Genomic DNA, 57,046 nt, shown 5'->3' with positions numbered 1-57,046 from the left:
CCTGCCGTACGTGGACGATGCCGGCCCCACCCTGGGCGCGGCCCTGGCGGCGCTGCGCGGCGGCGGCCTGGTGTCGGTGATGGCGCTCAACCGGCATGCGGCGCCGTTGAACGTAGCCGTCCGGGAGATGGACCTCGCCGCCGCGCTGGCCGCGCTCGACACCGACCGGGGGCGGTCTCGGATGTTCGACGCGGCGCTGAGGCTGCACACGGCCGAGGAGATCACCACGCATCTGGTGGACAGCGGCTGCCGGGACGTGCGCCACTACGGCATCCGCAGCGTTTGCGACTACATCACCGACGATGCCCGCAAACACGACCCGGCGTTCTACCACGACCTCGAACGCCTCGAACTCGCCATGACCGCACGCCACCCGTACATGCACACGGCTCGCGCCTTCCAGCTGACCGCCTGGAAGCGCGGAGGGTGATGCTGTGGATCGCCGGTGGCGGCGCGGCACGGCTGCCGCGCGCGGGGCGGCTTGCCGGGCAGGCCATCGCCGTGAGGACGCGGCGAAGCCAGACAGCCTGAGCGCGTGTTGGCGGGGCCGCGGAGGGTGTGAATGCGCGTCAGGGGCGGGAGGTGGTTGATCAGGTCGGGCCGGGCGTGACGCCGCAGGCGTCGTTGTCCTGCGGCTGGAGCAGGTCCCAGCGGTTGCCGTAGAGGTCCTGGAAGACGGCCACGGTGCCGTAGGGCTCGCAGCGCGGGGCTTGTTCGAACCGAGCACCTTCACATAAAAAGCGATGGCCGCGTCGTAGTCGCGCACCACCACGGTCACCAGTCCCAAATGCCGTCTCATTCACCGATCATGCCTCACCTGACCGGCCCATCACCGCAGCGACGGATGCCGCTGGTCTGTCTGCCGGGGGGGGCGTTCGTCGGTCCAGCGAGGAGGTAAGCACACACCGCCTTCCAGGTCGGCCAATTTCACCGGACCAGGCAATGACGCTGGAGACGTCCGTGCCGGCGCCGTTTTCCCTTGCCCGTAGCGAGCTGCAGAAACTCATCGACGAGGCTGAGCACCCGGAGCGGAAGCACGCCGACACCGCCCAGGGATACGCCAGTGCCATCCGGAGCAATACGGACGAAAAGACCCCGGACAGCGGCCTCTGGGACCAGTTCCCGGACTGGTGGGACCAGCACGGTGGGGACCTGCTCACGGCCTGGTCGCTGCGCGGTTCCGCCGCTACGAGGCGCGCTCCGGGATGCCGCTCCTGCATGGCCGCCCTCTGTCCGCCGCGACACTGCGCCCTGATGGCCAGTGGGGCTCGGTGCACTCCGAGGTCCTGTACGAGCACGTGGTGGCCGCTTCGGCCCTCTACGACGAACTCGTGACGGCCGAGGTGTGCGAGGTTCTGGGGCCGGCCTCCGAGCCGAGGACTGTCACCGCCGGGCGCCGACCGGTAAGGGACGCCGCCGATGCCCCGCACGGGCTGATCCGCTGGATCCCCTGGCGCAGCGACCAGATCGCCACCTGCTTGGAGAACTGGAGCAGGAGTACGTCACCGCCGTCAAAGAGGACGGCACCCTCAAGTTCCTGCCCGTGATCTCCGTCAGCCGCGTTGGTATCTGGCTGCCATCGTGTGGAACACCTTCTTCGGTTCCCAGCGTTTCTCGTCGAGCATTCTGACGACGCCGTAGGAGCCAAGGTCTTGCTCCCCGGGCCTGCTGTAACCGGCGAAGGTGAACCAGAGCGCGGTGTCCACGCCTTCGTCCTCGAAGATGTCCAGCAATTCGGTGAGGTAGCGCGCCTGCTCGTCTTCGTCCGGAACCGCGCCCTGCGGCACCTGCCAGGCCATGCCGCCACGTTCTCCCGCGCCCTGGTATGCGCAGGTTCCGAACTCGGTCACCGCGACAGGTTTGCCGTGGGACAGGTGCCCACGCAGCTCGTCACGGAAGTTGTCGGCGTTGTAGGCGGCCCGGTAGGCATCGATGCCGACGAGGTCGAACGCTCCCCAGTCGACGAACTCCCAGGGAGCCGATGCGTAGGTGACCTGACCGCCGAAGTGCGTACGGACGGTCGCGGCGATCTGGGAGAGGAAGTCGTTGAGGCGTTCTTGCACCGGTCCGAGGGAGGACCACCACTCCATGTCGGCGGCAGCCATGGCCCGCATACGGTCGCCATAGGTGTCGCCAGGGAGGAAACCGCCGCAGAACGCGCTGATCTCGCAGCCCGCGACGAACACCACATCGGCGCCGGCCTCCCGTACGGCTTCGGCCCGAGCGGCGCAGTCGGCGAAGAGCGGGAGCAACTGGTCGTGGGGAAGGTCCACGGGAAAGGGGGCGAACCAGACCTCAAGGCCTGCGTCTGCCGCGTGCCTTGCGGCGATACTCAGCCGTTCAGGCTCTCGTCCTGAGATACGAACGGCGTCACAGTGGAGGTCTCCGGAGATCACCGCCATGTCGTGCCGGACCGTCTCAGGGGTGAAGCTCTTGCGGGAGAGTTCTTCCCCTGGGAGAAAACCTGTGTCGTAGTTGATGCCCCGTGCGCGCACGCCCGTGTCCCCTCACTGCCGATGCCGTGTTCGAGCAAGTCAATGCCGCGCTCGGGGTTCTTGGCCAGAGGACGGCTACCAAAAATGACGTCGTCGGGAACTCCGTGCCGGGCGGGATGGCGGGCGCGCGTCTTCCCGGAATCAGATGTGCCGGGGACGGTGGGGGTATGGACCACTGTTGGGAGCCTTCAGCAGGGTGCCGGGACGGGCGCAGCTGGTGGTGCTCCGCACGCCCCGGCAGCAGCCGGCCATGACGGAGTCGCCGCTCTCGCCTTCGCTCTGGCCAGGGCGGCGAGCGCTGCCCCTTGCCGATGGTGCGCAGCCGCTCCCAGTCGGCCTTGGGGTGGCGGCGACGAGCACGTTGACTTCGGCGGTGGTGCAGAGCGGGACGTCCGGCTCCGGCCCGCGAGATATCAAAGCGGCCCTCGATCGTCTCCGCGTGCCGGAGCCAGTCGAGGCGGACCATCCAGGCGAAATCAGTACGCCTGGAAACCGACGAGTTCGCAGAAGCCTGGAGCTCTCTCGTAACGAACCCGAGGGACGTTGCGCCTGAGTAGTGCACCCTGCTCGTCGGGTTCGGCGCCGGGCCGGCCACCTGGACGGCGATGCCGGACTTCCGCAGTCCGGGGCACGGCGATTCCCCGGCCGACGACGAGCCCTGACCTGGCCCGGAGACGTTCAACCCCCGTACGGCACCGGGACGAATTCCCATGCGTACCAGCTGTACTGGACGTTGTCACCGAGCTCAGCCTGCTTGCCCTGGGACGCGTCACCGTGCGGAAAGTGCAGATACCGTCCGACATTGTCCTGGTAGAGCAGAAATCCCTTTCCGTCAGCCTTCTTGATCTGCCAGAAGTGGTAGCCGAAGGCGGAATCTCCTGAGGTGGCCCCTTGCCCCGGCGCGCATCTGAGGTAGCGAGGTCCGCGGTAGTAGTTGTTGCGCAAGGTGTAGATCCCATCGGCATAACCCCGCTCAAGCGTCCACTTCTGCTGCTTGCTGGCCGTCTTGGGCCACTGGACCACAAAATCCTGCGCGGTACCTGCGTCGAGGGCCATGCCGGTCGCCATGTTCGTGAGGACATAGGTCCCACCGATGGCAGGGAGCACCGGGTCGTACCTGTTGGACGTTTCCTGGATAAACTTGACCACCCCCGCCTTGACGTCCGAGTTGTTGGGGACCCCGTCGTGTGACGCACCGTGAATCTCCCGGTTCTCGGCTCCGTCGAGCCTCATCGTCCAGTCTTCGAGCTGTTCGTCCGAGAGCGATCGGTAGGTGAGGTAGCGCGTGGGGCCGGGAGCGTGGGTACCGGAATTCAGATTTTTCATGTACGTGTCGGACGGCTTCATGTCATTCAAGCAGGGATACCAGACACCGCCGACGCTCGCCCCGTAGTTTCTCGTGCCGTAGTTGAGGCCCGCGAGACCGACCCAGACGCGGACCTGGTCACCCAGGGGATTGAGAAGGTTGTACTCGTGGTCGGTCAGTGTGTGCCGGTAGCCTTTGAGGGCGTATCGGGTGATCGCGGCACCGGTCGAATGGGAGACAACGTCCACCTCGCCCTGTGCTTTCTCGCGTACAAAATCACGGAACCGCTTCGCCACCGGGGTCAGCCGGTCGTTCGCGCTCCAGCCGAAGTCGTGAAACTTGGAGTCGGAGTAGCCCGCCTTTCTGAGTTCGTCCTTCAGCCCGCCGAAGATGCTGTTGTGGCCTCGGAAGCCGTGGACGAAGAAGACGGCTCGCTTGCCGAGACCTGTGGCCCGCTGGGAACAGTCCGACTGCTTGAACGCGTTGTCCCAGTCGCTGTCGGCGCCTGCGGCGCCGGCCGTCGTTGCCGGTGGGCAAGCACGGGAGGGGCGGCCACCGCCCGCGCGGCCCACGATCCCGGCGAAGGCTCTCACGCCTTTTCGATCGTGTAGTACACCTCGTACTGCCACGAGGAAAGCGCGTCTGACTTGCCGCTGCACGACCATTTCTTGTCGGCGCCCGACTTGAGGTCCTTGACCGGAACATCCAGGGTGAGCTGTCCCAGTTTTTCGTCCGGGCCCGGCCTGCCGAAGACCGCATCCGCCGCCGTGTACGCGGTGGATACGAGCAGCGAGCCCGACGGGACGGGCAGCGCCCCCACTGCGGTGGTGATCTTGCTGGCCGCGTCCCCGCGCTTCCAGTCGCCTTTCACGTCCCGGTTGTAGGCGGCAATCCCGAGGTGCAGCGTATCGGCATCCGCGACGGGACCGTCGAAGACCACGCGCTGGTCGGGCGGGAACGCAAGCTCCTGTCCGTCATCGATTCCCAGAGGGGCGGTCAGAACGGCCTGGGTCTTTCCTCCTGCGACAGTGGCCCCCACCACGTAGAAATCGTCAGCTCCGCTCGTGTTTTCGGTGGTGAAGCACTTGACGCGGTCAAGGCTGATTTTGAGCTTCATGGGGCCCTTCCGATACTGTCCGCGAGTTTTCCTCACTGCCGGCAGACCGACAGCCCGCCGCCTCGCCACTGGCCGTCCTGCCACTCGCTCGGCCCTCAGCCGGGCAAGCCCCTGGAGGGGCTACTGCCGCACGAACACGCGCGTGTACAGACCTCCTGAGCCGTGACCAGGTGATGCAGCCTCACCCTGCCCCCGGGCGCGCCCCCTGATGTCCCAGCACGCGGAATCTCACTCCAACGCCGCGTGTCGTCCGCCAGGTGATCCGGCTGTCAGTGGCCAGTCGGAATGCCGGCCCAGGCCTGTTCGTCGGACTGGCCGGATCCGGGACGACTACTGTGCAACTTCGCCCCGGACCATACGGAGCCCGCGGGCGGTGTCCACGTACTCACGGGCCCGGTGGATCAGCCCGACCTGGAGTTCGAAGACGAAGCAGAAGTCGGTCTCGTAGTGGTTGCCGCCGGCGAGCGTTGCCGTCATGGTCGACTCCACAACCACCCGCTCGCCGTCGGTGTAGACCCCGTGGACGGTGACGGCGACGTCACGCGCGTACAAACGGGAGAAGTCCTCGGCGAAGAAGCGCACGATTGCCTCCCTGCCCACCATGTGGTGGGTCCCCCCGAGCGCGACGGTGCTGGGGTTCCCAGGAGGTGACAGCCATTCGGCGTCCTCGGTGAGGACCCTGGAGATCCGGTCCGGATCATTGCTGGCGAACGCCTGGAAGACGTTCTCGATGATGCTGCTCATGTACGCACTGTCATCGTCAGTGCGTACCGACGTCTTGGACAAATGTTCCGGCCAACTCCCGCTTGAACAGGGGCGATGCGAACCCTTGTGCGCGAGGGTGAGGCGGTGGCCAGGTGGGACGTCGCGAGGCCGTCGCGGCCCAGCCGGACAGCCGGTGTCAGGCCGGCCGGATACAGGGACCGCGGTGCGGGCCCGGTTGTCGTGCAGATGGTTCCGCACCCAGCCGTCACGCTGATTCTGGAGCTCGGTGCCGGCCCGTTCACCGTCGACGACGCCACCGGCCGACAACACCGGGGAACCGTTTCACGCTGACGGATGCCTTGCTCACCCGCCGGTACGCGACGGGCCCGCCGGTGGACCAACGGACCGACACTCCGCTCGACGCACTACTCACCGTTCGGTGCGGGCACAGGGGTGGCGTCCACCTTGTGGAGCGCAACCTGCGTTTCCTCACTGACTACGGTCCGTGGAACGGAACTGGCCGTGCGCGGGGAATGCGAACTGGCCGCTCGGGGCCTGTGGCTCGCCTTCGAGGTGGAGCCCCCGTGGCCCCGGTTGGCCATGCTGGTGCGGTAGTAGCACGTGCCGGGGGCGGGGCGGGGCGGGGGCGGGGGCTGGTCCGCGTAGCGTGCCTGCGGACCGGAACGCCGCGGCGCCGGACGACAGGAACGGGCCCATGGCGGCCGGCACCGACGGCACGGTGCACGTCAGGCTCTTGTCATTGCACCTGGACTCGTTCGTCGAACACCCAGCGGTACTGGTCCAGTGTCGCGTCGCTGCCGAGGCGTGGCTGAACGCCGCTGCCCTTGTTGTTGTCGGCGGTGTGGAGATACGTACCCGTGGCGTCCAGCTTGAGCTGGAAGCCGTCGCCGTCGGAGTGGGGGGCGATGCGCCAGGTGTTGTGGTTGCTGTTCTGCTGGGTCGCTCCGTCGCCGGGATGGCAGGTCAGACACTTGCCGCTGCGCTCGCAGCGCAACCTGTAGGTACCGTTCTCCGCCGTTTCGAGTGTCCACCGCTGCTGGGGAGACCCGCTGTAGGTCCACTGGACGACGGACGTCTGGGCAGTTCCCCCGTCGAGGGCCTTTCCCGTTCCCCTGTTCCAGATCACATAGGACTTGCCGACCTGGAGGGTCGGGCGCTTGAAGGTGTTCAGACGGATCACCGAGGCGGTCATGTCGATCTCGCCGGCATCCCAGTTGGCGTCGGGACTGTCGACGTAGTCCATGGCGATCACCCCGGTCCGGTGCGTCTTGTAGTAGTACTGCCCTTCGAGCAGCTTCCGTGTCCAGGGGTTGAGGTCCTTGACGTAGCTCCAGGGGGTCCAGGTGCTGCCACCCGCGCCGTTGGCACTGAGGTGGTTGATGTACATCTTGTTCCCGTCGAACTGCCAGATGGCGTTCCGCAACTGGGATTCGATCACAGTTTTCTTTTTTGCCAGGGTGGGGTCGCTGTACAGATCCTGGGTGGAGAAGTAATTGCCGTTGGAGAATGGGAGACCTTCATCGACATACGGCAATCCGGACATCAGTACAATCTTTTTCCGCGCCGTCTTCAGTGTCGGAAAACTGGTGTCGATGTGGAAGAATGAACGCCATCCCTTCTTGTCCAGATAATCCTTGAAGATCCTCTTGTACCTGTCGTTGTCGGTCGAGTGTTCCTGTTGCATGCGCATCAGAATCGTTTCCGTCGGGTACTTGTTGAGGAAATCGACGCAGATCTGCAGGACCTGCCCGAACACCATGTTCTGGTAGAAGCGACCGTGGTGGATCGTGAAGTAGTCTTCCCAGTTCTGGCAGCGGATGTCGATGTAGCGCACTCCTGCGCGCAGTTGCCAGTCGAGAGGGCGGTTCTGGCACTGGGCGAAGCCCGCGCTGTTGCCGGGGTGACGGGCACAGGACTCGTGCGTGCCGGGGATCGACATGTTGCGGATGTTGATGTCCTCCGGGACACGGCTCATCCACTGGACGGTCGCCGCGCGCACTCCGCCCAGGTCGCCGGAGCGCGGGAGCGCCTCTCGTGTTTCGACGGACGGGCTGGTCAGTGGTCCGGCCCAGACGGAGGAGCGGCCGGAGAATGCCAGTGGCACCCCCGCCGCCCCCACCGTCAGGGCCGCGTCTCGCAAGAACCGTCGCCGGTCCAGCTCGGTCATCGCCTCTACCTCTTTCTTCGGCCGGAATCAGCCGAGTCGGGATGACGGGATCCTCCCGTCGTGGAGCGGGAATTCCTCCCCGTGCAGCTGTGCCTGTGGAACAGGTGACTGCTGCTGACGGGCTCGGGACCGCCCCGGACAGAGCGCTGTTCGGGGTGGCCGACGGCATCTGTCCGGGGGCGGAAACGTTCTCCGCGGTGGTGCCCGGTTTCCTGGTCGGAAAGGACACGGCGGTGGGCGGGGCGGTGACGAGATGTGGTGCCGATTTCCGCAGGAGAGGACGGGGCCGCTTCCTGCTGGACGGTGAACCAGGGTCTTGGCCGGCTCGCCGTCCGGGCCGGCCACTACCCCGCACTTGGCACCGAACCGGCACAGACACTCCTGCCACAGCCGAGCCCCACCCGTACGGATGGCAGCACCGAGGCCGCTTCACTCTTCTCTGGGGCACACCTGCTCGTAACTCAGTCACCCGTGCGGCAATTCGAGGCTTGACGACTTACAAAGGCTTCGTGAGCGAGCGGGTCGCCTTCGTGGCGCAGGGAGAACAGCTTCTGGGTGCGGGCGGCTTTTGTGCATGGTCCTGGCCCACCGCGCGGCCGGCACACTCCTGCGGGACCGGCCAAGCTCCGTAGCCGCATCCCGCGACGAATGGTCGCGGCACCGGCCTCGGACAGGCCGAAGTGCTTCACCTTGCCTTCGGCGATCAGCTCCTTGACCGTGCCCGCCACGTCTTCTATGGGCACGTCGGGGTCGACGCGGTGCTGGTAGAGCAGGTCGATGTACTCGGTTCGAAGGCGCTTGAGCGAGGCCTCGGTCACTCGGCGGATCTGCTCGGGCCTGCTGTCGACTCCGGACATCGGGGTCGGCCCGTGCTCGCCGTGCTTGATGCCGAACTTGGTGGCGATCACCACCTGGTCGCGGACGGGTGCCAGCGCCTGACCGACCAGGTCTTCATTGGTGAACGGGCCGTAGACCTCGGCAGTGTCGAAGAACGTCACTCCGTGGTCAACGGCCGCCCGCAGCAGCTTCGTCATCTCGGCTGTGTCTTGTGGCTGACCGTAGAAGAAACTCATGCCCATGCAGCCGAGCCCGAGAGCCGACACTTCGAGGTCCTGCGGCCTGTCCGCCGACGCGAACGGTGACGGACAGACCGCGCAAGCCGAACCGGTCAGAGAAGCGCCGTACCGGGCCGGTCAGTTCGTCTGCGGTCTGCTGAACTCCCCGATCAGTACGGGGTACTGCTCCGCACCGTGCCCGGCGGCGATCGCGCGGTCGGCCATCGCCTTGATCAGGCGCGGCAGTTCGGCGTTGACGCCCAGCGCCTCACTCTCCTCAATCAGGTGTTCCATGGTCCGCGCTTCGGTTTCCAGTGCGGCCACCTCGGCGGGGAAGGAGTTGTTGTCGATCTGCTGGGCGTATCCCGGCAGCCAGGCGGCCACCCCGGTCGCCAGCTGCTGCGCGAACGGCGCGTACGTCGCCGCGTCGACGCCCGCCGTCCTGAGCAGGGCGGTGCCTTGGAGCCAGGCGTTCAGGACGCTCCACATCATGGTCAGGCCGGCCACGTCGTACAGGGATGCCAGGCCGTGGTCCGCACCGAGGTGGGTGACGGTGCCGAGCGCGCCGAGGGTCGACCGGTGCGCCTCGAAGTCCGCCTGTGGTCCACTGTGCAGGATCACTGCCTCTTCGGTGCCGATCGTCGAGGGGATGGCCATGACGGCGCCGTCGAGGTAACGGGCGCCGCGCCGCTCCGCCCATTCGGCGGTTTCCCGGGCCTGGGCCGAGGAGCCTGAGGTCAGGTTGACCAGCGTGGTGCCGTCGAGGTCGACGTCGTCGGCGCCGAGCAGTTCCCGCACGGCGGAGTAGTCGGTCACGCAGACAATCGTCAAGGAGCCCGGTGCGAGCGCGGTGCAGAGGGTCGGCGCCAACCGGGCGCCCTGGGAGACGAGTTGTCCGGCCTTGGCGGCCGTACGGTTCCACACGGTGGTGGGGTGTCCGGCCTTGAGGAAGGCGCCGGCGAGTGCCTGGCCCATCAGGCCGAGTCCGATGACGGTCACGGGGGAATCGGTGCTGTTCATGGCAGCATCGTCAACGTTCATACCGGTATGAAGGTCAAGTGAGGGTGCGATGCGGATCGGGGAACTGAGTCGTCGGACGGGTGTGAACACCCACCAACTGCGCTATTACGAGGCCCAGGGCCTGTTGGAGGCGGACCGCGGCGCGAACGGGTACCGCGAGTACGGCGAGCACGCCGTCCTGCGGGTGCGACAGATCCGCCATCTGCTCGGCGCCGGTCTGTCGTCCGAGGACATCGCGTACCTCCTGCCGTGCGCGGTGGGTGAGATACCGGAGCTGCTCGGCTGCCCCGACCTGTTGGCCGCGATGCGGTCGCGGCTGCGACGGCTGGACGAGCAGCTGACCAAGCTCGCCCGGTCCCGCGATGCCCTCGCCGTCTACATCGACGCGGCCGAGCGGCTGGGCGGCGAAACCTACCCGCCCTTCGACGGTGCCGAACCGGAGCCCGCCGTCCCCGCCTGAGCCCCGGTGCCGAACCGGAGCCCGCCGTCCCCGTCTGAGCCCCGGTGCCGAACCGGAGCCCGTCGTCCCCGCCTGAACCCCCTCCGTCCCCGGGAGGTGAAGTGGGGGCTTGTGGCGCGGCCGTGTGCGTGATCTTGTGTCGTGCGGTGGGGCGGGCGTCGGATCCCGTCCTGGAGGAGGGGCTGTGCGGACTGCGTGCGTCGGACCGGGCCGGTACCGGGAGTGGTGTGACGGGGCGGCGGGGGTGGCTCGGGGATGAGTCTGTCCGTGAGCCGCCTGGAGGCGGCCCGCAGCCTGTTGTTCGTGCCGGGCGACCGGCCGGAACGGTTCGGCAAGGCCGTTGCCAGTGGTGCGGACGTGGTCATCGTCGATCTGGAGGACGCGGTCGCGGCAGCGGACAAGGAGCGGGCCCGCGCCGAGGCCGCCGCCTGGCTCGCCGCGGGCAACAGCGCCATGGTCCGGATCAACGCGCCCGGTACGCCCTGGAGCGACGAGGACAGTGCGATGGCGGCCGCCTGCGGCGCGCCGGTAATGGTCCCCAAGGCCGCGGACCCCGGGATACTGGCGGACTTCGCCCGCCGTACGGGCGGGAAGTGTCCGGTGATGCCGCTGGTGGAGACGGCGGCGGGCATCGAGCGGGCGGTCGAGGTGTGCGCGGCGCCCGGTGTGGTGCGGGTCGCCCTGGGCAATGTCGATCTCGCCGGGCAGCTCGGGGTCGCCCATGACGATCACGAGGCGCTCGCGTACTCCCGTTCCCGGCTGGTCTCGGCGTCGGCGGTGACGGGCCTGAGCGCTCCGGTCGACGGAGTCACGACCAGCGTGCAGGACACCGAGGCCATCGCCGCGGACGTCGTCCGCGCGCGCCGGTTCGGTTTTGCCGGAAAGCTGTGCATTCATCCCGCGCAGATCGCCGTCGTGGCGGAGCGGTTCGCGCCCACCGCGGCGGAACGGGAGTGGGCGCGGTCCGTGGTCGCCGCGGGGGAGTCCGTGACCGTGGTGGACGGGCACATGGTCGACAAACCCGTACTGGAACGTGCCCGCCGCATCCTGGCCGCCGACGGCTGAGCCGCGCCTGCGGGGGAGCGGGCCGTACCGGGGCCTGCCGGGTCTTGCCGGGTGCGGGCTCCGTGGCCCTGGAGGGGTTGTGGTATCGGGCGGCGGGGAGAACCTAGCCGGGCCGGGGACGGTCGGCCCATCGACAGATGGCACAAAACCGTCCATGATCTTTCAGACACGTGTATGACGTAAGAGGGGTGGGGGTCTGCGAGAGTGCCGTTCGCGGCAAGAAGGCGTGCCGCTCGGGGGTGAGGGCCCGTCAGGTGCGGTACCGGACCGTGCGGGCCCGCGCGCAGCGGCGCGGCGCCCCGGCTCACCGCACGCCGCTGCCGCCGGCCCGGTGCAAGGCGTTCACCTGCGAAAAGGGGGACTGCCGGGGCGGTGTGGCAGCTTTCTTGGAAGGATTTCCGGCCGGTCGGCCCTGCGGGGTGTCGGCTGTCCGCGGTGGAGGAGGAACGTGCGTGAGCGATTCACTTCAGGAGGCTGTGGTGGCTGAAGAGTCAGACGAGAACAAGACCCGCAAGAATGGCCTGTATGCGGGCGTGAGCAGCGAGCTCGCCGAGAACATGTTGCAGGGCTGGGCCGACCGTGAGCAGCGCGATCCCGAGCCCATCGCGCAGGCCGCGCACACGGCGCGCCGCCGGGAAGCGCTTTCCGCCCTGTTCCCGGGTGAGCTGCTCGTCATCCCCTCCGGCACTCCGAAGGTCCGCGCCAACGACACCGACTACCCGTTCCGGCCGTCCTCCGACTACGTCTACCTGACGGGTGACCAGTCGCCCAACGGCGTACTGATCCTGGAGCCCGGCCAGGACGGCACCCACCAGGCGGCCGCCTACCTGCTGCCCGGTTCCGACCGCGCCTCGGGCGAGTTCTGGCTGGACTACCACGGCGAGCTGTGGGACGGCCCTCGCAACGGCCTCGCCGAGAACGCGAAGCTGCTCGGCCTGGACTGCCGCGACGTGCGGACACTGGGCGAGCGGCTCGCCGCTGCCTCCGGCCCGATCCGCCTGCTGCGCGGCTACGACGCGCAGGTCGACACCGCGCTGCACGACAAGGTCACCGCCGAGCGGGACATCGAGTTCCGCGTCGCGCTCTCCGAAATGCGCCTGGTCAAGGACGATTTCGAGATCGCCGACCTGCGCCACGCCTGCCAGGCCACCATCCGGGGCTTCGATGACGTGGTCCGTGTGCTGGGCACCGACGAGCCGACCCTGGAACGGGCCATCGAGGGCACGTTCTTCATGCGGGCGCGCATCGAGGGCAACGACGTCGGCTACTCGTCGGTCTGTGCCGCCGGCGCGCACTCCACGACCCTGCACTGGGTCCGCAACGACGGCGAGGCCCGCCCCGGCGACCTGCTGCTGCTCGACGCCGGCGTGGAGAGCCGCAACCTCTACACCGCCGACGTCACCCGCACCCTGCCGGTCGACGGCCGCTTCACCCCGGCTCAGCGCAAGGTCTACGAGGCGGTGTACGCGGCGCAGTCGGCCGGTATCGCCGCGGTCCGCCCCGGCGCCAAGTACCGCGACTTCCACCACGCCGCCCAGCGGGTGCTGACCGAGCACCTGGCCGCCTGGGGCCTGTTCGGCGACCGGTCGGTGGACGAGGCGTACGAGCTGGGGCTGTACCGCCGCTGGACGCTGACCGGCACCGGCCACATGATCGGCCTGGACGTGCACGACTGCGCCAAGGCCCGTACCGAGCTGTACGTGGACGGCACCCTGGCGGCGGGCATGGTGCTCACCGTCGAGCCGGGGCTGTACTTCCAGTCGGACGACCTGACCGTCCCCGAGGAGCTGCGCGGCATCGGCATCCGTATCGAGGACGACATCCTGGTCACCGAGGAGGGCAACGAGAACCTCTCGGCCGCCCTGCCCCGGGCCGCCGACGAGGTGGAAGCCTGGATGGCCCGGCTGCGGGGCTGACCGCGCCCGCCGCGGCCGGCCGCCTCGCGCCGCCGGCCGCACCACCGGCCGGCCGACAGCGCCGTCGGCCGGCCGCGGCGTACACCCGGTCCGTTCCCGGTGAGGACGGGCCGTCACGCGAAGGGGGAACGTGCGATGGAACGATCAGACGGCTCGCGCGGAATGCAGAGCCACGACCGCCGGGTACCGGCCGCGGTGGCCGAGGCCTTCCGGCACGGCTGGGCCGACACGACCCGGCAGCTGCCGCCCGTCTCGGGAGCCGCGTGCGCGGCCAAGCGGCGCGCGGCGCTCTCCGAGCGGTTTCCCGGCGAACGGATCGTCGTCCCGTCGGGCGGGTTCAAGGTCCGCAGCAACGACTTCGACTACCTCTTCCGCCCGCACTCCGCCTTCGTCCACCTCACCGCCGAGCAGGGCACCCAGGCGGTACCGGACAGTGTGCTGGTCTTCGAGCCGACCGGCAGCGGGCACGAGGTCACCCTGTTCACCCGGCCGCGCTCGCCGCGCGACGCCGGGCCGGACGGCGCGCACTTCTACAGCGACCGCCGGCACGGCGAGTTCTGGGTCGGCCGGCGCCGTACGCTCACCGAGACCGCCGACGCCCTCGGCGTCCAGACGGCCGCCCGCGACCGCCTCGAAAGCGCCCTGACCACCGGCGTACCCACCCGTTCGGTACGCGGCCAGGACGCCCTCGTCGACGCGCTGGTGGCACCCTCGGAGCCGGCCGACGCCGGACTCCTCGCCTTCCTCTCGGAACTGCGGCTGGTCAAGGACGAGTGGGAGGTCGACCAGCTGCGCGCCGCCGTGGACCACACCGTCGCCGCGTTCGGCGACGTCGTCGGCGAACTGCCGTACGCCACCCGTCTGGCGCGCGGCGAACGCTGGATCGAGGGCACCTTCAACCGGCGCGCCCGGCTGGCCGGGAACGGCCTGGGCTTCGAGACCATCGCCGCGGCCGGCGCCCACGCGTGTGTGCTGCACTGGATGCAGAACGACGGTCCGGTGCGCGACGGCGACCTGCTCCTGCTCGACGCGGGCATCGAGGCCGACTCCTTCTACACCTCCGACATCACCCGTACCCTGCCGGTCAACGGACGCTTCAGCGACGTCCAGCGCCGTGTGTACGACCTGGTCCACGCCGCCCAGACTGCGGGCATCGCCGCGCTGCGGCCCGGCGCGCGCTACAGCGACTTCCACGAGGCCGCGACGCGTGTCATCGCCGAAGGTCTCGACTCCTGGGGCCTCCGGCCCGCCGCCCCGGGCATGGAGCACAGCGCCGACCTGTACCGCCGGTACACCGTCTGCGGTACGGGCCACATGCTCGGCCTGGACTGTCACGACTGTGCCGCCGCCCGCAACGAGCAGTACACCGACGGCATCCTGCAGCCCGGCCATGTGCTCACCGTCGAGCCCGGCCTGTACTTCCAGCCCGACGACCTGTCGATCCCGCAGGAGCTGCGCGGCATCGGCGTGCGCATCGAGGACGACTTCGTCATCACCGCGGACGGCGCCGAGTGTCTGTCGGCCGGCCTGCCGCGCGGCGCCGACGAGGTCGAGGCGTGGATGGAAGCGTTGCTGTGAGAGCGCGCAGCCTGCTGGTCGACCAGGTCCACGGACAGCTCCAACAGGCCGGCGCGGTGGCGGTGGTCGGTCCCACCGGATTCGGCAAGACCGCGGTGCTGGACGCGGTCTGCACGCAGTGGCAGTCCGGCGGGGACCCCGTGGTCAGGCTCAGTTCGACGCCTGCCGACGCCCATCTGCCCTACGTCCCGCTCGTGGACCTGTTCACCGTGTGCCCGGCGGACGTCAGCGGTGAGCTCTCCGACATCCAGCGGGCGACGATCGACTGGGTGCTGCGCCGCGTCACCGGACCCGAACCCGACCCGGCCCTCCTGCGCGTGACGGTCCTCTCCTGCCTCCAGGCATGGGGGCGCCGGGCCCGGCTGCTGCTGGCCGCCGACGACATGCACTGGTGGGGGCCGGACAGCCTGGACGTCTTCGGCTTCGCCGCACGCCGCAGCCGCGGCAGTGTCTCGCTGCTGGCGGCACTGCGGCCCGACGGCCCCCTGGCGCACGACGTCCTGGGCGGTGACGCCGTGGAGATCGCGCTCCCCACGCTCAGCGCGCAGGAGTCGGCAGCCGTGGTGCGCACCTTCAACATCCCGCAGCGCACCGCCGCGCGCATCCACACGGCCACCGGCGGCAACCCCCGGCTGGTCTGGGACATCGCCGCCGCACTGGCCCGTAGTGGGCCTCCGTCGGTCCTGGACGCCCAGCCGCTGGCCCCGCATGCGCGCAAAGCCCTGCGCACCTGGCTGGCCGGACTGGCGGCACCGGTGCACTGGGTGCTGCTGCTGGCCGCGCTCACAGCCGACCCGTCGCTCGACGTCGTACGCCGCGCGGCGGGCCCGTCCGCCGACGCGGCCCTGGCCGACGCCGAGGCCGCCGGACTCGTCAAGGTGGCCGCCACCGTGGCCTTCGCGGCCCCGGTCATCCAGGAGGGCATCCTCGCCCAGGCCAGCGGCGAGGCGGTACGCCAGGCCCACCTGACCCTGGCCACGGCGGCGCACGGAGCCGACGACCGCCTGTGGCACGAGGCGTGCGCCCTCGCCCCGGCCGAGCTGCCCGCCCAGCTCATCCCGGCGCTGGCCGACGCCGCCACCGCCGCGCGCGAGCGGGGCGAGCACACCCGGGCCGCCGAGTTCGCCCTGCTGGCGGGCGGCCGGACCGGCGGACCCCGCCACGACCTGCTGGTCGCGGCCGCCCGGGACGCCGAAACGGCCGGGCGCTTCGACCTGGCCTGCACGGCCCTGGACCAGCTGGACCGCAGCCGGGCCGTGCCCGCCGCCCGCGCCCAGGCACGGCTCGCCGTCGTCGACGCCGCCGGGCGGGGCGCCGCCCTGGTCACGGACGTGGCGGCGCAGGCCCTGGCCGAAGCCACCGCCGCCGACGAACCGGCCCTGATCTCGGCGGCGCATCTGCGGCTCGCCCACGGCCTGCGACTCAGCCGGGGATGCCACGCCGAGGCCCTGGCACACGCCCAGGCGGCCGAGGAGTGGGCCGAGCGCGCGGGCGACGCCACGACCCACGCGGCGGCGCTGGCCCTGACCGCGGAGATCGAGCAGGGCCAAGGCTCCCCGGGCCGCACCGCGCTGCTCCGGCGCGCGCTGGCGACGGGCCCGGCCGACGGCGGTACGGCCCGGATGCCCGGACACCCGGGCCGTACCGCCGTGAACTTCGCCCTGCTGGAGGACAATCTGGAGCAGGCCGAGCGGTTGCTCGACGAGCTGGGACCGGCGCCCTGCCCCGCCGACCGGCTCTGGCTGCTCGCCGACTCCGTCCACCTCCACGCCCACCGAGGTGAGGGGGCGGTCGCCCGCGAAAAGGCCCACCTCCTGCTGGATCTCACCCGCGACCTGGGGGCCTCGCCCGGACCGCCGTGGTACGCGGCGGCCGCCGCCGAACTGGCCGGCGGCACCCTCGAACAGGCCCTGATGTACGCGGATCTGGGCCTGACGGCCTCGCAGGAGGACGCGGACACCGTGTACGCCGCCCACTGCCTGCATGTGTCGGGCATGACGCGCCTGCTGCTGCGCGACACCGGCGCGGCCCTGGCGGACCTGCTCAGGGTCCAGGACCTGGTGCAGGAGCTGGGTATCGCGGACCCCGCGCAGATCCGTTACGACGCCGACCTCGCCGAGGCGCTGGTCGCCGCCGGAGACCTGCCGGCCGCCCGGCACACGCTCGCCGGGGCGCGGCGCCGGGCCCAGGATCTGGGGCGGCGCGGCGTACTGGCCTCGCTCGACCGGGCCCAGGCGCTGTGCCACGCGGCAGCCGGCGAGTTCGGCCCGGCCGAGGAACTGCTCAACCGGGCCGCGCGATCCTTCGAACGGCTCGGATATCCATTGCAGCGCGGCCGGGTGCTGCTGGCCCGCTCCTGCCTGGAACAGCGCCGCAGGCGCCCGGCCCGCGCCAACGAGGCGCAGGCCGCGGCCGAGGCGGTCTTCCGCAAGGCGGGCGCGCCGCTGTGGGAGCCGGCCCGGCCGCAGGGGGACCAGGCGCAGCCCTGGCTGGCCGGGCTGACCGACGCCGAGCAACTGGTCGCCGAACTGGTCACCCAGGGGCGCGGCAACCGCGACATCGCGGCTGCCCTCTACGTCAGCGTCAAGACCGTGGAGGCGGCCCTGACCCGCATCTACCGCAAGCTCGAAGTGCGTTCCCGCGTCCAGCTGATGGCGCTCGTCCAGAAGGACGGCCACCTGGCGCGCCGATGACGGCGGCCGTCCACCGTTCCGCCGACCAACCACCCGGCCCAGTTGCGCGGCCGTGCCTGGCCGGCCGGTCAGCCCGTCTGCCAGGCGACGGTACCCAGGATGCTCGATCCGGGAGCCTGCCCGGCCGCGTCACCGGGAGCCGGGACGTCATGACGGACCACACAGCCGGTCATCCGCCCGCCCATGAACAGCGGACCGAACACCCCACGCGTCGAGATGCTCCGGTACGCGCCCAGGTCGCAATCGAAGACCTCGGCGTCGAACTCGGCGCTGTGCACGGTCTCCTGCGCTATCCAGGTCCCGGCCCGGCCCGCCTTCGCGATGACGTCCTCCCACGCCGACTGCTCGGTCCGGGCGCCGATGTGCACGTCGAAATTCTGGTCGCCGTCGGACCGCTTCACGACGAAATCCGCACGCCGCTTCGTCAGCAGTTCCGGCAGTTTCCACTTCTCGCTCTGGAATTCGACGTTTTCCTCCCGCATACCGCGTGACCAGGGCAGGTAGCGCTCCACGAATTCCCGGTCGTCCTCGGTCATCCAGTCCTGTCCGGCGGACAGCAGCGCGAAGAGCTGCTTGTTGGCCGCCTGATAGGAACTCTGCGGCGTCAGTACGGCCGCGCCGCATTGCCTGATGCGCAGCAGCGGACCGATGTCTCTCCCCGCGTCGATCCATTCCTGCGGCACCGTCCGCTCCAGCACCATCGGGAAGGTGCTTCCGCGGGAGTCGAGCGAGGCGAGGAATTCGTCCGTGTCGAAGTACTGCGCCTCGATACCCGCCTTCCGCAGGGCCTCGACCTCGATCTCGTAATACCTGCGGCTGCCCCCGGTGTCGGACAGGAAGACGTCCGGGAGATAGCCGACGAGCGCCACGCGGGGGTCCAGCCCGAGGTCGTCGAGGACGGTGCGCAGGACGTCGTTGCGGTCCCTGAGGGGGTCGGCGAGCGTGAGGGTGTCCAGGACCGGGCCCGGCAGCAGCTGCCGCCACAGCTCGTTGAGCAGGTGGGCGTAGACCTGTCCGCCGGTGGACGAGCAGAAGTTGAACTCGATGAACTTCCACCCGGACGCGGTCCGGATAACGTCCGGCCGGCCCATCAGCGTCGCGTAGGCGTTCTCGGACTCCTCGTCCCCGTAGAACTCCGTCAGCCGTTCGTCGAGCCCCAGAGCGCGGTGCCGGCTCAGGCAGTCCCCGCCCAGTTCCCGCACCGCCCGCCGCAGCAGTCCGGCCAGGCGGACGCTCGCCTGCTCCAGGTCGGCGCCCTCGGCCGCGGGCCGCACGACCGGTCCGGCGGGGGCGATCCGGTCGAACCAGAAGGTCCGGAAGCCCCTGAACTGATGGTCGAAGGCGTTGAGCAGCCGACGGGAGTCCGTCGCGTACGGCCCGCGTGCGGCCGTCACCGGCGCCGCCGTCGAGGTCTGTTCCATGGTCTTTCACTCCTGCTAGAGGCTGGTGCGGACGGCAGCCGCCGCCCGCTTGCTGCCGCGGCGGGAAGGCGCCGAGCATGGCCCCGGGCCGGCGTGTCCGAGACCGCCGGCCCAGGGCTGGTGCTTCGTCTCACGGCAGTACGGGCCGCGTCTCCCGTCGGCCGAACGCGGATTCCAGGGCCAGTCCGGCCCGGAACAGGCTCGCCTCGCCGAACTTGCGCCCCACCAGTTGCACCCCGATGGGCAGCCCGTTGCCGGCGAACCCCAGGGGCAGGGACATGGCCGGGTGCCCGGTGATGGCGAACGGAATGGTCTGCATGTCGTTGGCCAGCCGCGGCGGAGGCCAGTCCGTGCCGAAGGCGTCGACGCGGGCCGCGGTGGTCTGGCCGCACGCCGTGATCAGCACGTCGTGGTCGGCGAAGACCCGCCGGTCGAGCGCGGCGGCGAGCTCCTTACGCACCTGGTACGCGCGCTCCAGGTCGTCCGGGCCGACCCCCGCGCCGGGCATCAGCTTCTGGTAGGTGTAGCGGCCGAACGACCGGGGCGCGCGCCGCAGGTTCTCCTCGTGGACGGCGAAGCCCTCCGCGATCAGGATGATCCGGCCGCAGGCGTCGAAGACCTCGTACGGCGGCAGCGCGCACTCCTCGACGACCGCGCCGCGCTCCTCCAGATGGACCAGGGCCCGGTCGATGGCCTCGGTGATCTCCGGGAGGGTGCCCGGGTCCGCGGCGTACCAGGACCGCGAGTAGCCCACCCGCAGCCCCCGCACGTCCCCGGTCAGCAAGCTGAGGAAGTCGGGCGCCGGAGCCTCACGGGTGCGGGCGTCGCGCGGGTCCGGGCCCGCGATGACCTGAAGCGCGGCGGCGGCGTCGGCCACCGTCCAGGCCAGCGGCCCGAAGTGGTCCATGGTGGGCGCCAGCGGGGTGGCCCCGTGACCGGAGACGCTGCCGTACGTCGGCTTCAGCCCGACGGCCCCGCAGTGGAAGGCCGGACCGCGCAGCGAGCCGGCGGTGTCGGAGCCGAAGGCGACGCGCAGGAACCCGGCCGCCACGGCGGCCCCCGCTCCCGAGGAGGACCCGCTCGGAATGTGCTCGCGGTGCCAGGGGTTCTCGGCGGGCGGGAACGGCAGGTCCGTGCTCGGCCCGCCGAAGGCGAACTCGTACGTGGCCAGCTTGCCCAGCAGCACGCCGCCCCCGGCGCGCAGCCGGGCCTCGACGGCGCTGTCCTCCCTGGCGACGGCGTCCAGCGTCAGCCGCGAGTGGTTGGTGGTGGGCAGACCCTCGGCGTCCAGGATGTCCTTGAGCGCGTAGGGGATGCCGTGCAGCGGACCGCGGTCGACGCCCGCACGCAGCTCGCGGTCGGCCCGCACGGCCCGCCGCAGCGCGTCCTCGCGGGTGACGAGCACGAACGCGTGCAGGTCGGCGTCGTGGGCGTCGATCAGCCGCAGCGCGTGCTCCACCAGCTCCACCGACGTCAGCGCTCCGGTGCGCAGCAGCGCTCCGGCCTGGGCGACGGACAGCTCGGTCAGGGCGCCGGGACCGGCGAGATGTGGGGACGCGTGCTTCGGTACGGCTGCGTCGGGGTAGGCCCCCGGTGGGGGGATGTGGGCGTTCGCCCCGTAGGGCGGTCGATCGAGGTCAGTCATCGCTGATCTTCACCTCCCGCAGCAGCCGGCTCATCGTGCGCAGCGAACGGTGCCCGGCCAGGACACCGGGCGCCAGGTCCGGCGGCATCTCGATGCCCCGGGCCGCCAGAGCGGCGGCGAACTCCCGGTCTGCTCGCGCGTGTTGCGGGTCCCCGGTGTTCGGGGGCCCGGTTGTCTCCTCCGTGCCGGCGTGTGCCACGTACGGTCGTTCCTTCCCCTGCGGTCAGTGGTGCTCCTGCGCCACCAGGTGGGCACAGGTGATGAGGTCCAGCGAGGCGTGCCCGGTGGAGCTGAAGACGGTCGGGCGGCCTTCGAGCCCGGTGGGCCGGCCGTTCTCCAGCGCCTCCAGGTCGATCGCCCTCCGGTGGATCTCGCCCGCCTCGGCCACGGCGATCCCGATGTCCTCGACGACGAGCGTGGCGGCGGTCAGCAGCGAGCGGGACAGCTCCCGCGACTCGGTGGTGTGCGCCCCCATGCAGTTGATGTGCACGTGTTCGGGAAGCTCCGGCGCGATGGGCAGCGGCTGTACGGACGTGGTCGCCGTGGAGATCACGTCCGCCGCGTCGGTGGCCTCCCGGGCCGACGCGCTGACCTCGGCCCGTACGTTCCCGTTCGCGCGCCGGATGCGCTTGCACAGCGCCTCGGCGTGCTCCCGGGAGCGGGAGTGCACCCGTACCTCGGTGATGTCGCGCACCGCCGAGACCCCCAGGTACTGCTGCCATGCCTGGACACCCGAACCGACGATCGCCAGGACACCGGCGTCCCGGGCCGCGCAGCGGTCGGTGACCAGCGCCGTGACGGCCGCGCACTTGAGGTTGGTGACGGCCGCGCCGTCCAGCACCCCCACCAGGTCCCCGGTCCGGGCCGAGAACACCGTGACCACGGACGTCACGGTCGGCCCGGGACCGTCGGTGATGGTGCCGGTCTTGTTGACGCACAGCCCGAGATCGCTGCTGACGGCGGGCATGGACAGGAACCTGGTGCCGTGGCCCTCGTCGACGACCTCCCGCAGCGGCACGCTCATCCGGCCCACCGCGCCGCTGCGCAGGCTCTTGCGCATCAGCGCGGCAACGGCCGTCACGTCGGCCACCCCGTGCTCCCTGCCGACGACCGTCATCCGAGGTCCGCCAGGACGTCGAGCAGGTCCGCCGCGAAGCGTTCGGTCAGCTCCGTGGGCATGTCGCCGCGCAGCATCATCCGTACGCCCGCCTGGCCCTGCGCCACGATCGGGAAGAACATCGCGGAGCAGTAGTAGCCGCGTCGGTACAGCTCGGTCGACAGCCGCACCGCCCGGTCGTTGTCGCCGACCGTGACGAACTTGATGTGCGACCCCGCCCCGCGCAGGCCGTGCCCCTGCAACCGCTCGTCGAACAGCTCGATGTTGCGGGCGAGCTGTTGCTGACGCCGGCCCAGCTCCGGGCTGCGATGCACATCCAGAGCGCCCAGCGCGGTGCCGATGGCGGCCGTCCGCAGCCCCTGGGACCAGGCCAGCGGCCCGGACCGGTAGAGGAAGTCGAACACACCGCGGTCACCGACCATGGCGATGCCACCGGTGGCGCCGAACGCCTTGGCGGTCGAGGCGACGACGATCGTCCGGGCGTCGAGGGTGTCGAAGACGGTGCGCGCGTAGCCCTCGCCGCGTGCGCCGACGGCCGACAGGGCGTGCGAGTCGTCGAGGTAGACGAACATCCCGTAACGGTCCTGGAGTGCCTTGATCCCCTCCAGGTCCGCCTGCCCGCCGGTGGAGTAGACACCTTCACCGACATAGGCCACCCGCCCTCGCGGATAGCGCTTGCAGATGTCCTCCAGGTACTCCATGTCGTTGTGCGGACAGGTCAGCACCAGCGTCTCGTCGGCCAGGACGGGCTTGAGGAAGTTCATGGAGAAGTGCGCGAACCGGTCGAAGACCACGACCAGCGGCTCGCCGTCGGTCAGGTGCCCGGAGGCCAGCAGCGGCAGGATCGCCGCGCTGAGCACTCCGCAGGACACCGACGGCAGCACATGGGCGCCGAAGTGGTCCGAGAGCTCCTGCTCCAGCTGCTCCATGATGCCCAGCCGGATGCGGAACTCGCCCATGGACAGCCCGGTGATCTGCTCCTGTTCCAGGGCGGCCCGCCCGGCCTCGACCACCGTGGGGTGGCTGTTGAGGCCCAGGTACGAGCAGGAGGAGAGGTTGGTGAACTCGTGCCCCGTCCGTACGTCGCGCAGCCGGTTCTGGCCGTCGACGGCCTCGACCACCAGGCCGAGCATCCCGTGCTTGACGGACAGGCCCCAGGCCGCCTCGCTGGCCGGCACCATCTTGCGGTTGTTGCGGTAACGGTGGGGCCCCGTGATGTCCTCGGTCATCGCGCACCCGCCGCCTGGTCGTGCAGCCAGCCGCCGAGCCGGGTCACGGCCTCGCGGGCCTTGGCCAGGCGCGAGTGGTGCAGGTGCCACACGTGCACCATGCCCGGCCAGACCTCCAGCACCCCGGTGCCCCCGGCGTCCCGCACCCCGTCGATGAACCGCTGGGCGTCGCTGAGCAGGATCTCGCGGCTGCCGACCTGCATGAACACCGGCGGCAGGCCCGCGAGGTCACCGAACAGCGGGGAGATGTAGGGGTCGGTCGGCGGGGTGCCCGCCCGGTAGGAGGCGGAGACCAGCTCCACGACCGGCTTGGTGAGCATGGGGTCCTCGTGCTCCAGGGTGCGGTAGGTCTCCCCGCTGCCCGTCAGGTCGGTCCACGGCGAGATGCAGGCCGCGGCGGCCGGCAGGGCCGTACCCGCGCTCCGCAGTTTCAGCAGCGTCGCGAGTACCAGGCCGCCGCCCGCCGAGTCACCGACGAAGACCACCTCGTGGGCGGACAGGCCCTCGGCGAGCAGGCTCCGGTAGGCGGCCACCGCGTCGTCGAGCGCCGCGGGGTACGGGTGCTCGGGGGCCCGCCGGTAGTCGACGAAGAACATCCGGCAGCGGGCCGCCCGGGCGATCTCCCCGACCATGTGGCCGTGGCTGCGCAGCGAGCCGTAGACGTAGCCGCCGCCGTGCAGGTAGAGACCGGTCAGCGAGCCGTCGGTCTCCGGCGGGGTCAGCAGATGACCGCCGGGCCGCTCTTCGACCTCGATGTCGTCGGCGACCGGCACGCCCCAGGTTTCGTAGAACTTCCGGGCCTCGCCGATGTCCTCCGGCCACTCGTCCGCGGCGAGGGCCGTGAGCAGCCGGTCGAGCTCCGCGCGGTCGTCGTCGGACATCAGCGGTACGTCGTGCTGTGCGGAGGTCGTCACTGGCCCGCCCCGACCGGGTCGATGCCGCGGTGGTAGCGCTCGCGCGCGGCCTCGTCCGGCACCTGGAGGCTGGGCTGGGGGATCGACAGCTCGTAGTGGCGGTACCACTTGGCCAGCTCGACGTCCTCGGCGAACTGGTACTCCAGGTGCCGGATCGGGCGGCGCGCGGGCCGCGCGGGGTCGGCCGGACGGGGCTCGGAACCGGCGTGCGCGAGCCCGCCGTCGACCTCGTTGAGCAGGACGACCATGACCAGGTCGGCGGACAGGTCGGCGTCGACCGCGGCCGCGTAACCGGTCAGCACCGGCTCGGCGTGCTGTTCCTTGACCGCGACGTTGAAGCTGTGCGGCATCAGTTCGAGCAGGTCGGCCGGGGCCACGCCGCGCTCCTGGCAGTAGGCGCGGGTGTCGCAGACCATCGGGGTGCCGCCGGCGATGTTGGTGTTGGGGCCGTAGATGTTGCCGATGAACGGCGTTGCGGCGTCGAAGTGCACGCACTTCGTCGTCAGGAACTCGCGCTCGGTGGTGTGGTCCCCGTTCGGGGTGAAGTGGGTGTTCTTGTTGTAACCGTCGACGTCCATACCGGCGATACGGTCGTAGTCCATCGCCACCGGGCTGAACCGGTCGACGTCCACCCGCTCGCCGAAGCCGCGGAACAGCGATTCGAGGTAGTCGCGGGCGACGGCGGCGTCCTGCTCCTTGCCCACGTCCAGGCCGTGCCGCGTCAGGGTCTTGGCAACACCGTGACAGACGGCGACACCGTCGCCTTCGGTCACCAGCCGGACCAGTTCGGACACCAGCCGGCCGTCGGTGGCCTGCAGCCGGCCGTCGACCAGCTCGCTGTCGTAGGCGGAGACATCGATCATCACGTGCTGCGGAAGGGTCTTCACGAGAAAAACTCCCGGTTACTCGGCGGGGGTGGTGGCGTGGACGACGGCGGCCGCGGCCGCTGCCGCGGCTTCGGGCGCGTGGAGCTGGAGCATGCGCTGGGCCCGCAGCACGAACGGCGGGGCGAGCACCCGGCCTTCCTCAACCGCGAAGCCGTACGGCGTGGAGTGGTAGTCCTCGACCACGCTGCGGTAGTCGGCGATCTCCTCGGGACCGACGGTGAACGTCTCGGCGATGACCTCCACCTGACGCGGGTGGATGGCCGCCTTGCCGGTGAACCCGGCGTCCCGGGCCGCCCGGCACTGTGCCGCGACCACGTCGAGGTCGTGCAGCTCGAAGGAGTTGGTGTCGATGGCGGGCACCCGGTACTTGGCCGCCGCGGCGCACAGCCGGGCCCGCGCGTGATCGAGGTAGAACGCGTTCTCGGCGTACAGCTCGGCCGTCAGGTCGGCCTGGCCGAAGCACAGACCGTCGCTGACCGCGGCGATGTCCGCGGCGTTCTCGACCGAGTCGACGGTCTCGATGAAGCTGCAGATCTGCGGCGGCCTGGAGGTGTGCGACAGCAGCGACCGGTAGACCGCCACGTCGCCGGGGCCGGAGATCTTGGGGATGAAGATCACGTCGAGGGGGACACCGCCGATCGTGGCGTCCATCTCGATCAGCGCCTGAAGGTCCTTCAGACCGTCGGGCGTGGCGATGGTGTTCACCCGCAGGCCCAGGGCGGGCAGGCCGGCCCCGGTGAGGTCCGCCTGCGCGAGCAGGGCGCGGGCCTCGGCCTTCCTGGCCGGGTGGGTGGAGTCCTCCAGGTCCAGGACCAGCATGTCGGCCTTGACCTTGCCCGGCCGGGCGACCGACGCCAGCAGCAGCGCCGGGGTGTAGAGCAGGCTCGCGTAGGCTTTCATCGCGCCTCTTCCCTCCCGAACAGCAGGTTCATCTTCTGCAGCGAGAAGTCCTCGTAGCGGATCGGTGCGTACTTCGCGGGGCGGTCGGCGGCGAACTTGGGGAAGCACTCGATGACGGTGTCGTCGTTCGCCAGCTTGAAGAAGACGATGGACTGGCGCTGCCGGTCGGCGAGGCGCACCCGGTGCGGCGTCGAGACGTACTCGTCGTTCGACCAGCGGGCCATCAGGTCACCGATGTTGACGATGAAGCTGTCGCGCTCCTGCACGTCGATGTCCAGCCAGCGCCCGGAACGGTCCTGCAACTGCAGGCCAGGGCCGTCCTGGGTGAGCAGCGTGATCAGCGTGCCGTCGGTGTGCTGCCCCATGCCCTGGTCGTTGAGGAACTGCGGATCGACACCGGGGTACAGGTGCGAGCGCAGCGAGTCGTTGGAGGTGTCCGTGCGGGTGGCGAAGAAGTCCCGGGGCAGGTCCAGGGCCAGCGCCAGCAGTTCGGCGATCTGGCCCGCCACCGTCTCGCAGGCGGCGAAGTACCGCTTCAGCGCCGCGCGCAGCCGCGCCCCCAGTTCGTCCGCCGGGAAGGGCAGCTCCTCGTCGTCGTGCAGGATCAGCCGTCCGACGCTGAACTTCTCGACGTAGTCCGAGGGCATGCCCGGCTTGCCGGTGTAGGCGAAGGCGTTCTCGGACAGCAGGGCGCTGTACCCGTACGGGCTGTAGTCGCTCTCGCCCCGCGCGTTGGAGGTGCGCATCGCGAACGCGTCCTTGGTCTCCGGCGTGAGGGCGAAGAACCGGAGCGAGGCGGCGTAGGCGTCGTCGAAGACCTCGGAGGCGATGCCGTGTCCGCGCACGACGAAGAAGCCGGTGTTCCGGCACGCCTCGGAGATCTCCTCGGCGATCTTGCGTTCCAGGTCGGGGCGGCCCGGCTCCAGGTCGATGACCGGAATCATTGCTCTGCTCCCTGCTTGGGGACGAGAATCGTCCGCTCGAATTCGATGACCGGCACGTCGTCCTGATTGCGGCCGGTGGTGTGGACGGTCACGATGCCCTGCTCGGGCCGCGTCTCGGACTCCCGGCGGGAGACGATGCGGGTCTGCGCGTACAGCGTGTCGCCCACGAACACCGGGGCGGTCAGGCGCACCTTGTCCCAGCCGAGGTTGGCGACGCACTTGGCGCTGATGGTGGAGACGGTCATCCCGTTGACGATTCCGAAGGTGACCAGGCTGGAGACGACGATCTTGCCGAACGGCGTCTGCTCGGCGTAGACCGCGTCGATGTGCAGCGGATGCTGGTTCAGGCAGAGCAGTGAGCTCCACACGTTGTCGGTCATGGTGATGGTGCGGCCCGGACGGTGCTCGACGACCTCGCCGGGGACGTAGTCCTCGTAGACCATGCCGCTGTCCTCCCGGTAGATACCGGGACTGACCGCGAGAAAAGAGTTGTTCTTCACCGTGCTCCTTCGTGCAGGCCCGCCCTGCGCAGGGCGGAACGGGCCGATCGGTGTGCCGCGTCGGTGGTGGTGGCCGCCTGGCCGAGTCCCCAGAGCGTCCGGCCGCCCGCCTCCAGTGCCACCAGGCAGGTCGCCGGCGCGCCGGTCGCCGCGGGCGTGCCCGTGAAGTGCACCCGGGTGAACGTCACGCCGTGTTCGGCACCGAGCTGCCCGAGGACCTCGTGCTCGTCGGTACCGGCGGGCAGCGCCGGGGAGTCGTCGAGGCCGTAGGTCTCCCGCAGCAACTGCCAGATCTCCGGCGGCTCCAGCTCCCGCCCCAGGGCGTCGGCGGACGCCTGGACCACTGCCGCGAAGTCCCGCCGTAGCTCCACCGGCAGGTCGACGCCCCAGCCGGCCTTGAGCACGTAGTTGATGCCGCCTTTGCCGGACTGGCCGTTGACCCGGATGATCGCCTGGTAGTCGCGGCCCACGTCCTTCGGGTCGATGGGCAGGTACGGAACCTGCCAGGGCAGCTCACCGACGTCCTTGCCCTCGCGTTCGGCCCGGTCGGCCAGCGCCGCCAGGCCCTTGGCGATGGCGTCCTGGTGCGTGCCGGAGAAGGCGGTGTACACCAGGTCACCGGCGTACGGGTGGCGGGGGTGCACCGGCAGCCGGTTGCAGTCCTCGACGATCTCGCGGACGGTGTCGATGTCGGACAGGTCCAGCTGGGGGTCGACGCCGCTGCTGAACATGTTGAGCGCCAGTGTCACCAGGCAGACGTTGCCGGTGCGTTCACCGTTGCCGAACAAGGTGCCCTCGACCCGGTCGGCGCCGGCGAGCAGGGCCAGCTCCGCCGACGCGACGGCGGTGCCCCGGTCGTTGTGCGGGTGCACGGACAGGACGATGGCCTCGCGCCGGTCCAGGTTGCGGTGCATCCACTCCACCTGGTCGGCGAAGACGTGCGGCGAGTGGGTCTCCACGGTCGTCGGCAGGTTCAGCGTCAGCGGCCGCTCGGCCGTGGCGCCGACGACCTCCGCGACCCGGTTGGCGATCTCCAGCGCGAGCTCCGGCTCGGTCAGGTTGAAGGTCTCCGGCGAGTACTCGAAGCGGATGTCGCTGCCGGGCTCGCGCTCCGCCAGCCGCACCAGGTGCTGGGCACCCTCGACGGCCATGCCCACCACCTCACGCGCCGACATGCCGAACACGACCTCGCGCCACAGGCACGCCGTCGCGTGACACAAATGCACCACGGCGCGTTCGGCTCCGCGAATCGCCTCGAAGGTCCGCTCGATGAGATCGGCACGGGCCGGCGTGAAAACCGACACCGTCACATCGTCCGGAATTCCTTCCTTGACGACCAGTTTCCGTACGAAATCGAAGTCGTGCGCACTGGCCGCTGGATAGCCGATTTCTATGTCCTTGAAACCGGTGGCCACCAGCAGATCGAACATCCGCTGCTTGCGGCGGGTGTCCATGGGATCGGCCAGTGCCTGGTTGCCGTCGCGCAGATCAACCGAGGCCCAGATCGGGCTACGATCGAGCGTACCGTCCGGCCACCGCCGTGACCAGCCTGAAGTGGGAGCCGCAGCGTCCCGCGCATAACGGTGGAACGGCATGGACGACGGGCGTTGCAATGTTTCCCAAGACTCTCGGGAAAAAGTCAATGGTAATCCCCCTCGCACTTCCAGGCTGCGCTCTATCGCGTTTCTCAGCGCCCCGAAGACTACGGAGCGTCAGGACCTGCAGGGAAGTAGACCGTCCTCTATACCTGACCCTGGAATCGGATAATTCGGACACCCGGGCGGCCCGGCGCACTTACCTGTTGACGCTGCGCGTTTCGGCACTAGAATTCCGCTGTATTGCCCGGAAACAATTCTCCGCCCTCATGTGAAATGGCAGGCCATGGCCGAATCCACCAGTCTCGACCACCGCACGTCGGACGGGGGCGGGGCGACCCTGCGGCCCGGCCGCGTCCTGACGCTGGCCTGCCTGGCACACGGCATGATCGTCATCGACACCAGCATCGTGCACGTCGCCATCCCGGCGATCCGGGAGAGCCTTCGCGCGAGCCTGCCGACGATGCAGTTCGTCGTCACGTCCTACGTGGTCGTCATCGCCGGCCTGATGCTGGCCGGCTCCGCCGCGGTGAAACGGTACGGCGCGGTGCCCATGTTCCGGCTCGGCGTCGTGCTGTTCGGGGTGACGTCGGCGCTGTGCGGTCTGGCCCCCGACGGCGCCGTACTCGTCGCCATGCGGGCCGCGCAAGGACTGGGCGCGGTACTGGTCATGCCCGCCACCTTGGTGATGCTCACCGACACCTACCGCGACCCCGGCCAACGCGCCAAAGCGGTCTCCATCTGGTCGATGGTCGCAGGCAGCCCGGTCGCCTTCGGGCCCACCCTCGGCGGCGCCCTGGTGGAGTCGGTGGGCTGGCGCAGCATCTTCCTGATCAACGTGCCCATCGCTCTGACCGTCCTGTGGCTCTCGGCACGGCACATGCCCCGGCACGAACAGCCCGCGCACAGGGAGCCGCAGGACATCCCGGGCCAGCTGCTGTCCGTCGTCTTCCTCGGCGGCCTGGCACTGGCGCTCGCCGAAGGCCAGGACCTGGGCTGGACCCGGCCGCTGCCGGTGGCGGCCGCGGTGATCGCCCTGATCGCCTTCGCCGTCTTCGTCGCCCGGCAGCGCAGTTACGCCCACCCCATGATCCCCGGAGAGCTGTTCCGGGCCCCGGGCTTCCGCGGCTACGTGACGGTCGGCCTGCTGCTCTTCGTCGGCTACAACGGGCTGATGTTCACCCTGAGCGTCTTCCTCCAGCAGGCGCGCGGCTACGACCCGGTGACCGTGGGGCTGTGCTTCCTGGCCTCCGCCCTGCCCATCACCTTCATGCCCCTGCTCGCCGGACGCTTCGGCACCAAGCTCGGCCCCCGGACGGTACTGGGCGCCGGAATCGCCCTGTCCCTGCTCGGCGGCGTACTGCTGGCCGTCATCGGCAGCCACGCCCCCCTCGGCACGTGCGCCGGACTGGTCTTCATCGGCCTGGGCTTCGGTCTGATGACCGTCCCGCAGATCACCCTGACCATGGCGGCGGCGCCGGCGCACCACTCGGCCATCGCCTCCGGCCTGATGTCGGCGGGCCGCTCCACCGGTTCCCTGATCGGCGTCGCCCTGCTCGCCGGCCTCCCGGCCGCGACCAGTATCACCGCCCCGGCGGTCGCGCTGGTCGCCGTCTACGTACTGATGGCACTGGCGGCGGTTGTCGGCGGCCGGGCGCTGCCCGCCGAGACCGGGTGACGGAGGCGGCGGCCGGTCTGCGCCTGCCGGCATCGGTTGACGGGTGCGGCGGCCGGGCTGCGGCTCCCGGCGCTGCCTGACGGGCCCCTGCCGCCAGGCAGCGCTTCGTCGCGTCCCGCTCCTCAACCACCCCCGTTCCGCTTCCGCTTCCCCGTTCCTCCGCCACTTGTCCCGTTCCTCCGCTCTCCCGCTTCTGCGCACTCTTCCCACATCGGAGTACTCATGCCGGAGCCTCAGGCAGACCACGACGTCGCGTCCAGGATCGCGGCGCTGTACGCGAACGACCCCCAGTTCGCCCGGGCCGCCCCCGACCCTGACGTCGCCGACGCCATCAGCCGACACGACAGCCTCACCGGCGCCATCGGCGCCGCCATGCACGGATACGCGGACCGCCCGGCGCTCGCCCGCCGGGCCGAACACCTCGTCCGTGACCCGGCCACCGGCCGCCGTACCCGCGAACTGCTGCCCGCCTTCGAGACGGTGTCCTACGCCGGACTGTGGCAGCGGGTCGGCCGGCTCGCGACAGCCTGGACCGACGGCAACGCCTCAGGCACCCGCAACGCCTCAGGCATCAGCGGCACCGACGTGTCAGGTGCCGGCGCCCTGCGCCCCGGAGACTTCGTCGCCACCCTGGGCTTCACCGGCCTGGACTACACCACCATCGACCTGGCCTGCATGCACCTGGGAGCGGTGTCGGTGCCGCTGCCCACCGGCGCGCCCGCCGTACGACTGGCACCGGTTCTCGCCGAGACGCTGCCCCGCCTCCTCGCCGCAGACATCGGCTCGATCGAGGCCGCCGTCGACGCGGTCCTGGCCTGCGACTCCATCGAGCGGCTGGTGGTCTTCGACTGCGACCCGCGCGTGGACGACCACCGGGAAGCCTTCCAGGCGGCCGGTGCCGCGCTGAGCGGCCGGGCCGAAGTGGCACTGCTCCAGGACGACCTGGACCGGGGCGCTCAGCTGCCGCCCGCGCAGCCGTACGAGGACAACGACCCGGACCGGCTGGTCAGCCTGATCTACACCTCCGGAAGCACCGGCACGCCCAAGGGCGCGATCTACACCGCCGCCATGCTCACGAGGATGTGGCACAACGCGCGCGGCGGCCTCAACGCCGGCGGCGCCGGCGGCAATCCGGTGTTCGTGGTGCACTACATGCCGATGAGCCACGTCAACGGCCGCGCCTGGCTGATCAACGGCCTCGCCTGCGGCGGCACCGGCTACTTCACCGCCCGCGGCGACATGTCGACCCTGTTCGACGACATCCGCCTGGCCCGGCCCACGGCGCTGAGCCTGGTACCGAGAATCTGCGACATGGTGCACCAGCGCCATCTGCTCGAAGCCGACCGCATCGGCCGGACCGGCGTCCCGCGCCCCGAGGCGGAGGCAGCCGCGTCCGTCCAGGTCCGTGACGGCATGCTCGGCGGCCGCATCGTCACCGCACTGTGCGGCAGCGCCCCGCTGTCCGAGGCGATGCACACCTTCACCGCAGCCCTCCTCGGCACACCGATCGTCGACTGCTACGGATCGACGGAGACGACCCGGGCCATCGTCGTGGACCAGCAGCTGCGCCGCCCGCCGGTGACCGACTACCGGCTGGCCGACGTACCCGAACTGGGATACTTCACCACCGACAAGCCGCACCCCCGCGGCGAGCTGCGGGTCAAGTCGATCGGGCTGTTCCCCGGGTACTACAAACAGCCCGAGGTCACCGCCCGTGCCTTCGACGAGGACGGCTACTACCGCACCGGCGACGTCTTCGCCGAGACCGCGCCCGGCCGCCTGGTCTACGTCGACCGCATCAACAACGTCGTCAAGCTCTCGCAGGGCGAGTTCGTCACCGTCGCCGCACTGGAAGCGCTCTACGCCACCAGCCCGGACATCGCGCAGATCTACGTGTACGGCAGCAGCGAACAGGCGTTCCTGCTGGCCGTGGTGGTCCCCGACGCGAAGCGTCTGCACCAGGCCGACGAGGCCACCGTACGCGGCCGCGTCCTGGACTCGATGCGCGAACTCGCGCACGGCGCGGGGCTGCACGCCTGGGAGATCCCGCACGACGTCATCGTCGAACGGGAGCCGTTCACCGTCGCCAACGGCCTGCTGTCGGGAGCCGGCAAACACCTGCGCCCCGCCCTCAAGGAGCACTACGGGCCCCGGCTGGAGCAACTGTACGCGGACATCGCGACCGGCCGGGCAGGCCAGGTAGCGACACTCAGAGCGGCCGGCGCACAGGTCACACCCCTCCAGGCGGTGCTCACCGCCGCCCAGATCACCCTCGGCTGCCCGTCCTCGCTGATCCGGGCCGAGACCGCCTTCACCGACCTGGGCGGTGACTCCCTGTCGGCCCACACCTTCTCGACCGTCCTCGAACAGATAGCCGACGTCGAGGTGCCCATCCAGCTCATCCTCCAGCCCTCCTCGACACTGGCCCGCATCGCCGACCACCTCGGCCCGGCGCGCCTCACCCAGGACCCCCGCCCCACCTTCGCCTCGGTGCACGGCCGCGACGCCCGCGAGGTCGCGGCCCGCGACCTGACACTCGACCACTTCATGGACGAACGGCTCCTGACCCGGCCACCGGCCCAGGCACCGCTCGACAGCACCACCCCCACCCTCCCCGCCCCGGGCCCCGCCCACAACGTCCTGCTCACCGGAGCGACCGGTTACCTGGGACGCTTCCTGGCTGTCGAATGGCTGCGGCGCGTCGTCGCGACGGGCGGGCGGCTGACCTGCCTCGTCCGGGCCGCCGACGACGCCGCCGCACACCAGCGCGTACGGGAATGCCTGCGCGCCGCGGCGGCCGACCAGCCCGACTGGTTCGACGACGTCGCCGTACAGCACCTGACGGTCCTGGCCGCTGACGTGTCGGCGCCGCGACTGGGACTGGCGGAGCCGGCCTGGCAGACACTGGCCGACGAGACCGACCAGATCGTGCACGCCGCCGCGCTGGTCAACCACGTCCTGCCGTACCACCGGCTGTTCACCCCCAACGTCACCGCCACGGCGCAGCTGATCGAGCTGGCGCTCACCCGCCGCGTCAAACGGTTCGCCTACGTCTCGACGGTGGCCGCCGCGATGCTGCCCGACGGCTCCTTCCTCGACGAGACCGCCGACGTCCGCACGGCGTGTCCCGTCCGGCGACTGGACGACTCCGACGCGAACGGCTACGCCACCAGCAAGTGGGCCGGCGAAGTCCTGCTGCGCCAGGCACACGAGGCGACGGGCCTGCCGGTCACCGTCCTGCGGCCGGACATGATCCTGGCCCACAGCCACCTGCCCGGCCAGCTGAACCTGACCGACCGCTTCACCCGGCTGCTCCTCAGCGTCATCACCACCGGCATGGCGCCGTACTCCTTCTACCGGCTCGGCCCGGACGGCCGCCGCGGACGGGCGCACTACAGCGGCCTGCCGGTCGACTTCACCGCCGCCGCGATCACCTCCCTCACCGCCGACAACGCACACGACCACGTCACCTACAACACGGTCAACACCCACGACGACGGCATCTCCCTGGACGAGTTCGTGGACTGGCTGATCGCCGAGGGGCACCCGATCACCCGCTTCGACGACCACCACCAGTGGCACCAGCGCACCGAGGCGGCCCTGCGCGGCCTGCCCGACCACCAACGGCGCCTGTCGCTGCTCCCGTTGATGCAGGCGTACGCCCGGCCGGGGGAGTCGCGACCTGGCTCGGCGGTACCGGCCGCACGGTTCACCGCGGCGGTCGCCCGACTGGGCGTGGGCCGGGGAGCCGTACCGTCGCTCTCACCCGAATTCATCACCAAGTGCGTGGCCGACCTGAAGCTGCACGACCTTCTCTGAACCGTGGAACCTGGCGCACCTGTTCGGCCCCGCCCACAGCCAACTGCGGACGGGGCCGAACAGCGCCGAAGCAGACATTCTCAGCCGCGCGCAGGTGCGATCTCCTCGATCACCTCTCGCCCGGTGGCGAAGAACCCGGACTCACGCGGGTAATGCACCACGATTTCGGTGAAGCCCAACTCCGCACACCGGCCCGCGACATCCTCGAAAGCCTGCGCCGACTCCATGGTCGGCAGCAGCGAGAACCCGGTCAGCAGCGTCCGCCCCAAGGTCTTCGGATCACGCCCCTCGCGCTCGCACGCCGCGTCGAGCTGCTCCATCCGACGGGCCAGCACCGACCACGTCCAGGACGCGGTCCGCTCCTGCCGCGGCACGTCCCCCTGGTCGGTGACGACCCACGACGCACCGTGGCGCGCGACGGTCCGCATCCCCAGCGGACCGTTCGCCGCCAGCGCGAAAGGCACCCGGGGCCGCTGTACGCACCCCGGCTCCAGCCGCGCGTCGACCGCCTCGTAATAGCGGCCGAGGTAGGTGGTGTGCTTGCGCCCGTCGGGCGTCCCCGTCAGCAGCCGGTCCAGCAACTCCACCGACTCGCGGTAACGGCCCCCGCGCTCCTGCACCGACCAGCCCTTGCCCCGCTCACCCTGGCCGAGCACACAGGCATCGGCATCGGGCGAACCCGCACCGAACCCGAGCACGAACCGGCCCTCACTGATGGCGTCCAGCGTGATGACGTCGTGCGCGAGCGGCACCGGATGCCGGTAGTTCGGCGACGTCACCAACGTACCGAGCCTGATCCGCGAGGTGACTCCGGCAGCGGCCGCCAACGTCGGCATCGCGCCGTACCAGGCACTGTCCGGCAACCCCGCCCAGGTGATGTGGTCGTAACTGTAGGCGGCGTGAAAGCCCAGCTCCTCGGCGTGCCTCCAGGTCGCGGCCGCCTCCCGGAAAGGACGGTCGGGCAGGATACAGACGCTGATGCGCACAACTGACTCCAGATTCATCGGTGCCGCTTTGCCCCCGGCATCCCCCGGCGGACGAAGCCCTCCGGCCCAGGCCGCACCGGCCGGCCACAGCGGCGCCACCCACCAGGCAGCCCCCGCCCGCCCACCACTGCCCCAGGCCCGGACCCGACAGTACTGATCAGCCACCCCGGCGCGCAGTCAGGAGACCTCTAGACCGCACCCTCGAATACGGCCAATGCGACACGTGGGAGCCGGTACCCGGCGCCCCCGCGGATCAACTCCGTCGGCCTGCACGTCAGGCAAGCCGTCTGCCCCGGCCGTACCAGGCGGCGACGGCCCGCTTGTACCCGTCCGGCATGGTCAGCCTCGGCACCTCGCCCACGGAGAACAGGCCCAGCCGCTCGTGCTCGTGACTGACGACGGGCGGCCGTTCGGGAGTCAGCACGGTGCAGCCATACGTCACGATCAGCACACGGCACCCGGGAAGGGGCTGGTAGATCCAGACACCACCGTCAAGAAGCGGCCCCACCTCGACGTCCCAGCCCGTCTCTTCCCGGACCTCGCGCTCCAACGCGGCCTCCGGGCTGAGGTCCGGCACCTGCGCCCCGCCGGCACAGCCAATCTCCAGACGCCCTCCGGGCAACTCCCACTCGTCGCGCTCATTGCGCAGCAACAGCACCCGACCACGCGCGTCGAACGCGACACCTTTCACGGAAACGGGCCACAGCGGCGACGTGTATGTCATGACGGTCCCCGTCCTGCGGTGTGTGGGGCTGCCCAGCGGAATGTAGCAGCCTGCCACCGGCCCAGGAACGAGCCAGCGGCCCGCACGATGGACGCTACGCGTCACCGTGCGGGCCGCTGGCCGTAGGGCCGGGGGAGGGCCGGTCAGGAGGTGGCCGACCACATGAGGGGGCCGCTGGTCAGGGGGTCCTTGCCGTTGCCGGTGTAGAGGCGCAGGTCGCCGTTGGCGCGGTGGGCGGCGATGTCGGTCTTGCCGTCGCCGTTGAAGTCGCCGCCGAGGACGGAGCGCATGTAGCCCCACGTCTTGTCGTGCCAGAGGTCGGCGGCACGGGTGACGGTGCCCTGGGCGTTGCCGGCGTAGAGGCGGAGCGCGCCGTCGTAGGAGATCGCGGCGATGTCGTCCCGGCCGTCACCGTTGAAGTCGCCGGAGGCCAGGCGCTTCATGCCGTCCCAGGTCTTGTCGGGCCACAGGTCGCGCTTGGCGTTGACGAGGGTGCCGTCGGGGTTGGTGGTGTAGGCGTGCAGCGAGCCGTCGCCCCACACGGCGGCCAGGCCGTCGCGGCCGGAGGCGTCGGAGCGGAAGCGCACGATCTGCTTCATCGTGCCCCAGGAGGTGTCGTGCCACAGCGGGATGCGCGGGTTGAGGAGGCCGTCGCCGGAGCCGGTGTGCAGGAAGAGCTGCCCGTCGCCGCGGAGGGCGATCAGGTCGGCCTTGCCGTCGCCGTTGAAGTCACCCCCGATGATCTGCGTGTAGTTCTTCCAGGTGCCGTCGTGGGCCCACAGTTCGCGGCCGTACCGCAGTGTGCCGTCCGGCTTGGTGTAGAAGGCGTGCAGGTTTCCGTCGTTCAGGACGGCGGCGATGTCGGTGCGGCCGTCGCCGTCGAAGTCGGCGGACGCGATGACGTTGCTGACGTCCGGGACCTTCGTGGTCAGCCGCACCGTCTGGATCCAGTCGGCGATGTCGTCCGCACGGGACGCGACGGCACCGTCGCGGGTCTCGTCCTCATGCCCGAAGCAGCCCTTGAACCACGAACGGTTGTTGATCCCGACGAGTTCGTACCGGTCGCCGCTCGCGCGCCATACGGGGGCACCGGCGTCACCCTCGCAGACGGCCGCCGCGCCGTCCTTGCCGGCGAGGTCGATGGTGGTGCCCGCCACGCCGCGCGCGGTGAAGTGCCCGTAGTGCAGGCGGTCGGGCACCCATTCGTCCTTGGTACGGCCGAAACCGCTGACGGAGACGTCCTCGTTCTGCGACAGCTTCCTGGCCGGGACGCCGGCCGGCGCGACGCCGGTGACCGGCTTCGCGAGCCGGGCCATGACCAGGTCACGGTCGCCGCGCGGGACGAGCTGTTCGACCGTCGTGACCGTGCCGCCGTCCGTCCGGGAGAGGTCGGTGCGCCCCACGGTCGCGGTGGTCTTCAACTCCGGCGCCCCCGCCGTGAGCTGTGCGTACTGGGCAGGGTCGGCGGTGAAACAACTGGCGGCGGTGACCAGCCACAGTTCGTCGACGAGCGTGGCCGTGCAACTGCGCTTGCCGTCGCCGATGTCCAGCTTCACGGTGGAAGGGTAGGAGCCGTCCTGGGCGGCCGGGCCCACGACCGCGACGGCGGGCCCCGCGGTCAGCAGGACCGCGGCCAGGGCGGCAGTGGATATTCCGGTGGTGAGACCGGCGCGAGGGGAGCGTCTGGGAGACATCACGTTCTTTCGGTTCAGGTCGGTTCAGTTCGGTTCGGATGTGCTTGGTGCGGGGGCGGAATGGTCTCCGGGGCGGCGGCATGCCGGGAACCGGCTGGCCGGCCTCAGCTGATGGCCTGGATCCGCTTCCAGCCCGTAGGGCCGATGACGCCGGCCTCGCCGTCCGCCGGGTCCCCCGCGGAGTTGGTGCCGCCCTTGTAGTACAGCAGCGTGCCGCTGCCGTCCGCCGTCGTGGCCCACAGGTCCGCCACGCCGTCACCGTTCGCGTCCGCGGCCCCGGTGACCAGCGGACGATTGCGGGTGCCCCAGCCACGCGTCCCGTACAGGGTGCGGTCGCCGAAGGTGTTGTCGGAACGGCCCCGGTAGAGCCACAGCTTGTCGTCGCGGGTGTCCCGGACGAACAGATCGGGGTGCCCGTCGCCGGTGGCGTCGCCGGCCGCGGACAGCGTCATCGGTGCCCAGCCGTCGTCGCCGATCTGAACTCTGGGCTTGAGCTGCGGCCGGTCCGCCGGATCACCCGCGTACAGCCACAGCTTGTCCTCGTAACGCGCCACGAGGTCGGGGTGGCCGTCACCGGTGACATCACCGGCGGCGACGATCTGCGCGTCGGCGGGCCAGTCGCGGCCGATGCGGACGCGGTCACCGAGCGAGCCGTCGCCGGTGTTGGGGTAGAGCCACAGGCCGGTGCCGATGCGCGCGAGCAGGTCCTCGCGGCCGTCACCGGTGAAGTCACCGCGGTGGGTGACGGAGGCGCCGGACCAGCCTCCCGTGCCGATGACGCGGTGGCCGCCGGTGACCCGGCCGTCGCCCAGCCCGGGGTAGAGCCGCAGCTTGCCCGTGTCGTCCACCGCCACGAGGTCCGGCTTGCCGTCGCCGCTCATGTCACCGGGGACGGGTACGGGGGCCCCAGGCAGCCGGGCGAAGATCGGCGCGTGGTCGGAGTAGCCGGTGGGCGGGCCGCTGGTGGGTTCGTTCTCCGACCGGTCCATCCGGGACGTGTCGACGGCGCAGGCCGCGAACCGGCTGCTGCCGGGAGTCCGGTCGGCGAAGAAGTGATCCAGCTTGTGGAGTGAATGCCGCTGCGTCGCGCGGTCCCAACCGTGGTACGTGAAGCCGTCGATGCAGCGTTCGAAGGAATCGGTCAGCGGCTTCATGTGGTCCGCGCCCGCGTTGCGGTTGAAGTCCCCGCCGAGGATGAAGCCGGTGTTCGCCGCCGTACCGAGATACGCCTTGACGTTCTTGATCTGCTGGGCGACGCGCTCGGATTCGCCGACCGCGATGTGCGTGGTGCACACCCTGGTCGTCCAGCCCTGGACGGACGCGCACAGGACCGGGAGTGTCTGCCTGTCCTGGCCCGACGGGTCCGCGGGCAGCATGTTGGCCGAAGAGCTTGCGGTGATGGTTCCCTTGACCGCCAGGGCTACCCCCAGATCACCCGAGAGTGCTCCACGGCAGTCGGTGCGCCCGTCGGGCCGGGCCCCGGAGGCATGCCGTACGTCCCAGCCATCGCCCAACTGGGCGCGCAGCAACTCCAGGTGGCTGTCCGCGGCGACGCCGCACACCTCCTGCAGCATCACCACGTTGGCCTGGCGCTCGTCGACGAGCTTCTTGATCTGCGCGGCCTTCTGCTCCGGCTCGTTGCGGTGCGGGCAGTACCCGGCCTCGCCGCGCCGGCCGCCTGCTTCGCCGCAGATGTTCCATGACACGACCCGTATTTCGGGCTGAGTGGGCCCGGTGGGGGCTGCCGGGCCGGTTGCTGGAGCTGCCGCGGCCAAGGGGGCGAAGGTGATGGGCAGAACGGCAGCGCTCATGCCTGCGACGAGTGTCCGGGCGGCCGGTCTCGGTATGCGTGAGAGAAGTCTGTTCATGGCCTCTTCGCGGTCCCCTTCGCGCCATAGGAATTCACCGCCGGGCGCGGCACCGCGCCATGCTCACGGGCAAAGGCTGACTTTCCCGACACTGGGTGAACTGAGTGCTGATTCGGGATCCTATCGCCATGTATGCGTCCGGATCCGTGTCTGACTCCGTGGGCCGGCCGTGACTGCGGGCGTGGAGGCCGCTACGGCAGTCGGTCCGTCGGCTCCGGACGATGAGTCCTTTGCCCGCCGAGGTCCCAGCGACTTTGTGATGTCTTCGTGCGACGCGTCGGTTGTGGGCCGGTGGGCCGGTGGGCCGGTGGGCCGGTGGGCCGGTGGGCCGGTGGGTCTGTGGGCCTGTAGGCCTTCCGGGCTCCCGGCCCTCGGGGCGGTTCAGTGACCGGAGACCTTGTGGACGGTGGTGTCGTCAGGGCCCAGTCGTCGCCCGTCCGCAGACAGCACTTCCAAGGTGCGGAGATATTTTCCCTGCCGGCGGTCGACCAGTTGTGAGTGTGCTTCGCCGGGGGCGAAGAAGTGCTGTTCGCCCCACTGTCGCAGCGCCACGATGACGGGGAAGAGAGCCTCGCCCTTCGGAGTCAGTACGTACTCGCGGTAGGCGCTGCCGTCCGAAGCGGGGACGGATTCGAGGATTCCACCCGCGACCAGGGTGCGCAGACGCGCGGTGAGGATGTTCTTCGCCGCGCCGAGGCTGCGCTGGAACTCCCCGAAGCGCCGGCTCCCGTCGAAGGCGTCCCGCACGATCAGCAGTGACCACCAGTCGCCGATCGCGTCCACCGACCGGGCGACGGGGCATTCACTGTCGTCGAAGCGTGTCCTGGTCACCATGGTGCCCCTCGCTCTCTAAGTGGTTGCAACATGCTACCAAGGCGGCTACGGTCTCCGTCGTTGGTGGTAGCAAGATGAAACCAGATGATGGTCGGAGGGGTGCCGATGCCCGGTAACGGTGAGGCTGTGACGCGACAAACCGAGGCAGCGGCCGAAGTCGCGGCAGAGGTAGGGGCAGAGGTGGAGGTAGGGGTAGGGGTAGAGGTAAGGGCGGGGAGAGGGGTAGGGAGAGGGACAGGCGGCGGAGCCGAGGCCGCGGCCGGGAACGACGAAAGTCCCGCGTCCGCCCTGCCCCGTGGCGTCATCGTCCTGTTCGCCGTCGCCTGCGCGGCCGCCGTGGCCAACGTCTACTTCTCCCAGCCGCTCCTGGTGACGATCGGGCACGACCTCGGCATGAGCCCGGCGTTCGTCGGCAGCGTGGTCACCCTCACGCACATCGGGTACGGGCTCGGGCTCTTCTTCCTGGTGCCGCTGGGCGACATGGCCGACCGCAGACGGCTCGTCGTGGCCCAGTTACTGCTCCTGGTGCTCGCGCTGACCGTCGTCGCCGCCGCCCGCACGGCGACGGTCCTGCTCGTGGGCATGGCCGCCACCGGGCTTCTCGCGGTCGTCACGCAGACGTTGGTCGCCTTCGCCGCGTCACTGGCCCCTCCCGCCGCACGCGGACGGGTCGTCGGCCTGGTCACCAGCGGCGTGGTCATCGGAATACTGCTCGCCCGCTCCGCCTCCGGCCTGATGGCCGACCTCGCGGGCTGGCGCTCCGTCTACCTCGCCTCGGCGTCGTTCACCGCACTCCTCGCCCTGATCCTGCACCGGGTGCTGCCGCGCCCCACCAGCGTTTCGCCGACCACCCTGCGCTACGGACAACTCCTGCGCTCTACGGTCACCCTCTTCGTACGGGAACGGCTCCTGCGGCTCCGGGCCCTGTTCGGTCTGCTGGTCTTCGCTGCCTTCAGCACCTTGTGGAGCAGCGTCGCGCTGCCACTCAGCGAGGCCCCGTACTATCTGCCCCACAGCGCGATCGGAGCGCTGGGCCTGATCGGCGTCGTCGGCGCCCTGGCCGCGACGGTGGCGGGCCGCCTGAACGACCGCGGACTGTCCCGGCGGACCACCGGAATCGCCTTGGCACTGCTCGCCGCCTCCTGGCTGCCGTTGGCCTTCACCCGCAGCTCGCTCTGGGCCCTGGCCGTCGGCGTGATCCTTCTCGACCTTGCCGTGCAGGCGGTCCACGTCACCAATCAAACCCTGATCCACGCGCTGCACCCGGACGCGGGCAGTCGGCTGATCGGCGGATACATGGTCTTCTACTCGGTCGGCAGTGCCACCGGCGCCATCGCCGCGACGTCGCTCTACACGGTGGCCGGCTGGGGTGCCGTCTGCGCGCTGGGCGCCGCGTTCAGCAGCCTCGGGCTCGTACTGTGGGTGTGTACCCGACACAGTGACCTCCGCCGACTGCGCTGATCTGCACTGATCTGCGCTGATCTGCACTGACCTGTGCTGATCCGGGCGGACCTGAACGCGGCGTCGGAAGTCGAAGAGCCGGTCAGTCCGCCTGCGGCGGGAAGAGCGCCGCCATGCCGTCGATCGACTCGGGGCCGTATCCCACCGACCCGACCGGAACACGGGACTTGGTGGCCTCGATGACCTTGGCGGTCCACACGGGGCCGAAGCCGCCGCACAGTTCGATGAGCTGGATACCCTCGTCCACCAGAGCCGCCGCCACCTCGGGTGCCTGGGACGGGTCCGCCATGCCGACCATGACGGCGCGGAACCCGTCACGTTCGATCACGGACCGGTCCCGGTCGGGGTCGAGCCCGCGTCCAGTGAAGAGGAAGCCGAATGCGTCGAGTGCCATGTTCCTCGCTCCTTGAGCTGCGGGGCCCCGGGTCCCCGGGGACCCGGGGCCGACTCTGCCACGGCCTCGTCGGCCGCTCCGGTCGGGGGCAGTCTGCCATGAGGCGGCATGGACGACTCAACGCCGTCCCGCAGACGCGTCGGTACGCTGTGCGGAATGACGGGCAATCACGCTTCGGCCAGGCCTGCTTGTGCGCCAAGACGCCATTTTGTTTGGTGTGATCTTGCGCCAGCCTGGCACGGTGACTGCCTCGTTTGTCGAGTGGATGACGCCGGTTGGCCCGTGGGAGTTGCGCCGGCGGGTGGCCCCACCGGCCCTGGAACGCCCGCAGGGCGGCGGCCAGCCGCAGCAGGGGACCGCGAGGTGGTGGCCACGACCATCTTCGTGGCCACCTCGGGGCACACCTGGAACCGACTGACACCCGCGGGACCACCGGGGCAGGGAGAGGGAGCGGACGTACGAGCGTGTCGTGATCAACGCCGCCCCGGCGTCACGGACTGCCCCGGGATGCCGAGGAGGTCCGCAGCGACTGCCCGCGCGTCAGCCCGTGAGTACCGCGTGTGGGAAGGCCGAGGTGATGACGCGACTGGCGAACTTCCACTCGCCTTCGGCCCGGATGTAGCGATCGTTGTACGTGACGTGGGCGCGGGCGTGACTGCCGTCGGTCTTCACAATCTCCACGAGGCAGTTGACCCGGCCTTCACCGTGGTCGCCCTCGATGCTGGTGATCAGGTGGTTGAACATCATGTGGACGACGTGCGTGGAGTTCGCCATGAGCGTGTCGCGGAAGAAGGCGCGGATCGCCTCGCGGCCTTCGAACAGTCCGAAGCCGGTTTCGGTCTCGTCCAAAACGCCGTCCTCGACCCAGCAGCCGACGGACTCATCGAGCTGCCCGGAGTCGAAGGCGATCGCGTAGCGGCTGTTGAGGTCCTGGATCTCTGCACGGGCATCACTCATCCAGGAATCGTACGTCAGCGAACACGAGCAGGATCAGGAGGTGCGGCCCGCCGCACCTCCCTGGACGCTATGTCAACTCGTGATGGAGCGGTGGCATATGAGGGTCGATGCGATGGCCGTGAAGGCGAGAAAGTGCTCAGGGCCGCGTTCGTAGCGGCGGTGGAGACGTCGGCACCCCGACAGCCAGGACACCGTTCGTTTCACGACCCAACGGTGACGGCCCAGGCGCTGGGAGGACTCGGTTCCTCCGCGGGCGATGCGGTGGCCGATCTGTCGCAGGGAGAGCCAACACGCAGGTGGGAATAGTCGTGGCCTTTGTCACCGCGGAGCTTGGCCGGCCTGCGGCGTCTCGGGCCACGGCGGGAGCGGGTGGGCGGGACACCACGGACCAGCGGGATAAGGGCCTGGCTGTCGTGGAGGTTGGCCGCAGAGACGCCGAGCGGCGGAACGCTGTCACTCCCGAGGGCCCGAAACCTGGCGGGAGCTGGTTCCATGTGCACCCCGAGGCGGCCACGAAGATGATCGCGGCCAGGACCTCCCGGTCACCGTGATGTCCGTCGGGACTGCGGTCACCCTGCGGCAGCGGACCGATGTCGGAGTAGTAGCGGATCGTTCTGACGGGTGACCGCGTGCGAGATGGGTTCGGCGTCGGCGCGTCAGGCACGTCAGGCACGTCAGGCACGAAGGGAACCGCGTATGCGGTGGAGTACTCGGATCAGGGTCACGGCCGTGGCGGCCGTCCTGGGCGCAGCGGCACTCATCACCGGTACCGGTATCGGCGTCGGTCGCCGGGGCCCAGGAATGGAAGACCAGGTGTGAATACGGCAGAGCCTGCATTTGCCACACCGCGGATCAGGTGTGGAATGCGGACCGCTGCGACAGTCGGCCCGTCAACGACGACTATGTTCGGGGTGATTCGGGGTAGTTCGGGGCATTCGGGGCGCCCAGGGTGTCTTCGCCGGGCAGGGGGCCGACGCGGGCCGAGAAGGTGCGTACCTGGTACGGGAGCTGTTATTGCGGGCGGCCGTTCGTGCTCTGACGCGCGTGCTGGAACGCGGCCCGGAGCTCGGCGACCAGCAGGTCCGGCTGTTCCAGGCCGGGGAAGTGGCCGCCGCGGTCCATCTCGTGCCACGAGCGGAGGTCGTGGTAACGGCGCTCGGCCCAGCGCCGGGCGGTCGGCCAGGGTTCGGCCGGGAACAGTGAGCAGGCGGTGGGCGTCGTCACCGGTTGTGCGATCTCCTCCTCGGCGCTGCGCGGCACCCACCGCATGGCTTCCCAGTACCAGCGGGCGCTGGAGGCGCCGGTCCCGGTCAGCCAGTACAGGGCGATGTTCTCCACCTGCTGCGTCAGGCTCACCCCGCCACCGGCCTCCGGCCGGGTGTCGGCATAGGCGTCGAACTTCTCGCCGAGCCACGCCGCCAGGCCGGCGGGGGAGTCGAGCAGGGAGTAGCCGAGTGTCTGCGGACGCGTCGCCATGATCATCCCGAAGCCGTAGCCGTCCGCGAGATGGGTGTCGCGTCGCTCCAGCATGCGTCGTTCCGCCGGGTCGGGCGCGTGCCGGTCCTCCGGCAGGGGAGAGGCGAGCGGCATCGTGAGGTGCAGACCGGCGACGCGCTCGGGCACCTGGCGCGCCAGTTCGGTGCTGACGTACGCGCCCCAGTCCCCACCGTGCGCGCCGAACCGCTCGTAACCGAGCGCGGTCATCAACTCGGCCCATGCCCGCGCCGTACGGGCCGGCTGCCAGCCGGGCTCGCGCGGACGCTCACTGAACCCGAACCCGGGCAGCGACGGTACGACCACGTGGAACGCGTCGGCGGCGGAACCGCCGTGCGCGACCGGGTCGGTGAGCGGCCCGAGAACGTTCTCGAATTCGAGTACGGAGCCCGGCCAGCCGTGCGTGAGTAGCAAGGCAAACGCTGTCGGCTCGGGCGAACACACGTACCAGAACGCGATGTTCAGCCCGTCGATACGGGCTCGGTAATGCGGAATCGCGTTCCAGCGGTCTTCCGTGGCCCGCCAGTCGTGCTGTCGCCAGGTGTCCAGCAATGTCCGCAGCCGGTTGAGTCCGATGCCCTGCGAAGTGTCCGGCACCGTTTCGGGTTCGGGGAGCCGTGCCTCGTCGAGTCGAGCCCGCAGGAGTGTCAGCTCGCGGTCGGGAACGTGAAGGGGGAAGGGCTCGATCCGCCCGGCGTGTCCGGTCTCTTCGGTCTGCTCGGTCTGCTCGGTCCGCCCTGCGCCCTCGGTCTGCTCGGCCCGCCCGATACCCTCAGCCTGCTTGTTCTGCTTGTTCTGCTCGTTCTTCGGCGTTGTCGTCGTGTTTTGAGCCATGGACGGAACCCTAGGTACGGTCACCGCCCGGGCCCATGCGTGAGATTGCCGCGAAGAGGTCAGGAATTGCGGTACGCCGAGGGGCGGACCCCGGTATGGCGCAGGAACGCCGTCGACAGGGCGCCGGGGTCGGCGAAGCCGCAGAGCGGCGCGATCCGGGCGACCGTGAAACCGGTATCCCGCAGCAGACGTTTCGCCTCTTCGACACGGAGGTGGGTGAGGTACCGGTGAGGTGTCTGTCCCGTCGCCCGGCGGAACACGCGGACGAGGTGGAAAACGCTCAGATGCACTTCGTCCGCGACATCGGCCAGCGTGAGCGGTTCGGCCAGCCGGTCACGCATGAACGTGATCGCCGTGCGGACGCGCGCGTCCTCCCGCGCGGGCGCTCGCCGGCCCGGAGCCCGGGAGTGACGGGTGAGCAGGTGTACGGCCAGGAAGGCGGCCGATGCCTCGGCGTACAGGTCACCGGTCTCCTCCGCCGAACCGACGGCACGGACCGTCTCCACGAGGAGCGGGTCCCCGGTGGCCACGGATGCCGCCATGCTTTCGTAGTCGACCGCGTGGCTCCCCAGCTGCGCCGCGGTACGTTCGAGGGTGCCGCGCGGAAGGTGCACCTGCACGCTGCGCAACGGTCCGTCCGCGCGATAGCGGCGGAGGACGGACCGGTCGGGAACGGCGAGTTCGAGCCGGTCGGGCGCCCAGGTACGGCGGTCCCACCCGCCTCCGGTCCGCGTCTCCAGCACGGTCCGGCCCGCCACGGGCAGAATCAGGTGCAGGTCCGCCGCGGCCGGCAACTCCATGCTCTCGACCACCGGGACGTGGTGGAACCGCTGGACGAGCAACGACTGCCAGCCGGCGTCCTCCCAGCTGCAATGGGTCCGTCGCACGTAGGAGTCCATGGCGAAACCCGCATAGGGCTGGAGATCGAAATGAGCCGAATCGAACACCATACGGCCGAGAGTAGTGGCTGGTGTCGCTCACGCGCGGTCCGAGCGAAGCGGGCGGCCCGGTCGGTCCGGGCCGCCCGCGTGTGACGTGACGTGCCTGGTTGCCCGGCACTCAGTCGAGACAGAACTCGTTGCCCTCGACGTCCTGCATACAGAGACACGATTCGTTCTCGTCATCAGCGGGCAGCAGCCGCACGCGTACCGCGCCGAGCGCGACCAGGCGTGCGCCTTCGGCCTCGAGCGCGGCCACCCGCTCTTCCCCTACGAGCCCGGTGCCGGCCCGCACGTCGAGATGCACCCGGTTCTTGACAACCTTCCCTTCGGGAACGCGTTGGAAGTACATACGCGGGCCCACCCCTGAGGGGTCCTGGCACACGAACGCGGAGCCCTGGCGCTCAGGCGGTTGCGAACGATCGTAAGCGTCCCAAGTGGCGAACCCCTCCGGAGGCGGCGGTACGACGTACCCCAACACCTCGCACCAGAAGCGGGCGACGCGTTCGGGGTCCGCGCAGTCGAAGGTGATTTGGAACTGCTTGATCGATGCCATCGGGCCATCGTAGAGGCGGGCTCTTTCCTCGTCATCCAGATTTCCGTGGCTGGTCGGATGGCTGACGCCGGCGGCCGGCCATGGGGTTGGCCGGACGGTGACCGACCTCCGGCAGCCCGTCCGGCACACTGGTCGTGTGACGAACAACGAGGCAGTCGGAGCACCGTCCATCAGCACAGGGCTCATTGCCGGCATGCTGGTCGGCGTCGCGGTCGGGCTCGTGCTCGGGTTGACTGTCTTCGACAACATGGCGGTGGGTCTGGTGCTCGGCGGTGGCGCGGGCGGAGTCCTCGGTATCGCTTTTCCCGCGGCACGGCGCTCTCGGCGTCAGCATCCATGAGAATTCCGCGTGCTGAGGCTGCTGCGGAAGCGGCTCCGCCGGCCGGCCGGACCGGCGGAGCCTTCGGCCCTCCGAGGTCTCCGGAGCCTCCGAGGTCTCCGAAGTCTCCGGGGCCTCCGGGGTTTCCGGGGTTTCCGGCGTCTCCGGAATTCCCGAGGAATCAGAGCATCAGCAGCAGCCGTGTGTGCGGCACCAGCTTCCGGTTCACGCTGGTGCTCTGCACGAATATGGTGAAGTCGTCATTGCGGTCAGGACTGACGCGCACTTCCTCGTCCGGCAGCCCCAGCAAGGACCGGGCCTCCGGTCCCGTGTACACCCGGTCCGTCTTCTTCTCCAGCACGGCGATCTGCTTCCGTGCCTGAATCTTCTCCGACTTGCTCAGCTGATAGAAGGCACAACCGGTACGGTACGTGTGCCCGCACTCGACGACCCATTCCCGTATCGCCGCCGCGCGCGCCACCGGAATCAGCTGGTATTTCGACGGGTCCACCGGGGTGAGGCCGGCTGCCTCGATGGTGTCCTTGTTGACCGCCTCCGCGCCGGTGGAGAAGACCGCCCGAGAACCCCGGATGCCCTGGGCCCGGCCCACCATGAAGTTCTCGGTGGCCTGCTGGATGACCTGTCCCGCCTCTTCCAGGCCCCGGGTGCTGGTGGCGTCCCAGATGGCGATGTTGTCCTTCGGGAAGCCGCACTGCATGGCCTCGCGCTTGCCCATCTGGTCCGGCACGAGGACGGCGAGCGTCCAGTTGTCCTCCTGCGTTTTGATCAATTCGTCCACTGCGCGGATCAGTTCGCGGGTGCTCTTGCCGGGCGTGTCCGGGCAGCGATGGCTCGCGTTCTCCTGCCCGTCGGTCAGCACGAACGTCAGGAAGCTGTGGTCGCCGTACAGTTGTGCCGTCTGCGCCAGTTCCCGCTGCGACTTCAGCGTGGCCGCCAGCAGAGCCGTCATTCCGCCGACCCGGTAAAGCTGCTTCAGGGACGGCATCCGCAGCACGTCCTTGTCGTAGATGACGCATTCCACCGTGTCCGCGAAGGCGTACACCGTGACGCGGGTCTCCTGGCCCAGTTCCTTCGAGCGGCGAGCCAGATACGCAATCTGCTGGTCGGCGACGTCGACGACCTTACGGCTCAGGTGTGACATGGACGAACTGGCATCGAGCACAAGAGCAACGTGATTGATGTAGTTCTGGTTCCCGGACATTACTGCTCCCCCTCTTCCGTCTTGGTGCTCTCACCTTCTCACCCACCACTGACAATCGATCGTGGACGCCGAGCCGGGGGAGGCCGGTGGCTCCCGCCCTGAGGTGGGCCGTGGCCGTGCCGGGTGCGGACGCGCCTGCCCGGATCAGCGACCGGTCGAGCCGTCGATCAGTTCGCGGAGGATGTCCGCGTGGCCCGCGTGACGGCCGGTTTCCTCGATCATGTGGGTCAGTGCCCAGCGGACGCTGGGACCGGCGCGCCCCGGCCGCGGCCGGGGGACCGGTGCGTCGAGATCGGTGCACACGTCGAGCACGGCGTTCGCACGCTCGACCGTCTCGCGGTAGCGGGCCACGATGTCGGCCACGCGGTCCGCCGGTGCGGCCTGGAACGTCGCCGGCCAGTCGGGGACGCCGTCCCCGAGGAATAGCCAGCGTTCGACCGCCGTCAGGTGGTTGAGCAGGCCGAGCAGGTTGGTGCCCGACGGCACGGCGGCTGTCCGGGCCTGCTGCGGCTCGGGAGCACCGTCGACCTTCGCGGCGATCGACGTACGGAGGTAGTCGAGGAACCCGCGCAGGACCTCGGCCTCACTGCTTCCGGTCCGGGGCGGTGGGGTGTCGCGGCGGTGAGTGTGGTGCGTGGTGCTGGGCAACAGGGGTCGCCTTTCTTCGCCGAGTCAGCGTCGTGTCTGCGTCGTGTCTGCGTCGCGTCCGCGTCGTGTCTGCGTCCTGTCTGCGTCGCGTTTCGTCGAGGACGGAGCCGGCCACCGTGTCAGGCGGTGCGGCGGACGAGGAGGACGTGGTCGGTGACTTCGGCGGTCTGCCCGTCCGGCCCGGTCGCGATCCGGCGGGGTGCGTCGGCCCGTTCGACCGTCCATGTCTCCGGAGCCAGTCCGATACCGGCCGCGACCTCCCGCGGGCTCGGGTACCGAGTGCCGGGGTCCTGCTGCCACGACCACGGCGCGGCCGAGCCGTGGTCGACGACCAGCAGCCTCCCGCCCGGGCGCAGGGCGCGCGCCGCCGAACGCAGGGCGGCCGCCCGGTCCAGCTCGCACGGTGTCTGCAGGTAGTGGGCGCTGATCAGGTCGAACGTGCCGGGTGGGAAGGAGTCGTGCAGGTCGTACGTCATCGCGGTGACGCGTTCGCCCAGACCGTGCGAGCGGGCGAGGGCGGCGAGCCGTTCGACCGCCACGGCCGAGATGTCGACGGCGGTGACCTGCCATCCCTGGCCGGCGAGCCACAGCGCGTCACCACCGGCACCGCATCCGAGGTCCAGCGCGTCGCCGGTCGGCAGGCCCGTCACCGTCTCGGTGAGGCGAGCGTTGGGCTGCGGGTCGCCGGCTGCCGGCCGGGCCGCGTGCACGCCGTCCCAGAACGTGACCGCGTCGGTGGTGCTCATCAGGACTCCTTCTGTCGGTGGGCGCCCAGTGTTGCCAGGCACCGCACTGCCTGGCACGAAAACTTGCGGTAACGGCAAGATGGGCCGCATGGACCCCAAGACGGACGACGACGTGCTCGACGCGGTGGGCCCGCGGCTCCGTGCGCTGCGCCGTCACCGCGGCATCACCCTCGCCGACCTCGCGGTGACGACCGGCGTCTCGGAGAGCACCCTGTCCCGGCTGGAGAGCGGGCAGCGCCGGCCGACGCTGGAGTTGCTGCTGCCGCTGGCCCGTATCTACGACGTCCCGCTGGACGACCTCGTCGGCGCTCCGCGCACCGGCGACCCCCGGATCCACCTCAAACCGATCAGACGGCACGGTATGACCTTCGTGCCCCTGTCCCGGCGGCCGGGCGGAGTGCACGCCTTCAAAATGATCATCCCCGCCCGGCCGGAACCGCTCGAACCGACCCCGCAGACGCATGAGGGGCATGAATGGCTCTACGTGCTCAACGGTCACCTGCGGCTGGTGACCGGCGACCGCGACCTGACGTTGCCGCCAGGCGAGGCGGCCGAGTTCGACACGTCCTTGCCGCACTGGCTGGGCAGCGCCGACGGCGGCGCGGTCGAACTCCTCATCCTGTTCGGACCACAAGGGCTGCGGGCGCACGTACGCACAGACACCGACCGATCGACTCTTGGCCATTCCGAGCCCGAGCCCGAGCCCTAGCCCGAGCCCGAGCCCGAGCCCGAGCCCGAACCCCGTCCCCAGCCCGGGCTCCAGCCCCCGTCCGACTGGTTCACAGCAGGTGCTGCGCCCGAAGGTCCGCCACATACTTGGTGATCAGGTCCTGCGACAGATGCGGGATGTCCGCCTCCCCGGCGAGGGAGGCGGCCCGCACGGCCGCGCGGAACCGTTGCGCGGGCAGTGCCGATCCAGGCAAGGGCTCTTCCGGCTTTGTGAAGGCGTGCAGCAGGGGCAGCAGCGAATGCTGCCTCTGGCGGTCGGGCAGGCCGCGCATGGCGGTTTCGAAGCGGTCGAGCCATGCGTCGTAGTCGTGGATGCGCGTCAGGGGGTGCCCGGCTGCCGTCAGCCAGTCGACGAACGTGTCGAGTGAGATGCCGTCCTCGTGCGGGTTCACGACGTTGAAGGTCCGGTAACCCTCCCGTGTGCCGTCGCCCAGCGCGGCGATGGCCCGCGCTGTGAAGTCCACGGGGAGCCCGTCGTAGTGCCCGCTGCCAGTGTCGATACTGACGCCTCGGGAGTAGAAGCTGCCTGGCGCGATGCCTGTCGCCAGCAGGCTCAGCAGGAGGCGGGTGAACACGTCCGGGATGTTGAGCTGGCCCCGGTAGCGCCGGTGCGCGAGGATCATGTTCGAGCGGAACACGGCGACCGGCAGACCGTACGCATCGTGCGCCTCGCGGAGCAGCACCTCGCCCGCCCATTTACTGGCCGCGTAACCGTCCGCGTAACCGCCGTCGAGGTCGCGCACTCCGCAGGCTGTACGGATGTCTGCCGTCTCGTCGGCCGCGGCCTCGGACCCGAGAACGACGGCGACCGTCGACAGGTAGGTGAACTGCTTGACACGGGAGGTGAGCGCGAGCCTGATCAGCTCGGCCGTACCCAGGACGTTGGGGCCGAACTGCTGGTCGTACGGCAGGACATGGTTGACGAGTGCCGCCGGGTGGACGATCAGGTCCACCGAGTCGGCCAGCCGCTGCCAGGTCTCCTTGCCGAGCCCGAGATCGGCCTCCCCGATGTCGCCGGCGACCACCTCCAGGTGCCCGGCGGCCAGGTCACGGTAGTGCCGGAGCAGTTCCGGGTCGCCGCTGTCGAAAGCCGCGTCGAGCCGTGCCCTGGCCGCCTCGTCGGTGCTGCCACGGACCACACACACCAGGGTGCCGCCGCGCTCGGCGACCCGCTCCAGCCATTCGAGGCACAGGAAGCGGCCCAGGTAACCGTTGGCGCCGGTCAGCAGGACGGTCCGTGCCTCGGGCAGCGGACCGGCCGGCCTGCCGGTCTTCGCGAGGGTGCCCATGGTGCCTGTGTCGAGGAACGCCTTCAGCGTCAGGTCGCCTGCCAGGAGGCGCGTCGCGCCCGGACCGTGGACGCTGTCGGCGGTCGGGCGCCGGTCTCCCGCAAGGGCATTCTCGATGCGGTCAGCCACCTGCCGAAGTGTGTTGACCGGGTTGATGAGGACGTCGACCGGCACGTCGACGTGGAAAATCTCCTCCAGCAGCTGTGAGAACGACAGCGCGGAGAGGCTGTCACCACCGAGTTCCAGGAAGTGCGTGCCGGGCTTGACGTCTCCTTGTCGGTGTCCGAGGAGCGCGCGGGCGGCCCGGAGCACGGTCTCCGGTACCGGCTGGGACGGGCCTGCCTGGCGCAGTGCCTGGAGTTCGTCGGCCCCGCGTTCGGTCAGCTCGGTGTACAGCGCTTCGAGGCGCTCGCCGTAGCGCTGCGTCAACGCGGGTCGCAGCAGCTTGCGCACTCCGGAGAGCAACCCGTTCCGCTGACTGAACGGCTCGGTCTCGACGAGGAAGTCCCGTGGGACCTCGTACGCGTCGAGGCCCGCTTCGGTGGCGAGGCGTTGCAGGGACTCGCGCAAGATGGCCCTGAGGCGCTGGGTGTCCTCTCCGGCGCGGTCGAGCGCGTCCTGGGTGGGCACGATGACCGCTAGCAGGTAGGCACGGGTGCTGTTGCCGTACACGAAGATCTGCCGGACGAACGGACTGCCGATGAAGAGGGCTTCCAGGCGGGACGTGGCCACGAACTCGCCCTGTGACAGCTTGAGGACGTTGGAACGGCGGTCGACGTACACCAGCGTGTCGGGACCGGTGCGGGCCATGATGTCGCCCGTGCGGTAGAAGCCGTCCGCGTCGAAGACCTGGGCGGTGGCGTCCGGCCGCTGGAAGTAGCCGGAGAAGAGCCGCTCGGACTTGATCAGAAGTTCGCCCCTGGGGTGCGGTGAGTCGGTCTGGAAATATCCCAGCTCGGGCACGTCCGCCAGTTTGTGGTCGGTCACCGGCGGGCGCACCACCCGGCCGTCGAGGGAGACGATTCCGGCTTCCGTCGACCCGTAACCGTTGAGCAGCCTGACGTGCAAACAGCTCTCGACGAACGCCGTCATCTCGGCGCTCAACGGGGCCGAGGCGCTGACGGCCCACAGGAGGCGGCCGCCCAGGGTCTTCTCCCGCAACTCCTTCCGCAATTGCGCTTGCAACTCCGCCTGCAACTCCGCCTGCGATTCCGCTTGCGAGTCCTCCTGTACGTGCTCCGCCTGATCGGGCGTGGCTCCCACCGCCCCCGTTTCGCTACGGCGGGCCAACTCCGCCTGGTAGCGCTGGAAGAGCATGTCGCTGATGCGGGGCACCATGATGAACTCGGTGGGACGGGCCAGGGAGAGGTCCTCGAAGAGCGTCGAGAGGTCGCTCGACGCCACGAAGTAGGCGATGCCCCCCTTGGCGAGCGTGCCGAACAGCACGCCCCGCCCCATCATGTGGCTCAGCGGCATGTAGTGGAGCACGATGGACGGCCGTACCCCTTGGCCAGGCACGAAGTCGACCCAGAACTGCCGGACCAGACGCTCGGTGTACATGGCGCCCTTGGGGGTGCCGGTGCTCCCCGAGGTGTAGATCAGCGAGCTGAGCGCGTCGGGCGTCGTTCCCTCGGGGCACCGGGGGAGTGGTGGCAGGGCCCGCCCTCGCTCGATGACCGACGCCAACGTGTCCACGGTGACGCCTCGGCCCTGCGCGGCGAGTCGGTCACGTGCGCAGTCCAGCCATTCCTGGTGAGTGGTGATCTCGGGGTGGTGGCCGAGAACGACGATCCTGCCCAGCGACGGGGCGTCCGCCGCGAGCTGGAGCGCGACGCCGAGGTGCGCCATGTCCACCGCGAGCAGGCGCGGTCCGGTCTGCGCGACGATGGGGGCCAGGTGCTCCGCCGCGGCACCGGCCTGGAGAGGAACGCTCACCGCGCCGGAGCGGACGCATGCCAGGTCCACCATGGTGTACTCGGCGCTCGTGGGCCCGAGCAGCGCGACGAAATCACCGCGGCCCACGGCGTGGCCGGGGTGGTGCCGCCACTCGGAGGCCACCGCGCCGACACGTTCCCACAGTTCGCCGTAAGTGATCGTGTCGAAGCGCTCCAGGAGACGCAGCGTGGTGCGGCCCGTGTCCGGGTCGGTGACCGGCTCCGTGGCACGCTCGCCCAGGGCAGGGCGGTCCGCGTATCCCTCCATGACCGTGGCCACGAGATCGGCGAGCGGCAGGCCCGGCCGCCGGATCGCCTCGGTGACGGAGTCCAGCGGCGCGGCGTTGCGGAACTGCGCGTCCGTCGCGTACAGGTGAGCGGCGCGCTGCGCGGTACGCGTGGTGAACTCGTCGGTCGGGGGCTGGGCGGTAGGTGCGATGAGCTCGTCAGTCGGGGGCTGTGAGTCGGACATGAGTGCTCTCCTCATTGGGCCTGGCAGGCCCGTTCAGGTGGGGGAATCGTCATGTGCGGGGAAGAGCGGAACGGACAGCCTCGTCAGAGCGCCGGACGGCGCACCAGGCGGTTGCACCCCGCGCCGTACCCGGCACCTGCCATGGCCGTGCTGAGGACGACCAGCACCACGAGCGGAGGCGCCCAGCTGCCCGTACTGTCGTGCAGGATGCCGAGGATGCCGAGGATGCCGAGGATGCCGAGGATGCCGAGGATGCCGAGGATGCCGAGGATGCCGAGGATGCCGAGGATGCCGAGGATGCCGAGGATGCCGAGGATGCCGAGGATGCCGAGGATGCCGAGGATGCCGAGGATGCCGAGGAAAAGGGGGCCGGCCGCCGCCACGAGACAGCCGACGGACTGCGCCATGCCTGCCAGCGCGGCAGCCTCGCCGGAGCTGCCGGCGCGTACGCTCTGGAAGGTCAGCGCGAGGACGAGGCACGCGCCGCCGCCCAGCCCGACGGACACGGCGGCCCCGGTGCGGTCGGCGGCCGGCGCCCCTGTGGTGGAGCGCCGACGGGACAGCGACGCCGACCGCGGACTCACTCGCCCTCCGCCACGTGTGCTGCCCCGGCCTCGTGGTCGCGGGTGAGCTGGACGATCGCGGCCGCCGCGGCGCGGGCGCCGCTCTCGTCCCGGTCCTCGATGGCGTCGACGAGACGCCGGTGCAGGGCGGCGTGCTCCTCGGCGCCGGCGGCGTCCCAGGGCAGACCGCCCAGGGAGGAGGTGAGAGCCGTGCCGAGGTGGTCGTACATCTCGATCAGGAGGTCGTTGCCGCTCGCCCGGACGACGGCCCGGTGGAACAGCGCGTCGACACTCTCGGCCGCGGACTTGTCCGCGCCCGCACAGGCCGCGTCGGCGTCGGCCAACAGCTCTCTCAGTCGCCGCAGTTGGTCCTCGCTGCGGCGCAGGGCGGCGGCTCCTGAGGCGTACTCTTCGAGGACGGTACGCAGTTCGAGCACGTTGTTCCGTTGCGCGGCACTCGCGCGCCGCACCATGACCGACTGGAGCTCACTCGACGCGCGGACGTAGGTGCCGTCCCCGACCCGGGCTTCCAGCAGGCCCAGGTGCACGAGCGCGCCGAGCGCCTCCCGCAGCGTACTGCGTCCGACCCCGAGCTCCTCGATGAGCGCCTGCTCCGGCGGGATGCGCGTGCCCACCGGCCATCCACCCGCCTCGATGTGCGAGCGGAGGCTGTCCACGAGCTGTGCGGAGAGGCTGGCCGTCCGCCGTGGTGTGCTGATGCGTTTCATGGCGGCAGCATACAGACAAACATCAGACATTTGAACGTCACATTTCTATCCGTCCTCCCGAACGCGCTTGACCCTCACGTTGCGTGAGGCTGGAGTGTGGAATGCATGAGCGACTACTACAACGCGTTCGAGATGAGTCCCGTACCCGCTCCCGGCCCGGACGCCGCTCCGCCGGAGCTGTTCCGCGGCATCTACGGGATGCCCGCGTTCGTGACGATCCCCACGAGCGACCTGGCGGTTTCGGTGGACTTCTGGACTCGTGGGCTCGGGTTCTTCGAGTTGTTCGGCGTCCCCGGCAGGCTGGTACATCTGCGCCGGTGGGCGTTCCAGGACGTACTCCTCGTCCCGGCGGAGACCGTTCCGGCGCAGCCACCGGCGATGAGTTGCAGTTTCGCGTGCGTGCTCAGCCAGATCGACTCCCTCGTCGAGGCGTGTCGCGCGGTGTGCCCCGACTCGGTCGAGGGGCCGCGGGACACTCCCTGGAACACTCGCGACGTGACGGTGACCACGCCCGAAAACGCGCGGATCGTCTTTACTGCGGCGAAGCCCTTCGATCCGGCCAGTCAGGAGGCACGGAACCTTGCAGCCATCGGAATCACCCCACCGGACGCCGGCCGCGGCGACCATGAGGAGCACGCCTGACACCAGTGACGTCGAGGGCCTGACCGTCGGTGAGGTCTCGGCGCGGCTGGGTGTGACGGTCCGCGCGCTGCACCACTGGGACGAGGTCGGCCTGGCGCGACCGTCGCTGCGTACGGCTGCCGGATACCGGCTCTACACCGCCGGTGATCTGGAACGTCTGCACCGCATCGTCGTCTACCGCGAGATCGGTCTCGGCCTGGACAGAATCCAGGCCGTCCTGGACGACTCGGCCACGGATGTGCCCGGTGCGTTGCGCGCGCAGCGCGCCCAGGTCGCCGAACGGATCGACCGCCTCCAGCAGCTCAGCGCAGGACTGGACCGGATGATCGACGCCCACGAGCGCGGCCTGCTGCTGACCGTCGAGCAGCAGGCGGCGATCTTCGGGCCTCAGTGGAACCCGGACTGGCCCGCCCAGGCCCGCCGGCGCTACGGAGACACCACGCAATGGCAGCAGTACGCCGAACGCTCAGCCTCGCGCAGCCCGGAGGAATGGCAGGCCGTCACCGAGGCCATGGCCGACCTCGACCGCGCCCTCGGGGACGCGATGGACGCCGGTGTCACGCCTGGCAGTCCGGAGGCTGACCAACTTGTCGAGCGGCACCGGGAGATCTTCGCTTCGTACTTCCCCCTCACCAGGCAGATGCAGGTCTGCCTGGGCCGTACGTTCGAGACCGACCCGGGGTTCGCCGCCCACTACGACGGTATCCGCACCGGCCTGGCCGCATGGTTCCGGCGCATTGTCGACGCCAGCGCCCGCACCCACGGCA

At 70.0% G+C, this 57,046-nt stretch carries 47 protein-coding genes and 2 pseudogenes (2 of these 49 only partly in view); 14 read left to right on the top strand and 35 right to left on the bottom strand.

All coding sequences use genetic code 11. The features are described from left to right. A protein-coding gene (locus OEIGOIKO_RS01530; RefSeq protein ID WP_125051078.1) for a methyltransferase domain-containing protein crosses the window boundary here: on the top strand, nt 1-430 show its 3' portion. 368 nt of this gene lie to the left of the window's left edge; the window shows 430 of its 798 coding nt (coding positions 369-798); the start codon falls outside the window, past its left edge; the stop codon is at nt 428-430. A gap of 700 nt (nt 431-1,130) precedes the next feature. Beyond that, nucleotides 1,131-1,547, top strand: coding sequence for a relaxase domain-containing protein (locus tag OEIGOIKO_RS01520; protein ID WP_170251485.1), 417 nt, complete (start codon nt 1,131-1,133; stop codon nt 1,545-1,547). Nucleotides 1,548-1,553: 6 nt separating this feature from the next. Here OEIGOIKO_RS01520 and OEIGOIKO_RS01515 read toward each other — a convergent pair whose 3' ends face one another. The 7 genes and pseudogenes from OEIGOIKO_RS01515 to OEIGOIKO_RS01485 form a co-directional block, all read right to left on the bottom strand. After that, complete coding sequence (locus OEIGOIKO_RS01515) at nt 1,554-2,495, bottom strand: hypothetical protein (RefSeq protein ID WP_125051074.1); 942 nt, start codon at nt 2,493-2,495, stop codon at nt 1,554-1,556. A 678-nt stretch (nt 2,496-3,173) separates the two neighbouring features. After that, a complete protein-coding gene (locus OEIGOIKO_RS01510) occupies nt 3,174-4,394 on the bottom strand; it encodes an RICIN domain-containing protein (RefSeq protein ID WP_170251477.1) in 1,221 nt (406 codons plus the stop codon). Further along, nucleotides 4,391-4,918, bottom strand: a complete 528-nt coding sequence (locus OEIGOIKO_RS01505) for a hypothetical protein (protein WP_125051070.1) — start codon at nt 4,916-4,918, stop codon at nt 4,391-4,393. The genes OEIGOIKO_RS01510 and OEIGOIKO_RS01505 overlap by 4 nt, the downstream gene beginning before the upstream one ends. A 330-nt stretch (nt 4,919-5,248) precedes the next feature. Next, nucleotides 5,249-5,662 carry a nuclear transport factor 2 family protein gene (locus OEIGOIKO_RS01500; RefSeq protein ID WP_125051068.1) on the bottom strand — a complete coding sequence of 138 codons (414 nt, stop codon included), beginning with the start codon at nt 5,660-5,662 and terminating at the stop codon, nt 5,249-5,251. 718 nt (nt 5,663-6,380) lie between these two features. Then, on the bottom strand, nt 6,381-7,811 hold the full coding sequence (locus OEIGOIKO_RS01495; RefSeq protein ID WP_125051066.1) for a phosphatidylinositol-specific phospholipase C domain-containing protein: 1,431 nt from the start codon (nt 7,809-7,811) through the stop codon (nt 6,381-6,383). A gap of 641 nt (nt 7,812-8,452) precedes the next feature. Then, a pseudogene (locus OEIGOIKO_RS01490) lies at nt 8,453-8,914 on the bottom strand (aldo/keto reductase); the annotation flags it as partial. Between the two features lie 90 nt (nt 8,915-9,004). Further along, nucleotides 9,005-9,886, bottom strand: coding sequence for an NAD(P)-dependent oxidoreductase (locus OEIGOIKO_RS01485; RefSeq protein ID WP_125051064.1), 882 nt, complete (start codon nt 9,884-9,886; stop codon nt 9,005-9,007). Nucleotides 9,887-9,935: 49 nt separating this feature from the next. Between OEIGOIKO_RS01485 and OEIGOIKO_RS01480 the strand changes: the two genes are divergently transcribed. The 5 genes from OEIGOIKO_RS01480 (at nt 9,936) to OEIGOIKO_RS01460 (ending at nt 17,598) form a co-directional block, all read left to right on the top strand. Beyond that, a complete protein-coding gene (locus OEIGOIKO_RS01480) occupies nt 9,936-10,346 on the top strand; it encodes a MerR family transcriptional regulator (RefSeq protein ID WP_125051062.1) in 411 nt (136 codons plus the stop codon). A 255-nt stretch (nt 10,347-10,601) separates the two neighbouring features. Continuing rightward, a complete protein-coding gene (locus OEIGOIKO_RS01475) occupies nt 10,602-11,411 on the top strand; it encodes an HpcH/HpaI aldolase/citrate lyase family protein (protein ID WP_125051060.1) in 810 nt (269 codons plus the stop codon). Nucleotides 11,412-11,863: 452 nt separating this feature from the next. Continuing rightward, nucleotides 11,864-13,327: an aminopeptidase P family protein gene (locus OEIGOIKO_RS01470; protein ID WP_125051058.1), complete on the top strand. Its 1,464-nt coding sequence runs from the start codon at nt 11,864-11,866 to the stop codon at nt 13,325-13,327. Nucleotides 13,328-13,462: 135 nt separating this feature from the next. Beyond that, the gene (locus tag OEIGOIKO_RS01465) at nt 13,463-14,905 is read left to right on the top strand and encodes an aminopeptidase P family protein (protein WP_125051056.1); all 1,443 of its coding nucleotides are present in this window, start codon (nt 13,463-13,465) and stop codon (nt 14,903-14,905) included. Beyond that, nucleotides 14,902-17,598 carry a helix-turn-helix transcriptional regulator gene (locus OEIGOIKO_RS01460; protein ID WP_170251475.1) on the top strand — a complete coding sequence of 899 codons (2,697 nt, stop codon included), beginning with the start codon at nt 14,902-14,904 and terminating at the stop codon, nt 17,596-17,598. The genes OEIGOIKO_RS01465 and OEIGOIKO_RS01460 overlap by 4 nt, the downstream gene beginning before the upstream one ends. A 68-nt stretch (nt 17,599-17,666) precedes the next feature. Here the strand turns inward: OEIGOIKO_RS01460 and OEIGOIKO_RS01455 are convergent, their stop codons facing one another. From OEIGOIKO_RS01455 to OEIGOIKO_RS01405, 11 genes are all read right to left on the bottom strand, one after another. Further along, a complete protein-coding gene (locus tag OEIGOIKO_RS01455) occupies nt 17,667-19,019 on the bottom strand; it encodes a hypothetical protein (RefSeq protein ID WP_125051052.1) in 1,353 nt (450 codons plus the stop codon). 130 nt (nt 19,020-19,149) lie between these two features. After that, nucleotides 19,150-20,664, bottom strand: a complete 1,515-nt coding sequence (locus tag OEIGOIKO_RS01450; RefSeq protein WP_125051050.1) for an amidase — start codon at nt 20,662-20,664, stop codon at nt 19,150-19,152. Next, entirely contained in the window at nt 20,657-20,863 is a 207-nt protein-coding gene (locus OEIGOIKO_RS01445; RefSeq protein WP_125051048.1) for a hypothetical protein, read from the bottom strand. The genes OEIGOIKO_RS01450 and OEIGOIKO_RS01445 overlap by 8 nt, the downstream gene beginning before the upstream one ends. A 24-nt stretch (nt 20,864-20,887) precedes the next feature. Continuing rightward, a complete protein-coding gene (locus tag OEIGOIKO_RS01440) occupies nt 20,888-21,754 on the bottom strand; it encodes an ornithine cyclodeaminase family protein (protein ID WP_246177112.1) in 867 nt (288 codons plus the stop codon). Between the two features lie 23 nt (nt 21,755-21,777). Next, nucleotides 21,778-23,010: an aminotransferase class I/II-fold pyridoxal phosphate-dependent enzyme gene (locus OEIGOIKO_RS01435; RefSeq protein ID WP_125051044.1), complete on the bottom strand. Its 1,233-nt coding sequence runs from the start codon at nt 23,008-23,010 to the stop codon at nt 21,778-21,780. After that, the gene (locus tag OEIGOIKO_RS01430; RefSeq protein ID WP_125051042.1) at nt 23,007-23,924 is read right to left on the bottom strand and encodes an alpha/beta hydrolase; all 918 of its coding nucleotides are present in this window, start codon (nt 23,922-23,924) and stop codon (nt 23,007-23,009) included. Before OEIGOIKO_RS01430 ends, OEIGOIKO_RS01435 begins: the two co-directional genes overlap by 4 nt. Further along, nucleotides 23,921-24,811, bottom strand: a complete 891-nt coding sequence (locus OEIGOIKO_RS01425) for a hypothetical protein (RefSeq protein WP_125051040.1) — start codon at nt 24,809-24,811, stop codon at nt 23,921-23,923. The genes OEIGOIKO_RS01430 and OEIGOIKO_RS01425 overlap by 4 nt, the downstream gene beginning before the upstream one ends. A 15-nt stretch (nt 24,812-24,826) precedes the next feature. Next, nucleotides 24,827-25,711, bottom strand: a complete 885-nt coding sequence (locus OEIGOIKO_RS01420) for an HpcH/HpaI aldolase/citrate lyase family protein (protein WP_125051038.1) — start codon at nt 25,709-25,711, stop codon at nt 24,827-24,829. After that, the gene (locus OEIGOIKO_RS01415) at nt 25,708-26,655 is read right to left on the bottom strand and encodes an isopenicillin N synthase family dioxygenase (protein ID WP_125051036.1); all 948 of its coding nucleotides are present in this window, start codon (nt 26,653-26,655) and stop codon (nt 25,708-25,710) included. The genes OEIGOIKO_RS01420 and OEIGOIKO_RS01415 overlap by 4 nt, the downstream gene beginning before the upstream one ends. Next, nucleotides 26,652-27,098 carry a MaoC family dehydratase gene (locus OEIGOIKO_RS01410; RefSeq protein WP_241268955.1) on the bottom strand — a complete coding sequence of 149 codons (447 nt, stop codon included), beginning with the start codon at nt 27,096-27,098 and terminating at the stop codon, nt 26,652-26,654. Before OEIGOIKO_RS01410 ends, OEIGOIKO_RS01415 begins: the two co-directional genes overlap by 4 nt. Nucleotides 27,099-27,151: 53 nt before the next feature. Continuing rightward, the gene (locus OEIGOIKO_RS01405; protein WP_125051034.1) at nt 27,152-28,750 is read right to left on the bottom strand and encodes a 2-isopropylmalate synthase; all 1,599 of its coding nucleotides are present in this window, start codon (nt 28,748-28,750) and stop codon (nt 27,152-27,154) included. A gap of 286 nt (nt 28,751-29,036) precedes the next feature. Here OEIGOIKO_RS01405 and OEIGOIKO_RS01400 point away from each other — a divergent pair, with 286 nt between their 5' ends. Beyond that, nucleotides 29,037-30,428, top strand: coding sequence for an MFS transporter (locus OEIGOIKO_RS01400; protein ID WP_125051032.1), 1,392 nt, complete (start codon nt 29,037-29,039; stop codon nt 30,426-30,428). Between the two features lie 222 nt (nt 30,429-30,650). After that, nucleotides 30,651-34,247: a carboxylic acid reductase gene (gene car / locus OEIGOIKO_RS01395; protein ID WP_125051030.1), complete on the top strand. Its 3,597-nt coding sequence runs from the start codon at nt 30,651-30,653 to the stop codon at nt 34,245-34,247. Between the two features lie 80 nt (nt 34,248-34,327). On the opposite strand, the gene OEIGOIKO_RS01390 is transcribed toward car (OEIGOIKO_RS01395), so the two are convergent. The 5 genes from OEIGOIKO_RS01390 to OEIGOIKO_RS01370 all read right to left on the bottom strand — a co-directional run bounded on the left by OEIGOIKO_RS01390 (nt 34,328) and on the right by OEIGOIKO_RS01370 (nt 40,353). Next, a complete protein-coding gene (locus tag OEIGOIKO_RS01390; RefSeq protein ID WP_125058375.1) occupies nt 34,328-35,233 on the bottom strand; it encodes an LLM class flavin-dependent oxidoreductase in 906 nt (301 codons plus the stop codon). Between the two features lie 274 nt (nt 35,234-35,507). Beyond that, nucleotides 35,508-35,957, bottom strand: a complete 450-nt coding sequence (locus tag OEIGOIKO_RS01385; protein ID WP_125051028.1) for an NUDIX hydrolase — start codon at nt 35,955-35,957, stop codon at nt 35,508-35,510. 143 nt (nt 35,958-36,100) lie between these two features. Continuing rightward, nucleotides 36,101-37,651 (bottom strand): FG-GAP-like repeat-containing protein, encoded by a 1,551-nt coding sequence (locus tag OEIGOIKO_RS01380; RefSeq protein ID WP_125051026.1) that lies wholly within the window; start codon nt 37,649-37,651, stop codon nt 36,101-36,103. A 104-nt stretch (nt 37,652-37,755) separates the two neighbouring features. Next, nucleotides 37,756-39,462, bottom strand: a complete 1,707-nt coding sequence (locus OEIGOIKO_RS42455) for an FG-GAP-like repeat-containing protein (RefSeq protein ID WP_246177110.1) — start codon at nt 39,460-39,462, stop codon at nt 37,756-37,758. A gap of 438 nt (nt 39,463-39,900) precedes the next feature. Beyond that, nucleotides 39,901-40,353, bottom strand: coding sequence for a winged helix-turn-helix transcriptional regulator (locus OEIGOIKO_RS01370; RefSeq protein WP_125051024.1), 453 nt, complete (start codon nt 40,351-40,353; stop codon nt 39,901-39,903). A gap of 99 nt (nt 40,354-40,452) precedes the next feature. On the opposite strand from OEIGOIKO_RS01370, the gene OEIGOIKO_RS01365 reads away from it, so the two are divergent. After that, a complete protein-coding gene (locus OEIGOIKO_RS01365; RefSeq protein ID WP_371858870.1) occupies nt 40,453-41,814 on the top strand; it encodes an MFS transporter in 1,362 nt (453 codons plus the stop codon). A gap of 82 nt (nt 41,815-41,896) precedes the next feature. Here the strand turns inward: OEIGOIKO_RS01365 and OEIGOIKO_RS01360 are convergent, their stop codons facing one another. The 6 genes and pseudogenes from OEIGOIKO_RS01360 to OEIGOIKO_RS01335 form a co-directional block, all read right to left on the bottom strand. Further along, on the bottom strand, nt 41,897-42,208 hold the full coding sequence (locus OEIGOIKO_RS01360; protein ID WP_050509968.1) for a DUF6506 family protein: 312 nt from the start codon (nt 42,206-42,208) through the stop codon (nt 41,897-41,899). Between the two features lie 540 nt (nt 42,209-42,748). After that, nucleotides 42,749-43,165: a nuclear transport factor 2 family protein gene (locus tag OEIGOIKO_RS01355; RefSeq protein ID WP_125051022.1), complete on the bottom strand. Its 417-nt coding sequence runs from the start codon at nt 43,163-43,165 to the stop codon at nt 42,749-42,751. 72 nt (nt 43,166-43,237) lie between these two features. Then, nucleotides 43,238-43,745, bottom strand: a pseudogene (locus tag OEIGOIKO_RS01350) (transposase); the annotation flags it as partial. A 431-nt stretch (nt 43,746-44,176) separates the two neighbouring features. Then, the gene (locus tag OEIGOIKO_RS01345) at nt 44,177-45,493 is read right to left on the bottom strand and encodes an epoxide hydrolase family protein (protein ID WP_125051020.1); all 1,317 of its coding nucleotides are present in this window, start codon (nt 45,491-45,493) and stop codon (nt 44,177-44,179) included. Between the two features lie 59 nt (nt 45,494-45,552). After that, complete coding sequence (locus tag OEIGOIKO_RS01340; RefSeq protein WP_125051018.1) at nt 45,553-46,443, bottom strand: AraC family transcriptional regulator; 891 nt, start codon at nt 46,441-46,443, stop codon at nt 45,553-45,555. Between the two features lie 109 nt (nt 46,444-46,552). Further along, nucleotides 46,553-46,987, bottom strand: coding sequence for a VOC family protein (locus OEIGOIKO_RS01335; protein ID WP_125051016.1), 435 nt, complete (start codon nt 46,985-46,987; stop codon nt 46,553-46,555). Between the two features lie 136 nt (nt 46,988-47,123). Between OEIGOIKO_RS01335 and OEIGOIKO_RS01330 the strand changes: the two genes are divergently transcribed. Beyond that, complete coding sequence (locus OEIGOIKO_RS01330; RefSeq protein WP_125051014.1) at nt 47,124-47,327, top strand: hypothetical protein; 204 nt, start codon at nt 47,124-47,126, stop codon at nt 47,325-47,327. A gap of 160 nt (nt 47,328-47,487) precedes the next feature. Here the strand turns inward: OEIGOIKO_RS01330 and OEIGOIKO_RS01325 are convergent, their stop codons facing one another. The 3 genes from OEIGOIKO_RS01325 to OEIGOIKO_RS01315 form a co-directional block, all read right to left on the bottom strand. Further along, on the bottom strand, nt 47,488-48,528 hold the full coding sequence (locus OEIGOIKO_RS01325) for a vWA domain-containing protein (RefSeq protein WP_125051012.1): 1,041 nt from the start codon (nt 48,526-48,528) through the stop codon (nt 47,488-47,490). 144 nt (nt 48,529-48,672) lie between these two features. Next, nucleotides 48,673-49,176 carry a DinB family protein gene (locus OEIGOIKO_RS01320; protein ID WP_125051010.1) on the bottom strand — a complete coding sequence of 168 codons (504 nt, stop codon included), beginning with the start codon at nt 49,174-49,176 and terminating at the stop codon, nt 48,673-48,675. A 119-nt stretch (nt 49,177-49,295) separates the two neighbouring features. Further along, on the bottom strand, nt 49,296-49,922 hold the full coding sequence (locus tag OEIGOIKO_RS01315) for a class I SAM-dependent methyltransferase (protein WP_125051008.1): 627 nt from the start codon (nt 49,920-49,922) through the stop codon (nt 49,296-49,298). 88 nt (nt 49,923-50,010) lie between these two features. Between OEIGOIKO_RS01315 and OEIGOIKO_RS01310 the strand changes: the two genes are divergently transcribed. Beyond that, nucleotides 50,011-50,631, top strand: a complete 621-nt coding sequence (locus OEIGOIKO_RS01310; RefSeq protein ID WP_125051006.1) for a helix-turn-helix domain-containing protein — start codon at nt 50,011-50,013, stop codon at nt 50,629-50,631. Nucleotides 50,632-50,701: 70 nt separating this feature from the next. On the opposite strand, the gene car (OEIGOIKO_RS01305) is transcribed toward OEIGOIKO_RS01310, so the two are convergent. The 3 genes from car (OEIGOIKO_RS01305) to OEIGOIKO_RS01290 all read right to left on the bottom strand — a co-directional run bounded on the left by car (OEIGOIKO_RS01305) (nt 50,702) and on the right by OEIGOIKO_RS01290 (nt 55,637). Beyond that, complete coding sequence (gene car / locus OEIGOIKO_RS01305) at nt 50,702-54,346, bottom strand: carboxylic acid reductase (RefSeq protein ID WP_125051004.1); 3,645 nt, start codon at nt 54,344-54,346, stop codon at nt 50,702-50,704. An 83-nt stretch (nt 54,347-54,429) separates the two neighbouring features. Beyond that, nucleotides 54,430-54,930 carry a hypothetical protein gene (locus OEIGOIKO_RS42445; protein ID WP_246177109.1) on the bottom strand — a complete coding sequence of 167 codons (501 nt, stop codon included), beginning with the start codon at nt 54,928-54,930 and terminating at the stop codon, nt 54,430-54,432. Then, nucleotides 54,927-55,637, bottom strand: coding sequence for a FadR/GntR family transcriptional regulator (locus tag OEIGOIKO_RS01290; RefSeq protein ID WP_125051002.1), 711 nt, complete (start codon nt 55,635-55,637; stop codon nt 54,927-54,929). Before OEIGOIKO_RS01290 ends, OEIGOIKO_RS42445 begins: the two co-directional genes overlap by 4 nt. Nucleotides 55,638-55,742: 105 nt before the next feature. Between OEIGOIKO_RS01290 and OEIGOIKO_RS01285 the strand changes: the two genes are divergently transcribed. Both OEIGOIKO_RS01285 and OEIGOIKO_RS01280 read left to right on the top strand, forming a co-directional pair. Continuing rightward, on the top strand, nt 55,743-56,279 hold the full coding sequence (locus OEIGOIKO_RS01285) for a VOC family protein (protein ID WP_125051000.1): 537 nt from the start codon (nt 55,743-55,745) through the stop codon (nt 56,277-56,279). Continuing rightward, nucleotides 56,263-57,046, top strand: the 5' portion of a protein-coding gene (locus OEIGOIKO_RS01280) for a MerR family transcriptional regulator (RefSeq protein WP_125050998.1). The gene runs 29 nt beyond the window's last position; only the first 784 of its 813 coding nucleotides appear in the window; it begins with the start codon at nt 56,263-56,265; its stop codon lies off the right edge, out of view. The genes OEIGOIKO_RS01285 and OEIGOIKO_RS01280 overlap by 17 nt, the downstream gene beginning before the upstream one ends.

Source organism: Streptomyces paromomycinus, assembly GCF_003865155.1.
GTDB lineage: Bacteria > Actinomycetota > Actinomycetes > Streptomycetales > Streptomycetaceae > Streptomyces > Streptomyces chrestomyceticus.
Note: the sequence above shows the minus strand (reverse complement) of the source record. Positions and strands in the feature narration are given on the sequence as shown.

Coding starts and splice junctions, on each gene's coding strand:
- OEIGOIKO_RS01505 (WP_125051070.1), bottom strand. CDS start 4,918: ATGAAGCTCAAAATCAGCCTTGACCGCGTCAAGTGCTTCACCACCGAA.
- OEIGOIKO_RS01500 (WP_125051068.1), bottom strand. CDS start 5,662: ATGAGCAGCATCATCGAGAACGTCTTCCAGGCGTTCGCCAGCAATGAT.
- OEIGOIKO_RS01495 (WP_125051066.1), bottom strand. CDS start 7,811: ATGACCGAGCTGGACCGGCGACGGTTCTTGCGAGACGCGGCCCTGACG.
- OEIGOIKO_RS01485 (WP_125051064.1), bottom strand. CDS start 9,886: ATGAACAGCACCGATTCCCCCGTGACCGTCATCGGACTCGGCCTGATG.
- OEIGOIKO_RS01480 (WP_125051062.1), top strand. CDS start 9,936: ATGCGGATCGGGGAACTGAGTCGTCGGACGGGTGTGAACACCCACCAA.
- OEIGOIKO_RS01475 (WP_125051060.1), top strand. CDS start 10,602: ATGAGTCTGTCCGTGAGCCGCCTGGAGGCGGCCCGCAGCCTGTTGTTC.
- OEIGOIKO_RS01465 (WP_125051056.1), top strand. CDS start 13,463: ATGGAACGATCAGACGGCTCGCGCGGAATGCAGAGCCACGACCGCCGG.
- OEIGOIKO_RS01455 (WP_125051052.1), bottom strand. CDS start 19,019: ATGGAACAGACCTCGACGGCGGCGCCGGTGACGGCCGCACGCGGGCCG.
- OEIGOIKO_RS01450 (WP_125051050.1), bottom strand. CDS start 20,664: ATGACTGACCTCGATCGACCGCCCTACGGGGCGAACGCCCACATCCCC.
- OEIGOIKO_RS01435 (WP_125051044.1), bottom strand. CDS start 23,010: ATGACCGAGGACATCACGGGGCCCCACCGTTACCGCAACAACCGCAAG.
- OEIGOIKO_RS01420 (WP_125051038.1), bottom strand. CDS start 25,711: ATGAAAGCCTACGCGAGCCTGCTCTACACCCCGGCGCTGCTGCTGGCG.
- OEIGOIKO_RS01415 (WP_125051036.1), bottom strand. CDS start 26,655: ATGATTCCGGTCATCGACCTGGAGCCGGGCCGCCCCGACCTGGAACGC.
- OEIGOIKO_RS01410 (WP_241268955.1), bottom strand. CDS start 27,098: ATGGTCTACGAGGACTACGTCCCCGGCGAGGTCGTCGAGCACCGTCCG.
- OEIGOIKO_RS01405 (WP_125051034.1), bottom strand. CDS start 28,750: ATGCCGTTCCACCGTTATGCGCGGGACGCTGCGGCTCCCACTTCAGGC.
- OEIGOIKO_RS01400 (WP_125051032.1), top strand. CDS start 29,037: ATGGCCGAATCCACCAGTCTCGACCACCGCACGTCGGACGGGGGCGGG.
- car (WP_125051030.1), top strand. CDS start 30,651: ATGCCGGAGCCTCAGGCAGACCACGACGTCGCGTCCAGGATCGCGGCG.
- OEIGOIKO_RS01385 (WP_125051028.1), bottom strand. CDS start 35,957: ATGACATACACGTCGCCGCTGTGGCCCGTTTCCGTGAAAGGTGTCGCG.
- OEIGOIKO_RS01380 (WP_125051026.1), bottom strand. CDS start 37,651: ATGTCTCCCAGACGCTCCCCTCGCGCCGGTCTCACCACCGGAATATCC.
- OEIGOIKO_RS42455 (WP_246177110.1), bottom strand. CDS start 39,462: ATGAGCGCTGCCGTTCTGCCCATCACCTTCGCCCCCTTGGCCGCGGCA.
- OEIGOIKO_RS01370 (WP_125051024.1), bottom strand. CDS start 40,353: ATGGTGACCAGGACACGCTTCGACGACAGTGAATGCCCCGTCGCCCGG.
- OEIGOIKO_RS01360 (WP_050509968.1), bottom strand. CDS start 42,208: ATGGCACTCGACGCATTCGGCTTCCTCTTCACTGGACGCGGGCTCGAC.
- OEIGOIKO_RS01355 (WP_125051022.1), bottom strand. CDS start 43,165: ATGAGTGATGCCCGTGCAGAGATCCAGGACCTCAACAGCCGCTACGCG.
- OEIGOIKO_RS01345 (WP_125051020.1), bottom strand. CDS start 45,493: ATGGCTCAAAACACGACGACAACGCCGAAGAACGAGCAGAACAAGCAG.
- OEIGOIKO_RS01340 (WP_125051018.1), bottom strand. CDS start 46,443: ATGGTGTTCGATTCGGCTCATTTCGATCTCCAGCCCTATGCGGGTTTC.
- OEIGOIKO_RS01335 (WP_125051016.1), bottom strand. CDS start 46,987: ATGGCATCGATCAAGCAGTTCCAAATCACCTTCGACTGCGCGGACCCC.
- OEIGOIKO_RS01325 (WP_125051012.1), bottom strand. CDS start 48,528: ATGTCCGGGAACCAGAACTACATCAATCACGTTGCTCTTGTGCTCGAT.
- OEIGOIKO_RS01315 (WP_125051008.1), bottom strand. CDS start 49,922: ATGAGCACCACCGACGCGGTCACGTTCTGGGACGGCGTGCACGCGGCC.
- OEIGOIKO_RS01310 (WP_125051006.1), top strand. CDS start 50,011: ATGGACCCCAAGACGGACGACGACGTGCTCGACGCGGTGGGCCCGCGG.
- car (WP_125051004.1), bottom strand. CDS start 54,346: ATGTCCGACTCACAGCCCCCGACTGACGAGCTCATCGCACCTACCGCC.
- OEIGOIKO_RS01290 (WP_125051002.1), bottom strand. CDS start 55,637: ATGAAACGCATCAGCACACCACGGCGGACGGCCAGCCTCTCCGCACAG.
- OEIGOIKO_RS01285 (WP_125051000.1), top strand. CDS start 55,743: ATGAGCGACTACTACAACGCGTTCGAGATGAGTCCCGTACCCGCTCCC.